The 56,260-nt window shown below is 67.3% G+C and carries 58 protein-coding genes (2 of these 58 cut by a window edge); 30 read left to right on the forward strand and 28 right to left on the reverse strand.

Annotated elements, in window-relative coordinates:
- The 8 genes from F3087_RS26225 to F3087_RS26260 all read left to right on the forward strand — a co-directional run.
- Window positions 1–92 carry the 3' end of a hypothetical protein gene (locus tag F3087_RS26225; RefSeq protein ID WP_223885343.1) on the forward strand. The gene continues 1,093 nt to the left of window position 1, outside the view, so only the last 92 of its 1,185 coding nucleotides appear in the window; the start codon falls outside the window, past its left edge; the stop codon is at window positions 90–92.
- Window positions 89–2,545 (forward strand): serine/threonine-protein kinase, encoded by a 2,457-nt coding sequence (locus F3087_RS26230; protein ID WP_223885344.1) that lies wholly within the window; start codon window positions 89–91, stop codon window positions 2,543–2,545. Before F3087_RS26225 ends, F3087_RS26230 begins: the two co-directional genes overlap by 4 nt.
- Window positions 2,542–3,588, forward strand: coding sequence for a PP2C family serine/threonine-protein phosphatase (locus F3087_RS26235; RefSeq protein ID WP_150404677.1), 1,047 nt, complete (start codon window positions 2,542–2,544; stop codon window positions 3,586–3,588). Before F3087_RS26230 ends, F3087_RS26235 begins: the two co-directional genes overlap by 4 nt.
- Window positions 3,585–4,871, forward strand: coding sequence for a vWA domain-containing protein (locus tag F3087_RS26240; protein WP_223885345.1), 1,287 nt, complete (start codon window positions 3,585–3,587; stop codon window positions 4,869–4,871). The genes F3087_RS26235 and F3087_RS26240 overlap by 4 nt, the downstream gene beginning before the upstream one ends.
- Complete coding sequence (locus F3087_RS26245; RefSeq protein WP_150404679.1) at window positions 4,871–5,506, forward strand: FHA domain-containing protein; 636 nt, start codon at window positions 4,871–4,873, stop codon at window positions 5,504–5,506. The genes F3087_RS26240 and F3087_RS26245 overlap by 1 nt, the downstream gene beginning before the upstream one ends.
- Window positions 5,507–5,604: 98 nt before the next feature.
- Window positions 5,605–6,468 (forward strand): SDR family oxidoreductase, encoded by an 864-nt coding sequence (locus F3087_RS26250; protein WP_150404680.1) that lies wholly within the window; start codon window positions 5,605–5,607, stop codon window positions 6,466–6,468.
- Window positions 6,469–6,486: 18 nt separating this feature from the next.
- The gene (locus tag F3087_RS26255; RefSeq protein ID WP_150404681.1) at window positions 6,487–8,379 is read left to right on the forward strand and encodes a CocE/NonD family hydrolase; all 1,893 of its coding nucleotides are present in this window, start codon (window positions 6,487–6,489) and stop codon (window positions 8,377–8,379) included.
- A gap of 128 nt (window positions 8,380–8,507) precedes the next feature.
- A complete protein-coding gene (locus tag F3087_RS26260; protein WP_150404682.1) occupies window positions 8,508–9,272 on the forward strand; it encodes an SDR family oxidoreductase in 765 nt (254 codons plus the stop codon).
- A gap of 1 nt (window position 9,273) precedes the next feature.
- On the opposite strand, the gene F3087_RS26265 is transcribed toward F3087_RS26260, so the two are convergent.
- Window positions 9,274–9,741 carry an NUDIX hydrolase gene (locus F3087_RS26265; protein WP_150404683.1) on the reverse strand — a complete coding sequence of 156 codons (468 nt, stop codon included), beginning with the start codon at window positions 9,739–9,741 and terminating at the stop codon, window positions 9,274–9,276.
- A 708-nt stretch (window positions 9,742–10,449) separates the two neighbouring features.
- Here F3087_RS26265 and F3087_RS26270 point away from each other — a divergent pair.
- The 3 genes from F3087_RS26270 (at window position 10,450) to F3087_RS26280 (ending at window position 13,826) form a co-directional block, all read left to right on the forward strand.
- Complete coding sequence (locus F3087_RS26270; protein WP_150404684.1) at window positions 10,450–11,565, forward strand: hypothetical protein; 1,116 nt, start codon at window positions 10,450–10,452, stop codon at window positions 11,563–11,565.
- Window positions 11,566–11,587: 22 nt separating this feature from the next.
- Complete coding sequence (locus F3087_RS26275; RefSeq protein ID WP_150404685.1) at window positions 11,588–12,517, forward strand: inositol monophosphatase family protein; 930 nt, start codon at window positions 11,588–11,590, stop codon at window positions 12,515–12,517.
- A 130-nt stretch (window positions 12,518–12,647) separates the two neighbouring features.
- Window positions 12,648–13,826, forward strand: coding sequence for an acyl-CoA dehydrogenase family protein (locus tag F3087_RS26280; RefSeq protein WP_150404686.1), 1,179 nt, complete (start codon window positions 12,648–12,650; stop codon window positions 13,824–13,826).
- A gap of 3 nt (window positions 13,827–13,829) precedes the next feature.
- Here F3087_RS26280 and F3087_RS26285 read toward each other — a convergent pair whose 3' ends face one another.
- Window positions 13,830–14,282 (reverse strand): VOC family protein, encoded by a 453-nt coding sequence (locus tag F3087_RS26285; RefSeq protein ID WP_150404687.1) that lies wholly within the window; start codon window positions 14,280–14,282, stop codon window positions 13,830–13,832.
- 46 nt (window positions 14,283–14,328) lie between these two features.
- The gene (locus F3087_RS26290) at window positions 14,329–14,718 is read right to left on the reverse strand and encodes a VOC family protein (protein ID WP_150404688.1); all 390 of its coding nucleotides are present in this window, start codon (window positions 14,716–14,718) and stop codon (window positions 14,329–14,331) included.
- 97 nt (window positions 14,719–14,815) lie between these two features.
- Here F3087_RS26290 and F3087_RS26295 point away from each other — a divergent pair, with 97 nt between their 5' ends.
- Window positions 14,816–15,343, forward strand: a complete 528-nt coding sequence (locus F3087_RS26295) for an AAA family ATPase (protein WP_223885346.1) — start codon at window positions 14,816–14,818, stop codon at window positions 15,341–15,343.
- Between the two features lie 54 nt (window positions 15,344–15,397).
- On the opposite strand, the gene F3087_RS26300 is transcribed toward F3087_RS26295, so the two are convergent.
- Window positions 15,398–16,906, reverse strand: coding sequence for an FAD-dependent oxidoreductase (locus F3087_RS26300; protein ID WP_191094140.1), 1,509 nt, complete (start codon window positions 16,904–16,906; stop codon window positions 15,398–15,400).
- A gap of 116 nt (window positions 16,907–17,022) precedes the next feature.
- On the opposite strand from F3087_RS26300, the gene F3087_RS26305 reads away from it, so the two are divergent.
- Window positions 17,023–18,096, forward strand: a complete 1,074-nt coding sequence (locus F3087_RS26305; RefSeq protein ID WP_150404690.1) for a DmpA family aminopeptidase — start codon at window positions 17,023–17,025, stop codon at window positions 18,094–18,096.
- Here the strand turns inward: F3087_RS26305 and F3087_RS26310 are convergent.
- The 6 genes from F3087_RS26310 to F3087_RS26335 form a co-directional block, all read right to left on the reverse strand.
- On the reverse strand, window positions 18,086–18,295 hold the full coding sequence (locus F3087_RS26310) for a hypothetical protein (protein ID WP_150404691.1): 210 nt from the start codon (window positions 18,293–18,295) through the stop codon (window positions 18,086–18,088). The genes F3087_RS26305 and F3087_RS26310 overlap by 11 nt on opposite strands.
- A gap of 8 nt (window positions 18,296–18,303) precedes the next feature.
- Window positions 18,304–18,621: a hypothetical protein gene (locus tag F3087_RS26315; protein ID WP_150404692.1), complete on the reverse strand. Its 318-nt coding sequence runs from the start codon at window positions 18,619–18,621 to the stop codon at window positions 18,304–18,306.
- A gap of 4 nt (window positions 18,622–18,625) precedes the next feature.
- Complete coding sequence (locus F3087_RS26320) at window positions 18,626–19,087, reverse strand: hypothetical protein (protein ID WP_150404693.1); 462 nt, start codon at window positions 19,085–19,087, stop codon at window positions 18,626–18,628.
- Window position 19,088: 1 nt separating this feature from the next.
- The gene (locus F3087_RS26325) at window positions 19,089–19,430 is read right to left on the reverse strand and encodes a hypothetical protein (protein ID WP_150404694.1); all 342 of its coding nucleotides are present in this window, start codon (window positions 19,428–19,430) and stop codon (window positions 19,089–19,091) included.
- Window positions 19,431–19,495: 65 nt separating this feature from the next.
- On the reverse strand, window positions 19,496–20,470 hold the full coding sequence (locus F3087_RS26330) for a glycosyltransferase family 9 protein (protein ID WP_150404695.1): 975 nt from the start codon (window positions 20,468–20,470) through the stop codon (window positions 19,496–19,498).
- Window positions 20,471–20,604: 134 nt separating this feature from the next.
- Window positions 20,605–21,324, reverse strand: a complete 720-nt coding sequence (locus F3087_RS26335; RefSeq protein WP_150404696.1) for a metallophosphoesterase family protein — start codon at window positions 21,322–21,324, stop codon at window positions 20,605–20,607.
- Window positions 21,325–21,473: 149 nt separating this feature from the next.
- On the opposite strand from F3087_RS26335, the gene F3087_RS26340 reads away from it, so the two are divergent.
- Complete coding sequence (locus F3087_RS26340; protein WP_150404697.1) at window positions 21,474–21,977, forward strand: DUF6328 family protein; 504 nt, start codon at window positions 21,474–21,476, stop codon at window positions 21,975–21,977.
- A gap of 4 nt (window positions 21,978–21,981) precedes the next feature.
- Here the strand turns inward: F3087_RS26340 and F3087_RS26345 are convergent, their stop codons facing one another.
- Window positions 21,982–23,202 carry a glycosyltransferase gene (locus F3087_RS26345; protein WP_191094141.1) on the reverse strand — a complete coding sequence of 407 codons (1,221 nt, stop codon included), beginning with the start codon at window positions 23,200–23,202 and terminating at the stop codon, window positions 21,982–21,984.
- Between the two features lie 160 nt (window positions 23,203–23,362).
- Window positions 23,363–23,506, reverse strand: a complete 144-nt coding sequence (locus tag F3087_RS46075) for a hypothetical protein (protein WP_191094142.1) — start codon at window positions 23,504–23,506, stop codon at window positions 23,363–23,365.
- Between the two features lie 270 nt (window positions 23,507–23,776).
- Here F3087_RS46075 and F3087_RS26350 point away from each other — a divergent pair, with 270 nt between their 5' ends.
- From F3087_RS26350 to F3087_RS26410, 12 genes are all read left to right on the forward strand, one after another.
- On the forward strand, window positions 23,777–24,190 hold the full coding sequence (locus F3087_RS26350) for an STAS domain-containing protein (protein ID WP_150404698.1): 414 nt from the start codon (window positions 23,777–23,779) through the stop codon (window positions 24,188–24,190).
- Window positions 24,191–24,290: 100 nt separating this feature from the next.
- Window positions 24,291–24,965, forward strand: coding sequence for a PAS and ANTAR domain-containing protein (locus tag F3087_RS26355; protein ID WP_150404870.1), 675 nt, complete (start codon window positions 24,291–24,293; stop codon window positions 24,963–24,965).
- Window positions 24,966–25,142: 177 nt separating this feature from the next.
- On the forward strand, window positions 25,143–25,574 hold the full coding sequence (locus F3087_RS26360; protein ID WP_191094143.1) for an ATP-binding protein: 432 nt from the start codon (window positions 25,143–25,145) through the stop codon (window positions 25,572–25,574).
- A complete protein-coding gene (locus tag F3087_RS26365) occupies window positions 25,564–26,349 on the forward strand; it encodes an RNA polymerase sigma factor SigF (protein ID WP_150404699.1) in 786 nt (261 codons plus the stop codon). The genes F3087_RS26360 and F3087_RS26365 overlap by 11 nt, the downstream gene beginning before the upstream one ends.
- Before the next feature lie 496 nt (window positions 26,350–26,845).
- Complete coding sequence (locus tag F3087_RS26375; RefSeq protein WP_223885347.1) at window positions 26,846–27,244, forward strand: hypothetical protein; 399 nt, start codon at window positions 26,846–26,848, stop codon at window positions 27,242–27,244.
- 259 nt (window positions 27,245–27,503) lie between these two features.
- Entirely contained in the window at window positions 27,504–28,214 is a 711-nt protein-coding gene (locus tag F3087_RS26380; RefSeq protein ID WP_150404701.1) for a response regulator transcription factor, read from the forward strand.
- Window positions 28,201–29,280, forward strand: coding sequence for a sensor histidine kinase (locus tag F3087_RS26385; protein ID WP_150404702.1), 1,080 nt, complete (start codon window positions 28,201–28,203; stop codon window positions 29,278–29,280). Before F3087_RS26380 ends, F3087_RS26385 begins: the two co-directional genes overlap by 14 nt.
- A gap of 77 nt (window positions 29,281–29,357) precedes the next feature.
- Entirely contained in the window at window positions 29,358–29,960 is a 603-nt protein-coding gene (gene ectA / locus F3087_RS26390; protein ID WP_150404703.1) for a diaminobutyrate acetyltransferase, read from the forward strand.
- Window positions 29,957–31,234, forward strand: coding sequence for a diaminobutyrate--2-oxoglutarate transaminase (ectB, locus tag F3087_RS26395; protein WP_150404704.1), 1,278 nt, complete (start codon window positions 29,957–29,959; stop codon window positions 31,232–31,234). Before ectA ends, ectB begins: the two co-directional genes overlap by 4 nt.
- A complete protein-coding gene (locus F3087_RS26400; protein WP_150404705.1) occupies window positions 31,231–31,629 on the forward strand; it encodes an ectoine synthase in 399 nt (132 codons plus the stop codon). The genes ectB and F3087_RS26400 overlap by 4 nt, the downstream gene beginning before the upstream one ends.
- 6 nt (window positions 31,630–31,635) lie before the next feature.
- The gene (thpD, locus tag F3087_RS26405) at window positions 31,636–32,541 is read left to right on the forward strand and encodes an ectoine hydroxylase (RefSeq protein ID WP_150404706.1); all 906 of its coding nucleotides are present in this window, start codon (window positions 31,636–31,638) and stop codon (window positions 32,539–32,541) included.
- A 519-nt stretch (window positions 32,542–33,060) separates the two neighbouring features.
- Entirely contained in the window at window positions 33,061–35,112 is a 2,052-nt protein-coding gene (locus F3087_RS26410) for an AMP-binding protein (RefSeq protein WP_223885348.1), read from the forward strand.
- Window positions 35,113–35,138: 26 nt separating this feature from the next.
- On the opposite strand, the gene F3087_RS26415 is transcribed toward F3087_RS26410, so the two are convergent.
- From F3087_RS26415 to F3087_RS26425, 3 genes are all read right to left on the reverse strand, one after another.
- Entirely contained in the window at window positions 35,139–36,305 is a 1,167-nt protein-coding gene (locus F3087_RS26415) for a lactate 2-monooxygenase (protein WP_150404707.1), read from the reverse strand.
- On the reverse strand, window positions 36,302–37,174 hold the full coding sequence (gene erm, locus F3087_RS26420; protein ID WP_150404708.1) for a 23S ribosomal RNA methyltransferase Erm: 873 nt from the start codon (window positions 37,172–37,174) through the stop codon (window positions 36,302–36,304). Before erm ends, F3087_RS26415 begins: the two co-directional genes overlap by 4 nt.
- A gap of 299 nt (window positions 37,175–37,473) precedes the next feature.
- Entirely contained in the window at window positions 37,474–38,205 is a 732-nt protein-coding gene (locus F3087_RS26425) for a tyrosine-protein phosphatase (protein WP_150404709.1), read from the reverse strand.
- An 85-nt stretch (window positions 38,206–38,290) separates the two neighbouring features.
- Here F3087_RS26425 and F3087_RS26430 point away from each other — a divergent pair, with 85 nt between their 5' ends.
- Window positions 38,291–38,863, forward strand: a complete 573-nt coding sequence (locus F3087_RS26430; protein ID WP_150404710.1) for an NADAR family protein — start codon at window positions 38,291–38,293, stop codon at window positions 38,861–38,863.
- On the opposite strand, the gene F3087_RS26435 is transcribed toward F3087_RS26430, so the two are convergent.
- From F3087_RS26435 to F3087_RS26445, 3 genes are all read right to left on the reverse strand, one after another.
- Complete coding sequence (locus tag F3087_RS26435; protein ID WP_150404711.1) at window positions 38,842–40,704, reverse strand: tetratricopeptide repeat protein; 1,863 nt, start codon at window positions 40,702–40,704, stop codon at window positions 38,842–38,844. The genes F3087_RS26430 and F3087_RS26435 overlap by 22 nt on opposite strands.
- Window positions 40,705–40,796: 92 nt before the next feature.
- The gene (locus F3087_RS26440; protein WP_150404712.1) at window positions 40,797–43,052 is read right to left on the reverse strand and encodes a serine/threonine-protein kinase; all 2,256 of its coding nucleotides are present in this window, start codon (window positions 43,050–43,052) and stop codon (window positions 40,797–40,799) included.
- On the reverse strand, window positions 43,052–43,303 hold the full coding sequence (locus F3087_RS26445) for a hypothetical protein (protein ID WP_223885349.1): 252 nt from the start codon (window positions 43,301–43,303) through the stop codon (window positions 43,052–43,054). The genes F3087_RS26440 and F3087_RS26445 overlap by 1 nt, the downstream gene beginning before the upstream one ends.
- Window positions 43,304–43,902: 599 nt before the next feature.
- Between F3087_RS26445 and F3087_RS26450 the strand changes: the two genes are divergently transcribed.
- Together F3087_RS26450 and F3087_RS26455 are read left to right on the forward strand one after the other, a co-directional pair.
- Entirely contained in the window at window positions 43,903–44,982 is a 1,080-nt protein-coding gene (locus tag F3087_RS26450) for an NAD(P)H-dependent amine dehydrogenase family protein (protein ID WP_150404714.1), read from the forward strand.
- A complete protein-coding gene (locus F3087_RS26455) occupies window positions 44,979–45,467 on the forward strand; it encodes a carboxymuconolactone decarboxylase family protein (RefSeq protein ID WP_150404715.1) in 489 nt (162 codons plus the stop codon). The genes F3087_RS26450 and F3087_RS26455 overlap by 4 nt, the downstream gene beginning before the upstream one ends.
- 7 nt (window positions 45,468–45,474) lie before the next feature.
- Here F3087_RS26455 and F3087_RS26460 read toward each other — a convergent pair whose 3' ends face one another.
- The 10 genes from F3087_RS26460 to F3087_RS26505 form a co-directional block, all read right to left on the reverse strand.
- Window positions 45,475–45,843, reverse strand: coding sequence for a hypothetical protein (locus F3087_RS26460; RefSeq protein ID WP_150404716.1), 369 nt, complete (start codon window positions 45,841–45,843; stop codon window positions 45,475–45,477).
- 58 nt (window positions 45,844–45,901) lie between these two features.
- Window positions 45,902–46,597 (reverse strand): hypothetical protein, encoded by a 696-nt coding sequence (locus F3087_RS26465; protein ID WP_150404717.1) that lies wholly within the window; start codon window positions 46,595–46,597, stop codon window positions 45,902–45,904.
- A gap of 61 nt (window positions 46,598–46,658) precedes the next feature.
- The gene (locus F3087_RS26470; protein WP_150404874.1) at window positions 46,659–47,735 is read right to left on the reverse strand and encodes an MSMEG_0565 family glycosyltransferase; all 1,077 of its coding nucleotides are present in this window, start codon (window positions 47,733–47,735) and stop codon (window positions 46,659–46,661) included.
- Window positions 47,735–48,580 (reverse strand): carbon-nitrogen hydrolase family protein, encoded by an 846-nt coding sequence (locus F3087_RS26475; RefSeq protein ID WP_150404718.1) that lies wholly within the window; start codon window positions 48,578–48,580, stop codon window positions 47,735–47,737. Before F3087_RS26475 ends, F3087_RS26470 begins: the two co-directional genes overlap by 1 nt.
- Before the next feature lie 8 nt (window positions 48,581–48,588).
- Window positions 48,589–49,839 carry an MSMEG_0569 family flavin-dependent oxidoreductase gene (locus F3087_RS26480; RefSeq protein WP_150404719.1) on the reverse strand — a complete coding sequence of 417 codons (1,251 nt, stop codon included), beginning with the start codon at window positions 49,837–49,839 and terminating at the stop codon, window positions 48,589–48,591.
- Complete coding sequence (locus F3087_RS26485) at window positions 49,832–50,746, reverse strand: carbon-nitrogen hydrolase family protein (protein WP_150404720.1); 915 nt, start codon at window positions 50,744–50,746, stop codon at window positions 49,832–49,834. Before F3087_RS26485 ends, F3087_RS26480 begins: the two co-directional genes overlap by 8 nt.
- A complete protein-coding gene (locus F3087_RS26490; protein WP_150404721.1) occupies window positions 50,743–52,152 on the reverse strand; it encodes an MSMEG_0567/sll0787 family protein in 1,410 nt (469 codons plus the stop codon). Before F3087_RS26490 ends, F3087_RS26485 begins: the two co-directional genes overlap by 4 nt.
- A 3-nt stretch (window positions 52,153–52,155) precedes the next feature.
- Window positions 52,156–53,214 (reverse strand): MSMEG_0568 family radical SAM protein, encoded by a 1,059-nt coding sequence (locus F3087_RS26495; RefSeq protein WP_150404722.1) that lies wholly within the window; start codon window positions 53,212–53,214, stop codon window positions 52,156–52,158.
- Between the two features lie 10 nt (window positions 53,215–53,224).
- Window positions 53,225–53,767: an MSMEG_0572/Sll0783 family nitrogen starvation response protein gene (locus tag F3087_RS26500; protein ID WP_150404723.1), complete on the reverse strand. Its 543-nt coding sequence runs from the start codon at window positions 53,765–53,767 to the stop codon at window positions 53,225–53,227.
- Window positions 53,768–54,190: 423 nt separating this feature from the next.
- Window positions 54,191–55,747 carry an amino acid permease gene (locus tag F3087_RS26505; RefSeq protein ID WP_223885350.1) on the reverse strand — a complete coding sequence of 519 codons (1,557 nt, stop codon included), beginning with the start codon at window positions 55,745–55,747 and terminating at the stop codon, window positions 54,191–54,193.
- Between the two features lie 158 nt (window positions 55,748–55,905).
- Here F3087_RS26505 and F3087_RS26510 point away from each other — a divergent pair, with 158 nt between their 5' ends.
- On the forward strand, window positions 55,906–56,260 hold the 5' portion of the coding sequence (locus F3087_RS26510) for an FAD-dependent oxidoreductase (RefSeq protein WP_150404725.1). Its footprint extends 1,016 nt past the window's final position; the window shows 355 of its 1,371 coding nt (coding positions 1–355); the start codon lies at window positions 55,906–55,908; its stop codon lies beyond the right edge, outside the window.

Consider the following 56,260-nt stretch of genomic DNA (forward strand, 5'->3'; position numbering starts at 1 on the left):
TCGCGCGCACACCGTGTGATCTGGCGGCGGTGACCCGCGCCGTCGCCGACTACCAGCACATCATCGCGGAGAAATCGGGGAGGCGACCGTGAGGACATGCACTGAACCCGGCTGCACGGGCACGATCGAGGACGGCTACTGCGCGGTATGCGGGACCGCCCCGGCCGAGGCGACGACGGTCCAGGCGACCGCGCCGCAGGCCGCTGCGGCGAAGGCCGGGGTTGCTGCGGCGAAGGCCGAGGCTGCCGCGGCGACCACCGAGGCCGTCTCGGCGGCCACAACGGAGGCGACGACCGCGGCGTCCGCGCATCGGCAGTGCACCGAACCCGGTTGCGGCGGAACGATTATCGACGGCTACTGCGAGGTGTGCGGCACCGCGCCCGCGCCGGACACCGTCGCGACCATGTCCGGCAGCACGCGCAGCACCCGGAGCAGCTCGCGGTCGGTGCGCACCGGCCGCTCCTCGTCCAGGTCGAGCAGGCGCGGACGCCTGGGCGCGGGCATGGTCGAGGTGCCCAGGGTGCCGCGCATCGATCCGACCACCGCGATCATGACCGATCCGCAGGTGCCGGAGAACAAGCGGTTCTGCGGCAAGTGTGAGAAGCCGGTCGGCCGCGGGCGGGACGGAAAGCCCGGCCGCAGCGAGGGTTTCTGCGCCAACTGCGGCACCAAGTTCTCGTTCGCGCCCAAGCTGGTCAAGGGCGATCTGGTCGCCGGGCAGTACGAGGTCGCGGGCTGCCTCGCGCACGGCGGGCTCGGCTGGATCTACCTGGCCATCGACCGCAATGTCAGCGACCGCTGGGTGGTGCTGAAGGGCCTGCTCAACGCGGGTGACGCGGACGCGATGCTGGCCGCGGTGGCGGAGAAGCGCTTCCTGGCCGAGGTGGAACACCCGAGCATCGTCAAGATCCACAACTTCGTCGAGCACGCCGGGGCGGACGGGGTCGCGGTCGGCTACATCGTGATGGAGTACGTCGGCGGCACCTCGCTCAAGCAGATCCTGCGCGCCCACCGCGACGCCGGCGGCGGCGGGTTCCTGCCGCCGGCCCAGGCGATCGCCTACGTGCTGGAGATGCTGCCCGCGCTCGGCTATCTGCACTCGCTCGGCCTGGCCTACTGTGATTTCAAGCCCGACAACGTGATGCAGACCGACGAGCAGCTCAAGCTGATCGACCTCGGCGCGGTGATCGCGATGGACGATCAGGACAGCCCGATCTACGGCACGATCGGCTATCAGGCGCCGGAGATCGCGGAGACCGGGCCGACCATCGCCACCGAGGTCTACACGGTCGGGCGCACCCTGGCCGTGTTGCTGATGGACGTGCCGCAGCGGGGCGGTCATTTCGCCGAGCTGCCCGGTCCGGAGACCGAACCGCTGCTGGTCACCTACGACTCGCTCTACCGATTCCTGGTGCGCGCCACCGACGACGACCCGGATGTGCGGTTCGCCTCGATGGAGGAGATGACCGATCAGCTGACCGGGGTGCTGCGCGAGGTCCTATCCACCGAGGACGGGGTGCCGCGGCCCGGGATGTCGACCTACTTCGGTCCGTCGCGTGCGGTCTTCGGCGTGGACGGGCCGGTGGATGCGGCGAATATCGTTGCCGCCCTGCCGGTTCCCCTGGTCGATCCGACCGACAGCGCGGCGGCGCTGCTCGCCACGACGAGTGGCACGACCCCGGCGGAGTTGGAGCAGGCGTTCGAGGCGGGGCTGCGGTCGGTGGTCACCGGGCGTGGCGCGTCGACCGAGATTCCGTTGCGGCTCATCCGGGCCGCACTGGAGGTCGGCGACACGGCGGAGGCCGATCGTCGGTTGACCGAGGTCGCCGAGACGCTGCCCGGAGATTGGCGACTCGCCTGGTATCGCGGCGAAAGCCGTTTGCTCGCCGGTGATTTCGCGGCGGCGACGGCGGAATTCGATGCGGTGTATGCCGCGCTGCCCGGCGAGGGCGCGCCGAAACTCGCGCTGGCCGCCGTGGCCGAGCTGTCCGGCGCCGCCGACCCCGATGCCGCGGGGTTCAATGCCGTGCAGGAAAAGCGCAGGGCGGCAAGCTATTACGAGACGGTATGGCGCACCGATCGCACCTACCTCAGCGCGGTGTTCGGGCTGGCCAGACTGCGCGCGGCGGCCGGGGATCGGGACGGCGCGATCGGTGTGCTCGATCAGGTCGATGCCGGCTCGGCGCTGTTCACCGAGGCGAGGATCGCGGCGATCGAGACCAAGCTGAACGGACGGTCGCCGGCCGAACTGAACGAGCTGATCGTGCGCGACGCGGGCGAACGGGCAGCCCGGCTGCGCCTGGACTCCAAACGCCGTGGCGCACAGGTGCGTTTGCGCGTACTGACCGCCGCGCTGGACTGGCTACGGGCGGGGCACGCCGCCAACTCGCTCGATCCGTTGCTCGGCGCGAAGCTGGATCAAGACGGGGTGCGCACCGGATTGGAGCGTTGTTATCGAGACCTGGCCCGGGAAACCGACGACATGTGGGAGCGATTCGCATTGGTAGAGCAGGCCAACACCGTCCGGCCCAGGACCCGGTTATGAGCACCGGAGTCGAGCTGAGCTGTCCGGGGTGCCGCGCCGAGGTGCATCCGCAGGATCGCTTCTGCGAGAACTGCGGACAGGAGCTGGGCGGCAGGCGAATCGCGCTGCCGAACCACGAACCCGGCCCGCCCACCGCCTGTGAGGCCTGCGGTGGACTGGAATACGACGCCGACGGATACTGCGCGGGCTGCGGGCAATTGCGCGGGGCGCCGGACCGATTCGATGCCGACCTCGGCGCGGTCGCGGTCGTCACCGATCGCGGAATCTCGCACTCGCGCAACGAGGACGCGGTCGCCGCGGCGGTGCTGGACGGGGCCGGCGGGGTGCCGGAGGCGGTGGTGATCGTGGTCGCGGACGGGGTTTCGTCCTCGGAGGATCCGCAGGTGGCCTCGGGAACCGCGGCCAAGACCGGTGTGGATGCCTGTCGCACCGCGCTGCTGGACGGACGGCCCGCCGAGGAAGCGGCGATGGCCGGTCTCGCGGCGGCGGCGCAGGCGGTGCGCGATATCGCGGTGGCCGACGGGCACGCGCCGTCGTGCACCTACGTGTCGGCGGTCGTGCGGGCCGATGCGCACGGCACCGAGATCACCGTCGCGAATGTCGGTGACAGCAGGGCCTATTGGCTGCACGCCGACGCCCCCGACGAGCCGGGCAACCCGCCGTCGCAGCGGCTGACCGTGGACGACTCGTGGGCACAGGCCCTGGTCGACGCGGGCGCGATGGACGAGCACGCCGCGATGAACGACCCGCGGGCGCACACGCTGATCCGCTGGCTCGGCGCGGACGGACCGGTGAAGCCGTGGTCCGACAGCTGCGTTCGCACGCTGCGCACCACCGGACCCGGTGTGCTGCTGCTGTGCAGCGACGGTCTCTGGAACTACCTGTCCGACGCGACCGCGCTCGCCGAGGTGGCCACCGCGACCGCCCCCGCCGTCGCCGCGCGCGAACTGGTCGAGTTCGCGCTGCGCTGCGGCGGCAGCGACAACATCACCGTCGCGCTCGTCCCCGTTCCATGGATCGCCCAGCCAGGAGAAGTTCAGTGAGTTCCGTTGCAGACAATGGCATTTCGGTTGCCATCGATCAGAACGAGTATCTGGCCGACGGCGTCGGCACGGTCGACGCGGTGGTGACCGTCGAGACCGCGGCCGATCTGGTGGTGGCCGCGCCGCCGCAGGAGCGGCTGGAGATCCTCATCCTGGACTGCTCCGGTTCGATGGCCACCGGCCGCAAGTTTCCCGGCGCCCGGCAGGCCGCCTTGGCCGCGCTCGACGTGATGTCCGACGGCACCAAGTTCGCGATCATCGAGGGCACCGCGATGGCGCGGCTGGCGTTTCCGTCGAATGTGCCTTCCATGGCGGTGAATCGGGAGTCACGCGCGGCCGCGCGGCGCGCGCTCGACAAGCTGACGCCCGGCGGCGGCACCGCGATGGGCAGCTGGCTCGGGCTGACCAGGCAGCTGGCCAAGAAGCATCCCGGCGCCATGGTGCACGCCATTCTGCTCACCGACGGCAAGAACGAGCACGAGGAACCCGCCGCGCTCGCCGCGGAGATCAAGCAGTCCGAAGGCAAGTTCACCTGCGACTGCCGCGGCGTCGGAACCGATTGGCGGGTCGACGAATTGCGCACCATCGCGTCCGCGCTGCACGGCACCGTCGACATCGTCGCCGACCCGGCGAAGCTGGCCGAGGACTTCGCCGCGATGATGCAGGGCTCGATGGCGAAGGCGATTCCGGAACTGACGCTGCGGGTGTGGACTCCGGCCGGGGCCAAGGTCCGGTTCGTCAAGCAGGTCGCGCCGGCCATCGAGGATCTCACCGCGCGGCGGGTGGAAACCGCGGCCCAGGTGGGGGAGTACCCGCTCGGCGCGTGGGGTGCGGAGGACCGCGATTACCACGTGCAGGTCGAGGTGGAACCGGCCGCGCCGGGGCGGGAGAAGCTTGCCGCGCGGGTCAGCGTGGTCAGCGGCGACCAGGTGCTCGGGCAGGGCCTCGTCAAGGCGGTCTGGACCACCGATACCGAGCTGTCGGCCCGAATCAGCAGGCGGGTAGCGCATTACACCGGTCAGGCGGAACTGGCGCAGGCGGTGCAGGAGGGGTTGGCCGCGCGCAAGAGCGGTGACACCGATACCGCGACGGCCAAGCTGCGCCGCGCGGTCGAGCTGGCGGCGGAGTCGGGGAACGAGAGCACGGCGAAGCTGTTGCGCGGCGTGGTCGAGGTCGACGAGCGCAGCGGGACGGTGCGGCTGCGGTCGAGCGTGGCGGCGGCCGACGAGATGGCCCTGGACGCGCGTTCGACCAAAACGGCCAGGGTGCGGAAGGAGGGGTAGTGGGCGTTAGCTGTCCGGAAGGGCACGAGTCGAACGCGACCGACTATTGCGATGTCTGTGGGGCGCCGATCGGGGAGGCGGCGCCGGCGGTCGTCGCGGAACCGGTCGCGGCGTGCCCGTCCTGTGGTGCGCCCAGCGGCGGGCGGTTTTGCGAAGTGTGCGGGCATGATTCGGCGTTGCCGAGTCCGGCCGCCCGGCCTGATCCGTTGCCGGCCTCCGCGTCGGTCACGTGGGTGGCCACGATTACCGCGGATCGTGAGTTCTACGACCGGGTGATCGCTCGTAAAGGACCCGATGCCGATCAGGTCGGCTTCCCCACGTTCTATCCTGAGCGTCGAATTGTGCTGCAAGGCAACGATATTCTGATCGGGAAGCGTAGTGTGTCGCAAGGGCTGACGCCCGATATCGATCTCGGTATCGCACCCGCGGATGTGGGCGTCTCCCGGATGCACGCGACGATCCGCATCGATGCCGACTCGCTCACCGTCACCGATCTCGGTTCCACCAACGGCACCAGCGTGAACGGCAGTGACGAGCTGATTCCGGCGAAGGTGCCGGTCCCGCTGCGCAGCGGTGATCGGATCCATCTCGGCGGCTGGACCACCATCGTGTTCACCATCGATGAACCGGCCTGAGCGGCAGTAGGTTTGCGTCTGGGACAGTATGCTCTGTTTTGTAGGCAACAGTGTTCAGACACAGCGCCGCTGGAGCGCTAGCGAGGTGGTCGGGAGCCATGACGAAGTTCGGCGGCAAGAGCTGCTTGGTCACCGGTGCGGCCAGCGGTCTCGGGCGCAGCACCGCGCTCGCGGTCGCGGCCAAGGGTGCCTCGCTGATCCTCACCGATATCGACGCGGAGGGATTGCAGCAGACCGCGAAGCTGGCCCGGACCGCCGGGGCGAACGTGCACCTCGCGGCGACCGCTGACGTCAGTGACCACGAGCAGGTGGTCGCGTTGGCCGAGCGGGCGCATGACGAAGTGGACAGCGTCGACATCATCATGAACGTGGCCGGCATCTCGACCTGGGGGACCGTCGACCGGCTGACGCACGAGCAGTGGCGGCGCACCGTCGACATCGACCTGATGGGGCCGATCCACGTCATCGAGGAGTTCCTGCCGCCGATGATCGCGGCCGGGCGCGGTGGGCACCTGGTGAACGTGTCCTCGGCCGCCGGGCTGTTCGGGCTGCCGTGGCACGCGCCGTACAGCGCGGGCAAATTCGGGTTGCGCGGGGTGTCGGAGGTGCTGCGGTTCGATCTGCGGCAGCACAGGATCGGGGTCAGCCTGGTCTGTCCCGGCGCGATGGCGACGCCGATGGTCGACCGGGTGGACATTGCCGGTATCGATCGCACGAGCGAGACGGTGCAGCGGGCGATGGCGCTGTTCCTGCGTGGCGCGGTCACGCCGGAGGCCGCGGCGCGGTCGATTGTGCGCGGCGTCGAGCGCAACACCTATCTCGTCTACACCTCCAACGACATTCGCATCGGGCACTGGGCGCAGCGGTATTTCCCGCCGTCCTACCACCTCGCCATGCGCGGACTGAACTGGGCGATGACTCGCTATATCGATCAACCGGCCACGAAGACCACCGTGCGCTGACGCCGAGAGGACCCCACCATGGCCCAGCCGCTGACCACCACCGCGGCCACGGTGCCGCCGAATCATCGATTCGATATCGGGCCCGCCCGGTATCCGAAGTTGTTCGGCGCCACCACCGTTCCCATCGCGATGTCGGACGGGGCGGTGCTCACCGCCGATATCCTGCGGCCCGGCGACGGGGCCGGACCGGCGCGGGAACCGTTGCCCGCCATCATCAATTTCACCCCGTACAACAAGATGATCAACCGGCACAGCATGCGCTGGAACACTGCGTTGCGGGGGCTCGGGGAGCGGGTCGGGTCGTCGGATCGGCGGCGGTTCACCGCGCGGGATGTGCTGCACACGCCCGCGGGTGGGATTCTGGAGCCCTTCGTGATCAACCGGACCGCGGTGCGCCGGGGTTACGTCGGGTTGATGATCGATGTGCGGGGGACCGGAACGTCCACCGGGAGCTGGGATTTCTTCCAGCCGCGGGAGCAGCAGGACTATCTGGAGGCGATCGCGTGGGTGCGCGAACAGCCTTGGTGTAACGGGGAATTCGTGGTGACCGGGGTGTCCTACGGTGCCATCTCCGCGCTGATCACCGCGGGGCTGCGACCGGAGGGGTTGCGGGCCGTGTTCGCCATCGAGGCGGGTGAGGACCCGATGCGTGAGCTCGGGCTGACCGGCGGGGTGCCGACGCCGGGGATGATGCTGTGGATTCTGGCCGTCACCGGGACGAAATGGCTACCGTCGGTGCCCGGGTTGCTGCGCGCCGGGATCACCAAGCAGTTCCTGCGGGATCGGATCGCGGATCCGGCGGGGTGGGTGCGGCACGCGATCGATATCGGGCTCACCGAGAATCATCCGGACAGCTTTCTCAACCCGATGTGGGCGAGCAAACTGGCTCGCTTCGAGGACATTTCGGCGCCGACCTGGATTCATGGCGGGTGGCACGATGTCTACAACCGGTCCAACTTCCGGATGTTCGATCGAATTCCGTTGTCCGGTGGGGAGAAACAGGTCTTCGTCGATGATTCCTACCACCTGACCGTGGGTTCGGGGCTCGGTGCGCCGGACAGTCCGCAGGCGCTCGACGAGCTGCAATGCGCGTGGTTCGATCGGTGGGTCAAGGGGGTCGACAACGGTATCGATCGCTATGGGCCGGTCACTGTCCGCCGGCAAGGCGACGGGCAGTGGTTGCGGCACAGCGAGTTCCCGGATCCGGCGGCGACGCTGCGACGGCTCTACCTGAATTCCGAGATTACCGGGGCGGCGCCGCATGCCGGGACCGATGCGGGGTTGTCCGCGGAACCGACCGAGATCGAGTCGCGACTGCCATTGCCTATCGGGCGAATCCGGATGGCGTCCAATAACACCGGGGTCACGAGCATGGGGGTGACGCTGCTCTTCGGGCGTCGGTTCGGGACCGATGACCGGCATGCCGAGGCCGGGGCGGTTACGTTCACCAGCGAGCCGCTGGATGAGGACACCGTGCTGTCCGGTCCGATGAATCTGCATCTGAACGTGGAAGCCGAAGGGGCGGACGCGTTCTGGTCGGTGACCGTGTGTGATGTGGAGCCGGACGGTGCTTCGGTGCCGATCACGCGCGGGGCGTTGCTGTCCAGTATGCGGGCGATCGATACGGCCGGCAGCGAGTACGTCGACGGTGAGCTGCTGTTCCCGCTGCACACCCTCACCGCCGAATCCGTGCTGCCGGTGATACCCGGCGAGCCGTTCGTCGTAGACATCGAGATCAATCCCACCGAAGCCGTGCTGCGGGCCGGTCACCGATTGCGGATCGCGGTGAGCCGCACCAGCTTTCCGCGGCACCTGATCCCGCCGTGGAAACAGCGCACGATCACCGGGCAGACCATCGTGCTGGACCCTGAGCAACCGAGCTACCTCACCCTGCGAACCGCGCGCGCCTGATGAACAGATGATCCCCGTTCCCGCAACGACATTCGGTTGTGGCGTTCGGCACCGGCCGCCGGGATTGTCCTTTTCGGGCGTCTCTCACTACGATCTACTACAGAAGGTCGTAGACGTGAGGGGAAGTCATGGGCAAGTTGCGGGGCAAAGTCGCCCTGGTCACCGGATCCAGCCGAGGAATAGGCCGGGGGATCGCCTGTCGCCTGGCGCGGGAGGGTGCGCTGGTCGCGGTGCATTACTCGAGTAACGAGCAGGCAGGTAAGGAAACCGTTCGGCAGATCGAGGCGGGCGGCGGCAATGCCTTCCTGGTGCAGGCCGAACTCGGTGCGCCGGAAGCGGTTTCGTCGTTGTTCGCGCAACTGGAACCGGAGCTGCTCACCCGCACCGGCGCCGCGACCCTGGACATCCTGGTCAACAATGCCGCCCACGCGGGTTTCACCGGAGCGCAGCCCGAGGATGTCACGCCGGAAATGTTCGACCGCCACATCGCGGTGAACGCGAAGGCCCCCTTTTACCTGACCCTGCGCGCCCTGACCTCCATGCCGACCGGTGGCCGCGTCATCAACATCTCCTCCGGCATGACCAGAACCTCACTGCCCGCGCAGATCTGCTACGCGATGAGCAAGGGTGCCCTGGAGCAGATCACCCTTCAGCTGGCCCTGCATATCGCGCCCCGCGGAATCACCATCAACACGGTCGCACCCGGCGTGACCAACAACGGCGACCCGGTCTTCGACGACCCCGGCACCGTCGCCGAAATGTCCGCGTGGTCCGCCTTCAACCGAGTCGGCGAGGTCTCCGACATCGCCGACGTCGTGGCTTTCATCGCCTCGGAAGACTCCCGCTGGATCACCGGCTCCTACATCGACGCCAGCGGTGGCACCCTGCTCTGACCTACCAGTTGTGCGCGCCGAGCGACGCGTGCTCGGGCCACCCGAACAGCCCGAAATGCTGCTTGCGCCGGAACATGTCGATGCCGGCGCGAGTGCTCAGGATCGTTTCGTCCGGAATGTCGTCATAGTCGAACCAGCGCAGATCCGAACACCGGTCGGGCTCGAGATTCCGCGGCTCGCCCGACCAGGTGTCGGTGTGAAAGATGAACACGATCAGCGCCTGCCCCGGCGGCGACTGAATATGCATCGAGGCGACCATCTGCACGTGTTCCCGATCCACCTGCACGCCGATCTCTTCATCCGCCTCCCGGATCACCGCGGTGAGCACATCCTCCCCGTCGTCGAGCCGCCCACCGGGCGCGTTCCACTCCCCATCCCCGAAACTCGTATTCCGCCGCCGCGCCAGCAGCACCTGCTCGCCCCGGCTCATCAGCAACTGCACACCGACCACACTGCGGAAGATCGTCAACTGGTCTCCTGATCAGATTCGGACAATGGCCGCGATGAAGGCCAGGCTTTCGATGATGGCTCGATCGTAACCACCAAAGGTCTATCCGTCGTCCCTGCACCTGGGGGATCTTCACCGACAATGGGTGATGCCGCCCACGGCTGCTCAGAGATTGTCCAACGGGTTCGACAGATCTGTCGGGCACAGTAGAGCGGCCCAATAGTCATCGCGTAGCGCATCCCAGAGGTCGCTGTGCTTAGGGAGTAGTTCCCGGGCGTCGGCCAGATCTGGGCACGCGTCGAACACGATCGTTCCGGGTTGTGCGGACGGAAGTAGTGTCTTCGACGGGAGGCTGTAGGCGGTGAACGATTCGGTACGGAGTTGCACACGCACGATGCGTGCAGAATGCTCCGCCAATTGCCACACCGCGACTTTGTGGCCGTCTCGGGTTCGGGTTGTTCGCACCGCGTCTCGGCGCATCATGGATGGTCACCTCTCCCCTGGATTCGATTCAGTGCCAACAACAATCGCAGTCGACTCGGGCACCGCACACCTCCGTGACGGTGCGACGATCGCCCGATGCATGGGTTGCGCTGAACTGCTGTTTCCCCGGAGAATCTGGTATTGCCCATCGTGATGGGCAAGCTCTCTGCTAGCCGTACTGTCTAGGGCGTGAAGGGCCGCATGCAAGTGGGAGCCTCACCGAGGTCGGCACACGGAAACCCGCAGATGAACCATTCGTTGAGCCCGCAAGCGCGCGGCCGAGAGATGGCCTCCGTGGGCAGAAAGCTGTGGACCGAGCTGGGTTCGGTCACTCTTGCCGCGACCGAACTGATGGCCAGGTATCCGGATGTGCCGAGTTTGCAGGCACATCGATATGCCGCCGGTTTGTCACAGGACAATGCCGCCGAGCGCTATAACGAGGTCACGGGCAATCAGACATGTTTGGGCGGCACATCGATCAACGCTTGGGAAGCGTGGGCGCGCGGGCGTGGTCACGGATCGCCGCCGTCGCTGTCCAGCCTGCTGATTTTGTGTACTGCATATGGCCGTGGCCCACATGGGGTGGCCGAGGAACGTGTGTCGCCTACCGAGTTGATTGCCGAAGCTTACGAACGTCTGCCGATCGAGGATCAGCTGTCGCTCAAACAGCTCACTGCCGACGGCGTCTCGCGGCTCGATGATCTGCCCGTGCAGTCGCAGGCTCGGGTACGAACGCCAGAGCATGCCGCGTCGACGAGCCAGATCGGTGATGAGTTCATCCTGGCCGTACCGACCGTCGAGTACGGCAACTCCGATATCGGTGTGTTCTCGTTGCCGAACCCGCGTCCGGGTCAGCTGCTCGATTTGACCTGGGAGACCTTCGGTTTCGGGGTGGAACGGTTGTCATCGCAGATCAAGAACGTGGGCAGACGCCTGGATGTGGATGTGTGCTTGGGGGTGAACGAGGCCGGGCTGGTGATGGCGACATTTCTTGCCTCGGCACGCTTCTCCCGCTGCAAGACCGGCTACTTGCGGTGCAACAAGATTCGGGATGGGATCGATCTGGACGACGCATCGTTCTTCCCTGACGTCAAAGACGCACCTACCGTTGTGATTTGCGACTTCGAGGTCAAGCACGCAGATGTGATCGGCTTTCTCGCCCGTCGAGTTCGTGCGAAATACCATGGCGCCGAGCTGTATTTCGCGGTGTTCGGGGCGATGACCAAGGGGCGGGACCTGAGTGTGACGAGCTTCGATGATCTGACGGGAGCGAAGATCATGCGCGCGGCCGACTTCGAAGCCATCTTCATTGCTGCCACCATGAGTCCACCTGGCATCGAGCCCCCTCTGGAGCTGCGGTGACCTTACCCAAAGGCGATCACCTATGAGCAGTTCGAGCCAGTATCCGGACCTTGCCCGAAGGGTTGCTGACCTGGTGCTTCGGTTGATGGACGAGGTTCGGCCGTGGTTGATCGATGCTGCCCTCACAGGTCGCCGTGCGGAGCAGGTCAATCCGAGGCATGACGACAATTTCCTGTCGGATTTCGATCTCTCGATGCATCAGCGGTATAAGGAATTGCTTGTCGAGCAGATCGACTCGTTCGTCTATGCGTCCGAGGAGGCAGATCCGGAAGTCATTGGCGGCGAGGATGATCCGGATCTGTGTGTGCTCGTCGACCCGCTCGACACCAGTGAGATGGCGGTACGTGGGCTCTATGGCTACACCCATGTGCTTGTCTACTCGCGTGAGCTTGCGCGGCCTGTCGTTGCGGTGGTCGGGGACATCTTCCATCATGTGCAGATCTACCTGGCGGCCCTCGGTGACGATGGCAGTGATCGTGCGCTCCTGATCACGGCTGCCGGCGGCGAGTATTCTCTTGAAAAACCTTCCTCCGCAACGCTTTCGGAAGCGTTGGTCACGAACTTTCTGATGCGACCGCAGCAACGGTTCGAACCGCTGGCGATGCAGCGGGAGTTGATGCAGGCGCTCGGGGCGCCTTCTCCTGAGGGGAAGGCAAGGGGGCGTATCGGTGTCGACTTCGGATCTATCGGGCTGTGTCATGTGGCTGCCGGATTCTCCGACGCCATGGTCGAATTCGCGAAGGGGTTCGCCATCTGGGACTTGTCTCCGGGGCACTACATCTTGCACGCCGCAGGTGGGACGGTGACCGACTTGCGGGGGATACCGATTCCGTTGGACTACAGCCTGGGTTCGATGGCTGACATCAACCAGGCCATGAGCAGGCGCCGGAAGTTCATCGCCGCCGGGAACCCTGCACTCGTGCACGAGATACAGGCGACGTTGCGTCTGTGAGTACTGATTCGTGCTGTCGCCAGTGCGAGCGGACTGTCCGCCGTGATAGTCCCACTGTTCGGGCCGTTTTGCCGCGGCAAGACTGGAACGTGTTCTAGTTTGGGGTATGGCCGCAGGAACGGGGAATGGCATGGCGCGGGTTTTGGATCGGATCGAGCAGTATGCGGACGAGATCCGGGCCGAGGGGGTGGTGGGCGACAAGCTGATGCGGTTGTCCGATACCTCGGCGGGGCGGTTGCGGGAGTCCGGTGCGATCCGGATGTTGCAACCGAAGAAGTACGGGGGGCTCGAGGTGCATCCGCGGGAATTCGCGGAGACGACCATGGCGGTGGGGGCGATGGATGGGGCCGCGGGGTGGGTGACCGGGATCGTGGGGGTGCATCCGTGGGAGTTGGCGTTTTTCGATGCGAAGGCGCAGGACGAGGTGTGGGGAGAGGATCCGGACACCTGGATGGCTTCGCCGTATGCGCCGATGGGGGTGGCGCGGCCGGTGGAGGGCGGGTATCTGCTCAGCGGGCGGTGGTCGTTTTCGTCGGGGACCGATCATTGCCGGTGGGTGATGATCGGGGCGGCGCTCGGGGACGAGCAGGGCAAACGGGTGATGCCGCCGCGGACGATGCATGTGCTGTTGCCGCGCAGCGATTACGAGATCGATCAGGACAGTTGGGATGTCGTCGGGTTGCGGGGGACCGGCAGCAAGGATCTGATCGTCAAGGACGCGTTCGTGCCTGCGTATCGGACGCTGGATGCGGCGAAGGTGTTCGACGGTTCAGCGCCGAAAGCGGCGGGGCGCACGGAGACGCTCTACAACTTTCCGTTCTCGTGCATTTTCCCGCTCGGCATCACCTCGTCGCTGATCGGAATTGCCGAGGGCGCGTTGGCCTGTCATATCGCGGCGCAGAAATCGCGGGTGGCGATCACCGGCGTCCCGATCAAGGACGACCCGTATGTGCTGTACGCGATCGGTGACGCCGCCGCGGAGATCGCGGCGTCGCGGGCGGCGATCCTGGAGACCGTGGATCGGTTCTGGGACATGGTCGACCGGGGCGCGGAGGTCGGTTTCGAACTGCGCGCGATCGGCCGGCGCACGCAGACCGCCGCCGCCTGGCGGGTCGTGCGGGCGGTGGACGAGATCTTCGCGCGCTCGGGCGGCGGTGCGTTGCAGATGAAGACACCGCTGCAACGGTTCTGGCGGGACGCGCACGCGGGCCTGTCGCACGCGATCCACGTGCCGGGCTCGATCTTCCACTCCTCGGCCCTGACCCAGCTCGGCGGCGAACCGCAGGGAATCCACCGCGCGATGATCTGACTCCTACCCGCCGTACAACTTCTTGGCGCGCTCCTGGATCTCCTCGAGGGTCAGGTTTTCGACGCGGGTGCAGACGATCCAGACGTGGCCGAACGGATCGGTGAGGGTTCCGCTGCGGTCGCCGTAGAACAGGTCCTTGACCGGACTGAATTGGCGGGCACCGAGTTCCAGCGCTCTGCCGAAGCTCTTGTCGACATCGGCGAGATAAAGCTTGAGGCCGACGGACGTTCCGGTCTGGAGCACAAGCGGATTGCCTTCGGTGGGTTCGGTGAGAACCAGCGACGAGTCGCCGATCTTCAACTCCGCGTGATCGATCCGCCCGCCCGGCGACTCCCCGACATAGATCTCGACCGCCTCGAACGCGTCCTTGTAGAACTGGATGGCGGCTCGCGCATCCGCGACGGCCAGATACGCGGTCAGACTGTGCTGCCCAGCGGGAATCGGATCAACTGCCACAGGGGGTCTCCTTCTCGGCTCGTTCAACCTGGCCATGCCTGGCCGGCTAGCGGATGACTTCGGCGAGGCCGAGCATGTTGCCCTCGCTGTCGCGGAACCAGGCGGCCCGCTCGCCACGTCCCTTGCTGGGATAGTTGCCCTCGACGTCCATGATGCCGTTCACGGCGCCGTCGTACTCCTCGAAGACGACGCCGCGCGCGCGAAGGCCGGCCACCGCGGACTCGATATCGTCTACGTAGAAACCCATCTGGGTGAACGAACCATCGGCCGCGCCCGCCGAGGAGAACAGGCAGAAGACACCCGTCTCGCTCTCGTAACGGAGGCCGCCTTCGCGCTCCTCGACGGGTTCGAGCCCGAGCTTCTCGGCATACCAGCGGCGCGCCCTGGCCAGATCCTGGGTGGGGATGCGGGCTTCGAACCGGGCGTTGGTCAGCATGCCCGCCATAGTAGGTACCGCGCGCCGGGTCCGTTGGAACGCAGCCGCTTCGGTGCTCAGCTGACATTCGCTTGCACCGGGTGCAATCATGATCGCCATGACACCTTCGGTCTACCTCATCTCCGGCATTCAGGCGGCCGGGAAGTCGACGGTGGCGCAGGCGCTGGCCGAGCGGTTGCCGCGGTCGGCGCATGTGCGCGGGGATACGTTCCGGCGGTTCGTGGTCGGGGGCCGCGAGGAGATGAGCCGGGAGCCGTCGCAGGAGGCGCTGCGGCAGCTGGCGTTGCGGCATCGGCTGGCCGCGAACGCCGCCGATGCCTATGCGGCGGAGGGGTTTACGACGGTTCTCCAGGACACCGTGCTCGGCGAGTTGTTGCAGTACACCATCGATCAGATCGCGACCCGGCCGCTGTATGTGGTGGTGCTCGCGCCGCGGCCGGAAGTCGTCGCGGCGCGGGAGGCGGCGCGGAACAAGTCCGCCTACGGCACGTTCACCGTCGCCGAGCTGGACGCGGATCTGTGGCAGAGCACCCCGCGCATCGGATTGTGGCTCGACACTTCGTATCTCACCGTGCGGCAGACCGTCGACGAGATACTGACCCGCGCGGAGCCACTGACCCAGTGACCCCGCGCGGATCTCCCGGCCGTTCAGTGGTGATGCGCCACCGGCAGGAACTTGCTATGGCACGAGCGGCTGTGGCGGGCTGAGCGGGGCGAGCGGCTCGGTGGCCGGTCCTTCGAGGAGGGTGCCGTCGGCGGCGAAACGGGAACCGTGCAGCGGGCAGTCCCAGGAGCGTTCGGCATCGTTCCAGCGGACGATGCCGTAGAGGTGCGGGCAGACGGCGGACACTTCGGTGGTGGTGCCGTCGACCGTGCTGGTCGCGGTGGGGCGCAGGCCATGTCGCTGCACGGTGCCGCATCCTTCCGCGGGGATCTGGGCGGCGGAGTGGGTGGCCATGCGCAGCCAGCCGGTCGTGAGCCGTTGGGCGACAGCGCTGTTCGAGAGGGCGGCGGACGGCAGCGCCTTCAGCTCGTCCGGCCGCCAACTGGCCAGTGCGCCCGCCCAATTCGGCGACTTGCCGGTGATGCGCCCGGCCAGCGCCAAGGCGGCGGCGACACCGTTGGTGAGGCCCCATTTCGCGTATCCGGTGCCGAGCAGGATGTTGTTCTGCCCGGGCAGCAGCGGGCCGGCGTAGGGGAGTTCGCCGACCGGCGAGTAGTCCTGCGCCGACCACTCCTGCATGAGTTCGGCTGTGGGGAACCAGGTTTGCGCCCAGCTCAGCAGCTCGTCGGCCTTCTTGCGCTCCGATCGGGTGCGCCCGACGACGTGCCCGTTGCCGCCGACGAGCAGCACGTCGCCGTCCGGCGTCGGCGCGTAGCGCAGCGAACGGGTGGGCTGCCCCGCGCTGAGGTACATGTCGCGCGGCATCGGCTCGTCCAGCCGGAAGGCGGCCAGGTAGGAGCGCTGGGCGGTGAGCCGGGCGAAGAACCCGCCGCGATCGAGTATCGGTGTGCCCGTGGCCACGATGACGGTGCCGGCGCCGAGATCGCCGTGGTCGGTTTCGACGGTGAGGTCGCCGTTCAGCCCGCCGCGCACCCCGCGCACCATGGTCGACTCGTAGATCGGCGCCGCGTGCGATTCGACCTCGACGGCGAGCGCGGCCAAGACGGCCATCGGGTCGAGTTGCGCCTGATCGGCCAATCGCACGGCGCCGAAGGCGGGAAACGGCACGTCCAGCTCGTCGACGAGTTCGGTGGGTAATCCCGCCGCCTGTGTCGCGTCGAATTCCGCACGCACCTTTCCGATTTCGGCTCTCGATTGCGCGTAGGTGAGCGCGGCCGCGTGCTGCACCGCGACCCCGTGCTCCGCGCAGAACCGCAATAACCATTGCTGCGCTTCGCGATTCGCCGCGACATAATCGCGCAGCACACCGGCACTGTGCCGCCGCCGGATCTGCTGGGCCCGAGTTCCTTGCAGCAGACTGACTTTTCCGGTCGTGGCGCCGGTGGTGCCCGCGCCGACCCGCCGGCCTTCGACCACCGCGACTTCGACGCCACTCTCGGCCAAGAGCAACGCGGTCACCAAACCGGTGAGACCGCCGCCGATCACGACGGTGTCGAAGCGCGATCCTGGCGTTAATCGCAGACGTGCCGGGACCTCTGCGTCGTTCAACCATAGTGACGTCATAACCCCGGCATAGCCGGTGTACCGATCGGCAAACCCGCCGGTTGTTGTACGGAAATCGGGCCGCCGGACCGGAAAGTTACCGAGCGAAAGGTCGTTTCCTTGCCTAAGATCATCCCATGAATGTGCGCGCAAGGGAGTATGGGCTGCAATTCCCTGGAGCCACCGCGGAATTGAATGCGATTACCGACGTTCCCGGGGTCGAGGTCGGCTACACCACCCTCATCCGCGGCGACGACGTACGCACCGGCGTCACGGCGATCCTGCCGCGCGGACGCGAGCGGGTGTTCACTCCCTGTGCGGCGGGCTGGTATTCGCTCAACGGCAACGGCGAGATGACCGGAACCACCTGGCTCACCGAAACCGGCTCGCTGGCGCTGCCCGTGCTCGTCACCAATACGCACGCGGTCGGTACCTGCCATCGCGGGATCATCGACTGGCTGGTCGGCGCGTTCCCCGAGCTGCCGGACGACTGGGCGCTGCCGGTCGTCGCGGAGACCTGGGACGGATATCTCAACGACATCAACGGATCTCACGTCACGTCCGCGGACGCGGTCGCCGCGATCGACGCCGCGACGGGTGGCCGGATCGCCGAGGGCAGCGTCGGCGGCGGCACCGGAATGAACTGCTACGGCTTCAAGGGCGGCAGCGGAACCGCTTCGCGCCGAGTCGATTACGGCAGCGACAGCTATACCGTCGGCGCTTTCGTGCAGGCGAATTTCGGCTCCCGCAAGGAACTGACGATCCGCGGCGTCCCGCTCGGCACCCTGCTCGCCGAGGATGATCCGCTGGGCGAGTGGGCCGCACCGGCGGGCTCCGGCTCGGTCATCGTGGTCATCGCGACCGACGCGCCGCTGCTGCCCGGGCAATTGACCGCCATGACCCGCCGGGTGCCGCTCGGCCTGGCCCGCACCGGAACCAGCGGCTCGCACTTCTCCGGCGACATCTTCCTCGCCTTCTCCACCGCCAACGAGGGCGCGCTCACCAGCTACTTCCCGAACGGTGAAACCCCTTACGAGCAGCTGACTTTCATCCCGTGGGGTCAGCTCAACCCGTTCTACGACGCGGTCGTCCAGGTGGTGGAGGAAGCGGTGGTCAACGTGTTGTTCGCCGGTGAGACGATGATCGGCCGCAACGGCCATCGCTCACCGGCGCTGCCGGTGGACCGGGTGGCGGAGGTGCTCACCAGGTAGCGGCGGTCTCCCGCCGGAAGTCACCCTGGATCAGTTCCGCCTCGGTGGCCTCGTGCACGGCAAGCCAGCGCCCGAACTCCTCGAACGACTCCCTGCGCTCCGGTCCCGCGGTGGATTGCAGGTCGTCGAGCAGTTCGCGCATCCGATTGTGTTGCAGAACAAGGAGTTCCACGATGTTTCGCTGATGACGAGTAGTCATGTCTTCGCCTACTTCGGGACCAGGATTCCGGTCAGATCGGCCTTGTTGATCGGGGTGTCCGGGTTCGCCTGCGCCGCGCACATCAGCTTGATCGACGCGATCGCCGCGTCCACGGTCCGATCCTGGGTGGGCGGCGCGTCGCCGTTGCGTTCCTGCTCGAGGAACTTGGTCACGGTGATCCGCTGCTTGTCCGGGTCCTGGGCGGAGAACTCGTTGCACGGCGTGTTGCCGCCCTTGTTGACCAGCTTTTCCGGCTCGTCGCCGCAGCCGCCGACGAAGAACGCCGCGGCGATCACGAACACGAAGAACTTGGCGGTCTTGAACATTGAATCAGCCTCCGAATCCGACTAGAGCACTGGCGAGATCTGACGTGTCGAGCGCCTCGAGCGCCTGCCGGCGCACATCGGGGCAGTTCTGCGTGGTGATCTGGTCGACGACGCCGCGGTCTCTGAGCACGGTGTCGTTGAGTCCGCCGTTGCGGGCCGCCCAGTTGTGCACGGTCCCGTTGAACGCCACCCGGCCCAGGGCCGCGCCCTCGGTGCGCCACTTGTCCAGATCCGGGCGCATCATGTCGCACAGCTGTTTCGCCGCGGCGCTGGAGATCTGGCCGTCAGGGTTGGGTACCTGCGCCGTCGTCGACGGCATGGAGAACAGGACCGTGGTGTTGGACCCGGTGGCCGGGGCCGCCGGGTCCTTGTCATCGGCAGAACAGGCGGCGACCAGCGGGGCGGCGGCGAGCGCGCCGGCGATCAGCAGCGCGCGCAGCACCGGCCGATGGCGATCTCGGGTCATCTCAATGACCTGCCTGATCGGTGAGGCTCAAGCCCTCACGGTTCTTCAGCCGACGATGCTCGAGCACGACCAGGAGCACGCCGACGACGATCAACGCCACGGTCGCGATCGCGCCGATGATCGCCCAGCCACCGAAGCCGTATCCGGCCGCGGTGAGTGTCAGGCCGAGACCGACCAGGCCGAGCGCGACCAGAATGATGCCCGGCCAGTTGCGCGCGTCCTCGATGGATTCACCGACATGGGCCCGCGAGGTCCGGGTGTAGTCCGGAAAATTGTCGTCGGGGTCGCCGTGGTGCTCGGCACCGCTGTGTCCCGTGGTCGATTCATTCGGTCCGGGAAGCATAGGGATCCTTTCTGGTCCAACCACCGAAACGGGGGCATTCGATCGCATACCCGGGCCGCGGCGGCTCAATCGGTGGCGCGCAGCACCTGTTCGGTGGCCGAGACGATGGCGATGTCCGGAATGGCGTCGAGGCCGTGCCGTCCGCAGGGCGCGCTCTGATCGCCGAGCACGATGGTGGGCACGCCGTAGGGCGCCCAGCGCCGGGCCGGGACGACCGGCGCGAACAGCGAGACGACGGGCGTCGCGACCGCCGCGGCCAGCGGGGCGGCGCCGGTGTTCGGCGCGACCACCGCGTCGGCGTCGCGCAGCACGGCGGCGAAGCAGGCCAGGTCGGTGGCCCCGCCGAGGTCGCGGGCGTGCCCGTCGGCGACCGCGTCGGTGAGCGCCCGCTCGGCCACGCTGCCGGTGACCACCACCCGGTGACCGGCGTCGGCCAGCGCGGCGGCGACCTGCCTGCTGCGCGGCGCGGACATGCGCCGGCTCGGCTCGGCGGCGCCGGGATGCAGCACGACATAGCCTGGGCCGCCGGTCAATTCGGCGACCTCGGGGAGATCCCGGCGGACCCGCAGGCGCGGCGCGACGGGCGGATAACCGGCCGCCACGGCCAGTGACAACGCCCGAATCTGTTCCGGCATATCGTCGTTCACGCGATGCCGGACATCGAGCAGCGCGCCGGCCTCGTCGGTGGTGATCGCGCTGATCCGCGGCACGCCCGCCATCCGGAGCAACATGGCCAACGGCAGCGGGGATTGGTGCGCCGAGGTGCTGATGATCGCCTCGTCCGGCTCGAGCATCCGCACGCACTCGACCAGGGCACGGACCGCCGCGCTGGTCAGCGGGGGCGGATCGGCTTCGACCCAGGCCGCCTCGAATTGCAGCACCCGGTCCACGCCGGGGAGCAGCGCCGCGGCGGAACTGCCGCGCGGTCCGGCGAGGAAGGTGACCGTCTCGGCGCGGCGGGCTACCGAGCGCACGGCGGGGCCGGCGAGCAGGACATCACCCGCGCTGTCCAAGCGGGCTACCAGCACATGGCCGGTCATCGGGCAGGCAACGTTCGGTGCGCGGCGAGGGTGCGCGGCCAGGCCGCCCCGGTAGGTTCAGTCGTCGGAGCATCCATAGCGGGCGGGTGCCCGTGTCGCGAAATCCGAAACGTGCACTCTCCATCATTGGCGGATCAGGCGGCGGCGGGCTGCAATTCGTAGACTCGGTACGCGGCCTGGATGACGGGCTGGGCGACATTGCGGACCGGGACGCCGCCCGGGGTCGTCCCGTGCTCGCTGCCCGAGTGCGCGTGCCCGTGCACCGCCAGGTCGGCGCCGAACTCGTCGATCGCCTCGCCGAGCAGGTAGGAGCCGAGGAACGGGTAGAGCTCGGCCGGCTCGCCGAGCAGGGTGTCGGTGACGGGGGAGTAGTGGGTGAGCGCGATGGTGACGTCGGTGGACAGTTCGGCCAGCGCGGAACCCAGCGATGCCGCCAGATCCATTGTGTGTCCGGCGAATTCGCGCATCAGGCGTTCGCCGAAGACGCCCGCGCACCGACCCTCGAAGCCGCCGCCGAAACCCTTGGTGCCGGCCACTCCGAGGGTTCGGCCGTTGATCTCGAGCGTGACCGAGGTGCCCTCCAGGACGGTGATGCCGTGATCGGTCAGGAGTTTCGCGATATCGACGTCGATGTCGTGGTGATGATCGTGGTTGCCGAGCACCGCGACCACCGGCACGCCGAGATCGCTGAATTCGGCCGCCACCACGTGTGCCTCGTCCAGGGTGCCGTGGTTGGTCAGGTCGCCCGCCAGTAGCAGCGCGTCCGCCCGCTCGGGCAGTTCGCGCAGCTCCGGCCGCAACTGACCGGTGGACTCGGTACCGAAATGGACATCGCCGATCGCCGCGATCCGCATGAGGCTTCAACTCTCTCCGTTTTCGATGGGACTGGACGCCTGCGTCCGGGCACGCACTGCGGTGATACCCGGCGGTGACCTGGTTAATCGTCGCCCGACCGGGTATTCGGCCCGGTGCCCGAGTGAACGCGGACAGACAGGAACAGACAATGCCCGGCGGTGACGAAACCTGGAATCAGGATGTGCGCGGCGAGACCGGAACCGAACGGCTGGACCGCAATTGGAGCACACTCATCCAGGAGCTGCGGGTGGTGCAGACCGGGGTGCAGTTCCTGATCTCGGCGCTGCTGATCGTGCCGTTCCAGGCGTCGTTCGCGACGCTGTCGCATCCGTTGCGGGTGCTGTATCTGATCACCCTCTGTGCCGCGATCGGCGCGACGGTGTTCCTGGTCGCACCGGTGTCCTGGCATCGGATCCTGTTCCGGCGGCATCGGCTCGGCAATGTGGTCGCCGCGGCGCACCGGTGCGCGATGGCGGGCATTGCTCTGCTCGGCATCGCGTTGACCGGGGCGATGGTGCTGGTGGTGAGCATGGTCGCCGGGACCGTCGGCGGGGTGATCGCGGGAGTGACGATCGCGGTGTTGTTCCTGGTGGCATGGCTGCTCGCGCCGTGGTTCTGGCGTGGCTCGAGCGAACCGGCGAGGGATCGCTGACGGGTCAGCGGGCCGAAACCACCTCTCCCGCATGGGCGGGCGCGGCGCGGTGGTAGGCCGTCAGCGTTTCGAGGGCGACGTGGTCCCAGGCGTAGCGGCTCGCGGCGCGCTGATAGCCTGCCGCGCCCCAGGTTTCGCGCAGGGTCCGGTCTTCGAGGAGCTGGCGGACCGCCCTGGCCACGGTGAGCGGATCGGGCGGCGCGACGAGCCGGCCGGTGACGCCGTCGACAATGGTGTCGAGCTGGCCGCCGACCGCGGTGGCCACCACCGGTTTCCGGCAGGCCATCGCTTCCAGGGGGACCATGCCGAACGGCTCGTACTGAGGCGTGCACAGCACCACATCCGCCGATCGATACCAGCGCGGCAGTTCGGCGCGGCGGACGTGGCCGAGCATCCGAAGCCGGTCCTGCACACCGTAATCCAGCGCCAGCCGGCGCAGCCGCCTGCCTTCGCTGTCGTCCTCGATGTCGTCGCCGACCGGTCCGCCGGCGATGACCAGCTCGGTGTCCGGCAGTTCCGGCAACGCCTGGATCGCGACGTCGAATCCCTTGCGCGGCACCAATCTTCCGACCGACAGCACGCGGTGCATCCGTTGCCGCTGGCCGCGCTCGGCGGCCGGGCCCTCGGGCGTGAAGGCGGACAGGTCCACCCCGCTGGGCACGGTGGAGATGCGGAAGCGGGGAACGCCCATGCGGGTCAGCTCCATCACCTCGTCCGAACTGGTGGCGACGATATGGGCCGCGCGCCCGGCGATCAGCCGCTCGAACCGGATGCGCGAGCGCGGGCTGGTATCGGCGAGACCTTGATGCCGGCGGCGCACGGTGCCTAGTGCGTGGAAGGTGACCACCACCGGAATCCCGTGCGCGCGAGCGGCCAATTCCGCTGCGAGCCCGGACATCCAGAAGTGCGCGTGCACGATGTCCGGGGTGTCCAGGCCCCATCGGCGTTGCAGGAACGTGCCGAAATCGCCTAGGAACGGCAAACTTTGGTCACGCGGCAGTGGCTCGACCGGACCTGCGGTCACATGCACCACGCGATAGCCCGCATCGGCGAGCACCTCTGCCGGGACGTTCGGATTCTCCCGGCGGGTGTACACGGTGACGTCGTGTCCACGGCGCGCATACGCCGCGGCCAGCTCCGCAACGTGGACGTGCTGGCCGGTCGCGGTGGTCCCGCCGAGCGCATCGAGCGGGCTGGCGTGCTCGGAAACCATGGCAATCTTCACGATGTGCTCCGTTCTCACCACAGGTGACGGGCACACGGCGGCGCTGCACGGTGCCCGCGACCAGGCATCGCGTGACATGTGTTGAATTCGGGTATGCCCCAGATATGCCCGTGCGGGCGGGAACGAAACCCGGGACTCCGCTTGGCAATACGGAACGCGGTCAGATCGTCGACACGACGATCCCGATCGCGACCGCAGTGCACACGACCACCAGCAGCATCGTCGCGATCATCGCGGCGGGACTGTTCCCGGAGAACAGGTGGTTGGTCGGCCGCTCGGTGCTCGTGCTCGGGTCGGGGTCCATACAAGTGGCATACCCAGTCGTAAGATCGACAACCGAGGCCAGGTGTCCGATGACTTTGTGACATCGGTGACCGGCCGTGCAACACTGTAGGGAGGTTGAGACTACAGCCGAACCCGGTTCGACGTTTGGGCGTTCCATACCCGCCGAAACCGGTCGATGGGAATCGTAGCGGCATTATATCCGCAGTGTTGTAACCGTTGTCCGCTCCCCATTCTGCATCGGCCGAACCTGTCGCGTCGGATTGTTTCCCCTTATGCGGGAGGTTCAGTTATGTCCGCTAGTTCTGCTCTGTACGAGCACGCCGAAGGTGTGCACCTGAACGGCTCGGGGCCGAAGCCCCGCGATAGCCACGCCTGGGCGCAACGCGTCGATCGCCGCAGTGAATGCGTGGTGGTCCGCGTCGAAGGTGAATTGGATGCGGCCGCGTCTCCGCAATTCTTCGCCACGGTCGAACGGGCGGTTCGGTCGAACTGTCGCGCTGTCGTTATCGATCTGCGGGCGGCGAGATTCCTGAGCCTCCGGGCCGCCGGCGCGTTGGGCGCGGTCCGGCAGCGGGCCGCGTGCGGCGGCACCGATGTGCGTATCGTGGCCGGTCGGCAGCCGATCGAACGGTCGCTCGAGGTGTCCGGTGTACGACCGCTGTTCAGCCACTATCCGACGATGCGCGCAGCGCTGGATACCTGAGGAACAACGGATTTCGTCAGCGACGCCGGTTCCGGCGTGGCGCACGCCGATCTGGTCGCGTGGCGTGCACCGACGACGGATACTTGGCGCTGTGACTGAAATGGGGCCGGTCCAGCCCGAGGATTCGCTCGCGCTGGACCGGGTGATCGGATTAGGGACACCACAGAGTGTCGGCAGTTTTCGTTTCTGGTTCGCCGATCAGCGTTGGGAATGGTCGGACGAGGTCGCCACGATGCACGGCTATTCGCCGGGAAGCGTGGTGCCGACCACCGATCTGCTACTGACGCACAAGCACCCCGACGATCGCGCCCAGGTGGCCAACGCATTGGCCAAATCCATCAATGACGGTGAGCCTTTTTCCAGTCGGCATCGGATAATCGACACGGCCGGCGAGATCCACCACGTCATCGTGGTCGCCGATCACCTCTTCGACGACGACCGCCAGGTCGCGGGCACCGCCGGCTACTACATCGACGTCACCGACACGCTCGAGCACCACCGGCAGGAAGCCCTCGACGACGCGCTGCCCGAACTGTGGGCCTCCCGTGCGGTGATCGAGCAGGCCAAGGGCGCGGTCATGCTGGTCTACGGGGTCAGCTCGGAGCAGGCCTTCCGGGTGCTCAGCTGGCGCTCGCAGGAGACCAACATCAAGCTGCGCACCCTGGCCTCACGCCTGGTCGCCGACCTCGGCTCACTGACCGGTTCGACCGTCGGCCTGCGCACTCGGTTCGACCATTTGCTGCTGACCGCGCATGAGCGGATCGACGTGAGCTGATCTCGCGCAGACGTTTCGGGGGCATCGCGGCGGGTACGACGGTAGCGATGAGGAGCGCTGCGACCACCGAGTTCTGGCCGGTCGCGGTGCTGGGCAGCGGGCGGCCCGGAAGAACTCGGATCGGCGATCGGATCGACCGATCCAGGGTATGGCGGCGAGAGCAAGGTGGTGATGGGCATGGGGGAATGGACTTCCCGATCCTCAACGGAAACAACAACAATCGGTGTCCGAATCCCCGCGCGGCTGGAACAGCTGACCATGCTGCGCGCGCTCGCGGAGACCGTCGCGCTCATCGCCGATTTCGCGCTGGACGAGGTCACCGATATCCGGCTCGCGCTCGACGAGGTCGCCACCTCGCTGATTCTGGACGCGGTGCCCGGCACCGGTGTGGAGTGCGAATTCACCTACGACACGAACCAGATGTTCGTGCATGTCGCCTCGGTGGCCACCTCGGAATCGGTGGTGGGCCAGGCGGGTTTCGGCTGGCATATCGTGCGCACGCTGACCCATTCCATCGCCGCCGCGCAAGCCCCGTTCGACGGTGTCCTATCCGGGTATCCGACTGTCGTCGACTTCAGTTGGATACGAGGGGCTTCGGATGGCCGGTGAATCGAGATCACGCGGCGACAGTTACGACAATATCGAGCCGCTGTTCGAGAAGATCGCCGCGCTGGGGGAGGACGACCCGCGCCGGGACCCGATGCGCGAGGAGCTGATCCAGCGGTGTCTGCCGCTCGCCGAGCACATCGCGCGTAAATTCGCCGGGCGCGGAGAGAATTTCGACGATCTGCTCCAGGTCGCGCGGCTCGGTCTGGTGCAGGCCACGGACCGATTCGACGTCACCCGTGGCTCGTCGTTCCTGGCGTTCGCGGTGCCGACCATCATGGGCGAGGTGCGCAGGCACTTCCGGGACAACACCTGGTCGGTGCGAGTTCCGCGGCGTACCAAGGAGATTCAGCTCAGCATCGGTGCGACGGTGGAGGCGCTCTCGCAGCGGCTCGGCCGGATGCCGCGGGCCAGGGAGATCGCCGAGGAGCTCGACGTCGACCTGGTGGAGGTCACCCAGGCGCTGATCGCAGGCAACGCCTATCAGTCCTCGTCTCTCGACGCGGTGGCCGGCGACGATATCGAGAACGCGCCGCTGCCGCTGCTGGAAAGCCTTGGGGCAGAGGAGCCCTCCTATCATCTGGTGGAGGACTTCCTCGCCGTTCGTCCCTTGATCGAAGAGCTGCCCGAGCGGGAGCGTCAGGTGCTGATCATGCGCTTCTTCGAGAACAAGACGCAGACGCAGATCGCGGACGTGCTGGGCGTCTCCCAGATGCACGTTTCGCGGATTCTTTCGCGCACCCTGAATGAGTTGCGCGAACAGGCATTACGCGACTGAGAGCCGGAAACTGCCCGCGATCAAAGCGGATTCGGTGGAACCGGCTCGGTCGGCGGGAACGGCCCGCCCGGCTCCCGGACCGGTGGGATCGGCCGCGGCCCGCCGGGGTTCGGCGGAGCCGGGGCTGGATCTGGCCCGGGAACCGGCGGCACCGGGTTCGGCGGCGCGGGGGCCGGATCGGGACCCGGTACCGGTGGGATGGGGCTGGGGTCCGGATTCGGGGTCGGTGGAACCGGGCTCGGGTCGGGTGACACTGGACTGGTCATCTGCATTCCTCCTCGGGGCCGGGTTACCCACCCGCGACCGGCTGAATCGGCCGCGGTAACCACGCAGTCATCCGTGACTCCACTCACAGACACAATGCCGGTCAGCGCTTTTCGGGCCGCGTATGCCCGTTTCGGCGGGCGGAGCGCCGCAGAAGCGGTTTGCGCGAAGTTGGCGCCGGGTACCAAAAAGGGAACCGGACATACGATGCCGACGGCTCAGGAGCTCGTTTATGAACGAACACCGACTAGGCACCCGGAATCCGTACGCCGGATCGGGGAGCTCGAGGTCGCCGAAATACGCGCAGGAGATGCCGTCCCCAGAGCGGATGGCCCGCACCCGCGCCGCGAACGTGGAGCGCACTCGCGTCACCCAGAATCACGACATCATCCGGCAGTGGGCGGAGCGTCGTGGCGCTCGTCCCGCGACCATGCCGGGCAGCGAGGACGACGGGCATCTTCGGGTGCTGCGCTTCGATTTTCCCGGTTACGGCGGCGCTGTGCTGCGACCGGTGGACTGGGACGAGTGGTTCGCCACCTTCGACGAGCGGCACCTGCATTTCCGCTACCAGGATCGGCGCCCGGACGGGACGCCGAGCAATTTCAACCGGCTGGAGCGCCCGGCGTCCTGAGCATCGCGGCAACCAGGTGAACACCCCATGGCCTCGATGTGTCAGGGGTCACGTAACGGTTGCATAACGGTGTGGATGGGTACAGGGTGGTTGTGACGAGCCAGGCTCTTGATCGAGCGTCCAGTTTACGTTTACCGAACGGTTTGTTCGGGTACTTGGAAGATCGTCATGGTGGCTCGAACAGCGGAATGTCGCGTCGGTATGGGGATGCGAATTTCCGTATGCGACGTGCGTCTGCGTGTCTGCGAAGGATGGGTATTTGAGCGCGAACCTGATGATCGTTGAGGATGACGACCGGGTCCGTGGTGCGCTTCGGCTCGCCATGGAGGACGAAGGCTACGACGTCGAAGAGGCCGAGGAGGCCGAAGACGCGCTCACCCATCTGCGCAGCAATGGTGTTCCCGATGTGATGATCGTCGATCTGATGCTCGGCGGGATGGACGGGTTCGACTGCATCCGGGAGATCCGCCGCGAGCACGATGTGCCGATCATCGTGGTCAGTGCCCGCGACGATACCCACGATGTGGTCGCCGCGCTGGAGGCCGGCGCGGACGATTTCGTGACGAAACCGTTCGAGATCAAGGAGATCACCGCGCGCATGCGTGCCGTGCGCCGCCGGGCCCGGCCCACGGTCGAGCGGGACGCGCCGCAGGAGATGGTACTCGACGCCGACCCGGTCGCCCCGCTGGTGCTCGCGCCGGACGCCGGCGTGGTCCGCCGCGGCGACGACGAGATCCGGCTCACGCTCACCGAATTCCGGTTGCTGTGTGAGCTGGCCGAGGCGCCGGGGCGGGTGCTCAGCCGCACCGTGCTGCTCGAACGTGTTTGGGACCAAGGGTTTTTCGGCGACGAGCGGATCGTCGACGTGCATCTGCGCAGGCTGCGCACCAAGATCGAACGGGACCCGTCCGATCCGCATATCGTGGTGACCGTGCGCGGGCTCGGCTACCGACTCGATGTCCAGCGCTGAGCGCTGGTTCGATCCGAAACGCTGGAGCCTGCGCGGCCGGGTGACGGCCATGTCCGCGGCGATCGCCGCGCTCATGTCGCTGGTGCTCGTCGTGTCGGTGTTCACCATCAGCCGCAGTTATCTCGAACACGCGCAGGCCGGCGGCACCGATCTGCAATCCAACCTGAACCTGCTGCGCAATGTGCTGATCGGTTGCGCCGTGGTGGTGACGCTGATCGGCGCCGCGGTGGGCTGGTGGGCGAGCCGGCGGGTGCTGACGCCGTTGCATCAGCTGGCCGGGGCCGCGGCCCGGATCGCTTCCGGCGACCTGGATTTGCGGCTGTCCGCGACCCGCGATCAGGACCTCGCCACCACGGTGGAGTCGTTCAACAGCATGGTCGATTCGCTGCAACGCCGGATCGAACGCGAGCATCGCCTGTTCGGCGATGTCAGTCATGAATTGCGTACGCCGCTCACCACTTTGACGGCCAGCGTGGACGTGCTAAACCGGCATCGCGCGGATCTGCCGGAACGTTCGCAGCGCGCGCTGGGGCTGGTCACCGCCGAGGTGGATCATCTGCGCCGGCTGCTCGACGATCTGCTGGCCTTGGCGCGGGTCGAGGCGGGCATGCATCGCGGCGACATGGAGCCGCTGTCGGTGCGAGATCTGTTGCGGCACACCCTCGCTGAGCGACGGTATGCACCGGAACTGTTGACCGTCGACGAGGACGTCGTGGTGCGCGGCCGCAAACTGGAGCTGGAACGCGCGGTGGGCAACCTGCTGCGCAATGCCGATCTGCACGGCGGCGGTGTCGTCGCGGTGCGGGCCGACCGCGCAGGCGGCGCGGCCGTGATCGTGGTGGACGACGCGGGTCCGGGCGTGCCGGCCCCGGACCGGGTCCGCATCTTCGAACGTTTCGCGACCGCCCGCAGCGGCCGGCGCTCGGCGACCGGCACCGGCATCGGGCTCGCGCTGGTGACCGAGACCGTGGTCAAGCACGGCGGCCGGGTCGCCTGTGCCGACCGTCCGGGCGGCGGCGCCCGGTTCGTCGTCACCTTGCCGGGGATCGACGCAATCGAGTCGTAACACGACCGTAATGAAGTCGACCAGGTCACCTCAACGTTGATTCGTAAGCCTGGATAAGTACTACCGACGGGAGTTGTATGCCACTGCCAACGTTGAACACCGCGGAGATCGAACGATCTCGCGTCGTACAGGCCGCAGCCGCACTTGGCTCCACCCAGACCACCACGCAACCCGGGCCCGCCGTGACCTTGCGCGCGCCCCGCGTCGCCGACGGCGCCCAGCTGTGGCGGATCGCGAAAGACTCGGCCGTGCTCGACACCAATTCGAGCTACGCCTACGTGCTGTGGTGCCGCGACTTCGCCGCCACCTCGGTGGTCGCCGAATCGCAGGGCCGGGTGGTCGGTTACGTGATCGGCTTCATCCGGCCGCAGGCACCGGACACCGTGTTCGTCTGGCAGGTGGCCGTCGATCGAGCGCAGAAGGGCAAGGGAATCGGTGCACGGCTGCTGCACACCTTGCTCGACAATGTTGCCGCCCAAGGCGTTTCCCAGCTGGAGACGACGATCTCGCCGGACAACGCCGCATCCATTGCCTTGTTCAGCTCGGTGGCTCGGCGTCGCGACGCCCGAATCACCAAGCGCCCCTTGTTCGACGCGGGTGTCTTCCCGGACAGCCACGCGCCCGAGGATCTCTATCTCATCGCACCGAACGCTCGCACAACGCAGGAGGACCACCGATGATCAACGCCGACACGAGCATTTTCGAAAGTCTGGAATCGAACGTCCGCGGCTACTGCCGCAATTGGCCGACCGTGTTCAGCAAGGCCAAGGGCGCCTGGTTACGCGACGAAGACGGCAACGACTTCCTCGACTTCTTCGCCGGCGCGGGTGCGCTGAACTACGGCCACAACAACGACGTGCTCAAGCAGCCGCTGCTGGATTACCTTGCGGGCGACGGCATCACGCACGGACTGGACATGTCGACCACGGCCAAGCGTGAGCTGCTGACCACCCTGCGCGACACCCTGTTCACGCCCCGCGGCCTGGACTACAAGGTGCAGTTCCCCGGCCCGACGGGCGCCAACGCGGTCGAGGCCGCGCTCAAGCTGGCCCGCAAGATCACCGGCCGGGAGACCATCGTCAGCTTCACCAATGCCTTCCACGGCATGACCCTCGGCGCGCTGTCGGTCACCGGCAACGCGGCCAAGCGGGCCGGCGCGGGTGTGCCGCTGGTGCACGCGGCGCACATGCCCTACGACGGCTACTTCGACGGCACCACGGCCGACTTCCAGTGGATGGAAAAGGTTTTGGACGACACGTCGTCGGGCTTCGACCGCCCGGCCGCGGTGATCGTCGAGACGGTGCAGGGCGAGGGTGGCGTGAATGTCGCTCGGGCCGAATGGCTTCGGCATCTGGCCGGGCTGTGCGAGGCGCGGGAGATCCTGCTGATCGTCGACGACGTCCAGATGGGTTGCGGCCGTACGGGTCCGTTCTTCTCCTTCGAGCTGGCCGGCATCACCCCGGACATCGTCACGCTGTCCAAGTCGATCGGCGGCTACGGCCTGCCGATGGCGCTGGTGCTGTTCAAGTCCGAGCTCGACCAGTGGTCGCCGGGTGAGCACAACGGCACCTTCCGCGGCAACAACCCGGCCTTCGTCACGGCGTCGGTCGCGTTGCGGCACTACTGGTCCGACGGCACGTTGCAGGCCTCGACGCTGGCCAAGGGTGAGCGGGTCGCGCGGACGCTCGGCGAGCTCGCCGATAACATCCCCGGCCTGTCGACCCGCGGTCGCGGCCTGGTGCAGGGCGCGGTGTTCGACGACGCTTCGCAGGCGAGCAAGGTCTGCCAGGTCGCCTTCGAGCGCGGCCTGCTGGTGGAGACCTCCGGTTCCACCGACGAGGTGGTGAAGTTGTTGCCGCCGTTGACAATTACCGATCAGGAACTCGACCACGGGCTCGGCATCCTCACCGGTGCCGTGGACACCGTGTGCAGTGGAATGGGAGCGATCGCATGATCGTACGCAGCACCGAAGAGATCACCGGCACCGAACGCGATGTGGCAGGCGAGGGCTGGCGCAGCAAGCGCATCATCCTCGGCGGCGACGGCGTGGGCTTCTCGTTCCACGAGACGACCATCGACGCGGGCACCACACACGAGTTCCATTATCGGTACCATGTGGAAGCGGTCTGGCTGATCGAGGGAACGGGCAGCCTCACCGATCTCGACAACAACGTCACCTACGTGCTCGAGCCGGGTTCGATGTATCTGCTGGACGAACACGAACGGCACCGCCTGGAGGCCCGCACCAAGATGCGGATGATGTGCGTGTTCAATCCGCCGGTCACCGGGCAGGAGGTCCACGACAGTAGCGGCGCGTACCCGTTGGTGGCCGCGACGATCGGGGGATAGAACAGGATGGTTTTGCTGCACACGGAAACTCGACCCGAAACCGGCTCGGCCGATCGCTACCCGACTCGGCTGAGCACGCCCGGCACACATCTGGATCGCAAGGATCCTACGGTGTGGGGCCGGGTCGAGACCCCGGCGCTGGTGAACTTCGACACCGACGGTTTCGCCAGCGTCGACGATCTGCTCACGCCCACCGAGGTGGCCGATTTCTCCGCCGAGATCGGCCGGCTGGCCGGCGATCCGTCGTTGCGCGACGACGAGCGAGTGATCGTGGAGAAGTCGTCGAAGCGCGTGCGTTCGGTCTTCGAGGTGCACCGCCTCAGCGCGGCCATCGCGGACCTGACCCGGGAGTCCCGGGTCGCCGGGCTGGCCAGGCAGATCCTCGGATCCGAGGTCTATATCCACCAGAGCCGGGTGAACTACATGCCCGGTTTCCGCGGCACCGGTTTCTACTGGCACTCGGATTTCGAGACCTGGCACGCCGAGGACGGCATGCCCGCGCCGCGCGCGGTCAGCCTCTCCATCGCGCTCACCGACAACTACCCGATCAACGGCAGCCTGATGGTGATGCCGGGCTCGCACCGGACGTTCGTGCCCTGCCTGGGCAGCACGCCCGCCGAGCATTACCGGGAGTCGTTGCAGGAGCAGGAGATCGGCGTGCCGACCCAGGACGACATCACCACGCTGGCGAACACCTACGGCATCAGCCAGTTCACCGGCCGGGCCGGATCGGCGCTGCTGTTCGACTCGAATCTGATGCACGGTTCGTCGAACAACATCACCCCGTTCCCGCGCTCGAACATTTTCCTGGTGTTCAACAGCGCGGAGAACACGCTGGTGGAGCCGTTCGCGGCGCCCGCCCCGCGCCCTGGTTACATCGGCAGCCGCGACTTCACGCCACTGTCTGCCTGATTCGCGCATCGAAGGCGCCCTCGGTCCGTTCGCGAGACCGAAGGGCGCCTTCGCGCTCGGCGCGCGGTGCGCGCGCATCGGCGGTACGATCCTCTCGGCCATCGGCCTGTTGCCGCCCCACACGGCCCGATTCGCCCCCAGTTCCGGCCGGCCCGCCAAAAGTTCTTCGGGCGTGTGCAATGTTCTGGACAACCCGACGCGGTTGGCGTTCGCCACAAGATCACTCATCGGCCCGATGCCGTCCGATCCCGCTCGGAGGGCGATCTAGTCACCGACGGACAGTGTGCGCGTGGTCTTCTCGGTTCGCTACCCGATTGTGGCTGGCCCGGAGGCTTTTTCGGACTATTTGTGCAGAGTGCTGTCAGGTGCCCGCATTGTGCACAAACATGGGCGTCTGACCAATTTAACGGCAAATCCCGAGCAATGCTGGTAGCCCTTGACCTAATTGTTACCGGTGGGTACAACTACGTAACCATGCCGACGCATACCGCTCGGTCGGCCCAGGAAGAATGCACGCAGTTGGTAACGGACGTCATCACTATCGATGCGGAGTTCGCGGCCGCACGAAAAGCACTGTGGGACTTTTTCCTGGACCCGCAGACCTACACCCGGATGTTCCGCGGGATCGGCGGTTGTGAACGCGCGGAAACCTCGGACACCCATCCCGTGCTGCTGATCCGGGCGCGCCACGACGGCAACGAGCTCACCGTGCCCGCACTACGGCTAGTCGTCGGCAAGGAGCTGGAAACCTTCGAGCTACAGTGCCCTGGGCTGGGCAGTTTCGCCGCGGTACGGCTACGCGGCGAGGAGGAGCAGACCCGGGTCACCATCACCTTCTTCGGTGCCGCGCGGATCCATCCGTGGATCGCCGAGCAGGACAACGCGGACGTCATCGACTGGACAATGGCCGGATTGGACCGCATCGTCGACGCCATCCTCGGCGCCCCGACGTCGGTGCTGGTCAACGGCGAGGAGTCCGGGGCGAAACAGCAGGTCGGTACGCTGATGCAAATGGTGACGACCGGTGTCGTGCGCACCTACCGGCCGGACCGCGCGCTCAAACAGATGGGCGGGCTGGCCAAGTGGGGATTCACCCTGGCCGGCGGTTACGCGGCCGCCGCGGGGCACTCGCCGAATCGGCTCGCCGTGGTGGACGACGTGTCCGCTTACACGTTCGGTCAAATGCACGATCGCACACACAAACTCGCGTCGGCGCTGACCTTGCTCGGCATCGGCGCGCGGGACAAAATCGGGCTACTCTCACGCAATCGCGTGGCAATGGTCGAATGCATGGTTGCCACCGGCAAACTCGGCGTGGACACGGTGCTGCTCAACACCGGGCTGTCGGCGCGGCAGATCGAGGACGTCGCCGATCGGCACGGGCTGTCCGCGGTCTTCCTCGACGACGAATACGACGCGTCGACCAAATACATCCCGGCCGAGGTGCCGCGGTTCGCGACCGGCCGGGAATCCCGGTTCGACCGCAACACAGTGGACGACCTGATCGCGCTCGACGCGCCGACCTTCTCCCGGCCGTCGCATCCGGGCCGGCTGATCGTGCTGACGTCCGGCACCAGCGGCACGCCCAAGAGCGCACAACGCCCGCAGCCCAAGGGATTCGGCACCGTCGCCGCACTGCTGTCGCGGATTCCGTTGCGGATGGACGAGACCATGCTCATCCCCGCGCCGCTGTTCCATACCTGGGGACTGGCGGCGTTGCAGATCAGCACGCCGATCCGGGCGAGTGTGGTGCTGCCGGAACGGTTCGACGCCGAGGACTGCCTGCGGTTGATCGAGGAGCATCGCGTCACCTCGCTGATCGTGGTGCCGGTGATGGTGAACCGGATCCTGGATCTGCCCGCGCACATCCGGGATCGCTACGACACGTCGAGCCTGCGGGTGGTCGCGAGTTGCGGTGCGCCGCTTGCCGGTCCGACGGTGTTGAAGTTCATGGACAGCTTCGGTGACGTGCTCTACAACGTCTACGGTTCGACCGAGGTGTCCTGGGCGACCATCGCCGATCCGGCCGATCTGCGCGCGGCGCCGACCACCGCGGGGCGGCCGCCGCTCGGCACGAAACTCGCTGTGCTGGACAAGGATCTGCGTCCGGTACCGCGCGGGGTCACCGGACGGATCTTCGTGCTGAACCACATGCTGTTCGACGGTTACACCGATGCCAAGCCGCCCACCGAATGGGGCGGCATGCTCGACACCGGCGATCTGGGTTACCTCGACGCGGACGGGCTGCTGTTCGTGGCCGGCCGGGACGACGAGATGATCATCTCCGGTGGTGAGAACGTCTTCCCGCGTCCGGTGGAGGAGGCGTTGTCGCATCTGCCGCAGGTCAGCGAGGTCGCGGTGGTCGGCGTGCCGGACAAGGAGTACGGGCAGCGCCTCGCCGCGTTCGTGGTGACCCGCGAAGGGTTCGGGCTCGATCGCGACATGGTCTGCAACTACATCCGGCATCGGCTCAGCCGGTTCTCGGTGCCGCGCGACGTGACGTTCCTGGAGGCGCTGCCGCGCAACGCGACCGGAAAGATCCTGAAGCGCACGCTGATTCAGCCGAGCTGAGCCGTCGGCCCAGCTCGGCTGCCGGGTCAGCTCGACCGGCGGATCGTCTCCGGGGTGAGATCGGCGATCGTCGGGTAGCCGTCCACCGCCATCAGCAGGTCCGCCTCGGCGAGCAGCGCGCGCAGTACGTGCGCGATGCCGTCGGCGCCGCCGAGGGCCAGCCCGTAGCAGTACGGGCGGCCGATGCCGACGGCGGTCGCGCCGAGCGCCAGGGCCTTGACAATGTCTGCGCCGGAACGGATTCCGGAGTCGAACAGCACCGGCAGGCCGTCCGCGGCGGCCACCACGCCGGGCAGGTGCTCGATCGCGGGGATGCCGCCATTGGCTTGCCTGCCACCGTGATTGGAGCAGTAGATGCCGTCCACGCCGGCGTCCTTGGCCCGGCGGGCGTCGTCCGGATGACAGATTCCCTTGAGTACCACGGGCAGATCGGTCAGCGAGCGCAGCCAGTCCAGGTCGTCCCAGGTGATCGGGTTGCCGAACTGCGCAATCCAGGTCAGGATCGCGGTTTTCGGGTCCTCCTCGGGGGTCTTCGCGAGCATCGCGCGAAAGACCGGGTCGCTGAAGTAGTTGGCCAGGCAGTGGCCGCGCAGCTGCGGGAAGTTCGAGGTGCTCAGGTCGCGCGGGCGCCAGCCGGGTACCCACGTATCCAGCGTCACCACAATGGCTTTGAACCCGGCGGCCTCGGCCCGGCTGACCAGGCTCTGGGCCAGGTCGCGGTCGGTCGGGGTGTAGAGCTGGAACATGCCCGGGGTGTCGCCGAACTGGGCGGCGACGTCCTCGAGCGGGTCGACCGTCAGCGTGGAGGCGACCATCGGGACGCCCGTGCGCGCCGCGGCCTTGGCGGTGGCGAGGTCGCCGTGCCCGTCCTGCGCGCACAGCCCGATCACGCCGACCGGGGCCATGAAGATCGGCGACGGCAGCTTCAGGCCGAACAGATCGATCGACAGATCGCGTTCTTTCGTGGCGCGCAGCATGCGCGGGATCAGCCCGAGCTTCTCGAACGCCGTCGCGTTGGTGCGCTGGGTCAGCTCGTCGCCGGCCCCGCCCGCGACATACGACCAGATCCCCGGCGGCAGCGCGGCCTGCGCCTTCGCCTCCAGCTCCGAGAAGGTCATCGGCAGGTTGGGCTGAACCCCGCCAAGACCCTGAAAGTAGATCTCGTACTGGTAGTCACCGAAGTTCCCGGTCACGGCGCTCCCTTCCTCGTTTGATACATGAATGTATCCGATACATTTCTGTAGCGGAGTGAGTTGGCCGGGGTTCTCAGTGACCTGTAGAGGACAATCCACCGTTCCGGGTCGATGAGCCCGACCGGTTCGTCCGGCGCGATGCCCGCGGCGGTGCAGGCTGCTCGGACGGTGCGGGCGGGGAAGTGGTGGCGTAAGGAGTTGGCGAGGGAGCCGCCCATGCCGGAGAAGCCGAGTTCGACGAGTTGGCGGTAGTCGGTCAGGGCCGAGGCGGGTAGGAGGGGGTTCGGGCGGCGGTGGAGGCGGAGGATGGCGGTGTCGACGCGGGGGATGGGGTGGAAGTTGCCGCGGTCGATGCGGGGGCCCAATTCCATTGCGGTGGTTGGCCAATGGGTGATGGTGAGTTTGGTCCAGCGGCCGTAGTCGCCGGAATGCTTGCGGGCGAACTCTAATTGGGTGAGCAGGGTGGCTGAGGTGAGGTGGCGGGCGGCCAGGCACCAGCGGACCAAGTCGGTCGTAACCGCGAAGGGGACGTTGGCTACCACTGCGAACGGCTCGTCCGGTTCGCGGACGGACCGGAAGTCTTTGTTGTACAGACTTATTCGATCATTGGCGGCATACCGCCTGCGCAGGCGTTCGGCGTAGTGGGCGTCTTTCTCGTAGGCGCGTACGCGTCCGGCCGCGGCGAGTAGTTGTCTCGTCAGCATGCCGTCGCCTGGGCCGATCTCCAGTACGAGGTCATCGGCGGTGATGCCGGCGGAGCGCACGATCAGCCGGGCGGCGGCGGCGTCGGTGAGGAAGTTCTGGGACAGGCGCTTTCGGGTGCTTACGCGGGTATCGCGGGCACGCGGCAGCGAACGATGGCGGGACATGGGGGTCCTCCGAACGGAGTGGTCGAATCAGGGAAAGTGATTCGCCCGGACCCATGCCAGGGCACGGAAAACCCGGCGGTCATCGACCGCCGGTGCAGGTCCCGATCAGATCAGTCGGGACATCGGAGTGCAACGGTGCGCCGGCAGAGCCCAGGCCTCCGTGCGCAGCCGCAGGTAGTACGCGCCGGCCGCGCACACTCCGTTCATCTCCAAACTGCCCATGCCCGCAAGATAGCGTGCCGGTCCCGTCGGCCGCGACCGATTTATTTGCGTCCGTGAACCAGCGAATTGCGTTGGTACTAGACCGGTTCGAGCAGGCTCCGGCGCAGGGCCGCGATCAGGTCGTCGTCGACGCCGAGCAGGTTCGTCGCGTATCCGTGCATCGAGCCGTGATCGACGGCCAAGCCGTCGAGGAACAGCCGCATCACCTCGGCGGGTGCGCGTCCGTAGCCGGGCCAGGTCAGTTCCTTGTCCGGGTAGGCGGCCCGCCAGTCCGCGACGAGCCGTTCGGTGGCCAGCTCGGTGAGGGTGAAGTCCTCGACGATCTGCTGGTCGGAGACGCCGAGCAAGGTCAGGACGAGGGCGGCGATCAGGCCGGTGCGGTCCTTGCCGGACGCGCAGTGGAAGACGGTCGGTCCGTCCGCGGCGGCGATCACCTGGAGGGCTTCGCGGATTTCCTCGACGCCGTCGTAGGCGACCTCGAGGAACCGTTCGGCGAGGTAGGGGCCGGTCTCGATGTCCGGACCGAGCGCCGCCTGATCGTAGGGCCGATGTTCGATGCTGAGATTGTGATAGTCGAGCGAATCGTAATGCGGCACTCGGCCTTTCGAGTCGATCTCCCAGGGATAGCGCAGATCGATGACGGTCGTGACGCCCAGGTCCAGGAAGTGCCGCAGATCTTCGTCACGCAGCTTGCTCAGCGAATCGGAGCGGAACAGACGTCCCCAGCGCACAACCTGTCCGTCCGCGGCCGGGTACCCACCCAGGTCGCGGAAGTTGTGCAGCCGTTCGAATCCGATATGTCTGTTCACGACTCGACCCTATGTCGGCCGCCCCCAACGCGGCTCACCGATACTTGGTAGGCGGGCCCGCCCGGCCATAGGGCACACTTTGATCATGAACCTGCGTTCGGTAGGCGACCTGGTCACGGTGACAACCGCGGGCGAGAAAGTGGACTATCTGCTGTTCTGGGGACACCAACCGGAGCGAAGCGGACGGATCGGGGCCAGCTGCCTGAGCCAGTGGTGGCCCGCGCCGTTCGTCATCGACGGGGTCGAGTTCGCCTCGGCCGAGCACTACATGATGTGGGGCAAGGCGCGGCTTTTCGGCGATACGGACAATGCCGAGCGGGTGCTGGCGGCGCGCACACCGAAGGCGGCCAAGGCCCTCGGGCGGGAGGTCCGCGGCTTCGACGGCAAGCTGTGGAGTGCGCACCGGTACGACGTGGTGGTGCGGGGGAATGTCGCGAAGTTCGGCCAGCACGCGGAGTTGACCGAATACCTGCTCGGCACCGGCGACCGGGTGCTGGTGGAAGCCAGTCCGGTGGACCGGATCTGGGGGATCGGGCTGGCGGCCGACGATCCGCTGGCCGAGGATCCGGCGCAGTGGCCGGGACTGAACCTGCTGGGATTCGCGTTGATGCAGGCGCGCGCCGAACTGCGCGGCGGTCAGCCGGAGCTGACCGACTGATCGGATTTCGTGACGCGTTCCTCGTCGGCGCACGCGCGCCAGACCCGGGCCTCGGCGTAATTGCCTTGGCGGTCCAGCAGTTCGGCGAGGCCGGCCATGGCGCGGGGTTCGCGGCGATCGGCCGCGGTGCGCCACCAGCGTTCGGCGTCGTCCAGGTCGCCGCGGCGGAAGCGGACGACGCCGAGGTCGTAGGCGGCGCCCGCATGGCCGGCGTCGGCGGCCTGAGCCCACAGGCCGCAGGCTTGGTCTTCCTCGCCGCGGCCGTACATGGCTACGCCCAGGTCGTAGAGGGCGGTGCGGTAGCTGGTGTCCGAGGGCGGTTCTTCCTCGGTCGCCGGCTTGGTCTGCATGGGGCGGGTGGGGGCGGACTGGACGCCGGGACCGTATTGGGCGTCGGAGCCGAGGTGCGGGGTCGGTGGATGTGTGCCGACGTGCGGGCTTTCCTGCGGCTGGCGAGCTCCCGCGTGCGGGCTCGGGGGTGGTTGATGAACGCCCGAATGGGGGTGCTGTGGCGCAGTTGCCTGCTGGGTCGAGGGAAGCTGTTGACCGCCCGGAAGAGAGTTCCGCTGTTGGGCAGCGGAGTGCTGGTTCACGGGCGGCTGCTGGATGCCGTTGCGTGAGCTCGACTGATGGGCAGCTGATGCGTTCGGCTGTTGAGCGCCCGGATGGGAGTTCGGCTGTTGGACACCGGTGTGCGGGTTCAGGGGAGCCTGCTGGACGCCGTCGCGTGAGTTCGGCTGATGGGCAGCGGAGTGTTGGTTCAGGGGTGGCTGCTGGATGCCGTTGGGTGAGTTCGGCTGTTGGGCAGCGGCCGGTGCGTTCGGCTGTTGGGCGGCAGGTGAGTTGGGCGGTGGCTGCTGGGCAGCTGTCTGTGGGTTCAGGGGTGGCTGCTGGGCGGCGGCCTGTGGGTTCAGCGGTCGTTGCTGGGCACCGGCATGCGCGTTCGGTGGTGGCGCTTGAGCACCCGCGTGTGCGTTCGGTAGTGGTGCCTGAGGATTGGCCGGTGGCTGTTGGGCAGTGGCCTGCGGGTTCGGTGGTGCATAGTGGACGCCCGAGTGGGGGCTGGACGGTGGCGGTTGACCACCGCTCTGCGAAGCGGGCAGCGATTGAACACCGGTCGGCGGCGGCTGCGGAGCCCCGAACGGCGCGACATCCGGACTCGCCTGCGCACTCCCGCCCGGATTGTTCTGCGCCGACTGCATGGTCGGGTGGTGCGCGTTGTTCTGCGTCGCCGAGGGATACGCGCCCGTCGAATTTGTCGGCAGATTCGGCATCGACCGCAGCGGATGAGTGTGCTGAGCATCCAGCGCGGGATGCGGCTGCGCTGGCACTGCGGCCGGGGAGGTGGTCACGTCGACCACGAGATTGGCGAAATTGGCGGGTCCCTCGCCGATGCTGCACCACAGGATCGTTCGCCCGTCCGGTGCGCTCTCGATGACGATGCCGTAATTACCGACCCAGGACTTCTGTTCGCCGAATCCGTCCACCCAGACGGGGGTCAGCGTCACCAGTGTGACCGGGGCGGTGCCGATGATGTCGAAACTGATCCCGCCGACCAGGGCGTCGGACCACACGTCGACCCCGGCCAGGCGACGACCGTTCAGGCCGACATAGCCGTCGACCACCGACAATCCCATTCCGAGCCCGCGCAGCCCGGCCGGGGGAGCGGCGGAGAGCAGCGTCACCGTGACCGTCGTCGGCTCCGGCCCGACCTGCTCGGTATACATCGGATAGACCTTGCTGCCCCGCAAGACGATGGGTTCCGCGCTCTGATATCGGGCGGCGAGCGGCCGGTCGTCGGGCGAATTCCGAGCGGCCCATGACGAATACGGCTCGTTCATCCGATGCCCGCCTTTCCGCCGAATGCGTCTTGCCGTTGCGGCCCGGTATACCGTACCCGCCGCGGCCGGGAATGGCCCAGCGATCCTGCGGGCTATCGACCGGACCGGGCGACAATGCGTTCGAGCGCGGCCAGGTCCTGCTCCAGCATGCGGAACAGCCAGTACACGCCGACAAACGCCAGCGCGCTGCCCACGCACAGCACCCGCAGCGCCACGATAACCGCCGGAATATCCGCGGGCGGAATGAACGTCGCACCTGCGACACCGAGCAGCGGGACCGCGGCGGCAATGGCCAGAAAGTAGGTGCTGCGCCGGTCGAGCTGTTGCAGGCGGTGCGCGTCCTGGGCGCCGAGCCCGCCGTGGCGGAGGAACATCGGATACAGCGAGCGCACGGCGTAGAAGTTCACCAGGAAATACGGATACGCCATGGCGATCGCACCGCACACGATCTGCGTGATGAAGAAGTGCACGTACGACTGCGCCGGGATGTGATTGCCGGAGACCTGAACCGAAACCGGGACGACCACCCCCGCGATGACCCAGAGCGCGAAGCAGGTCAGCACATTTCGCTTGCCGAGCAGCAATGTGTCGCCGCGCGCGCGGGCCAGGGTGGCGGCGTCGTAGGACTTTCCCTTGCGCAGGCCGCGCGAAATCGACCACAGATTCGCCAGCAGGATGTTGGTGACGATGAAGCCGATCAGGAAGCACAGCCCGTAGGTGGTCACCGCGATCTGATCGAACCGGTGCTGCGCGGGGGCATCCAGCTTGCTGATGATCAGCGTCCGGTTGTGCAGGTAGCTGTACCAGATGGCCAGCGCGTTCGGCACCGCGATGGCCAGCGCCATGATCGGGTGCATGAGCTGCCGCGCGCGCAGCCGCCGGCTCGACGGCGGCGGGTCGACCAGGTCGCGGGCCCTGGCGTCGAGGCAGACCTCCAGCTGCTGGGCCATGTCTGCCCCACGCGGCCAACGGTTGTCGGGTTCGGGGTCGAGCGCGCGGACCAGCGCGCGTTCCAGCGCCGCCGGGCAGTCGGGCGGAAGATCCTGGTACGGCAGCGCTTTCGGGCTGCCCGAGCGGCGTTCCAGCATGCCGTCGAGCGCGGTGCGGTCGCCGCCGGTCACCGAGTCGTCGTCGAACGGCTTTCGGCCAGTGAGCAATTCCCACAGCACCACGGCCAGCGCGTAGAGGTCGCTGCGGGTGTCGAGGTCCGCGGCCGTGCTCGCGTGATCCGGATGCACGGCGGCCAGCTGCTCGGGTGACATGTAGGCCAGCGAGCCGCCGAAGTAGGCGACCGGGCTGTCGCCCGAAACATTGCCGCTGAAGCTGATATTGAAGTCGGCGAGCTTGGGAATGCCGTCCGCGGTGAGCAATACGTTCGCCGGTTTGAGGTCGCGGTGCAGGACGCCGGCGTTGCCCGCGTAGTCGAGGGCCTCGGCCAGTCGCCGGCCGAGCCAGGCGATGGTTTCCGGCCAGGACAGCCGGGCCAGTTCGGCGCGCAGCGGTGATTCGCTCGGGCGGATCTCGCCTTTGTCCGCCAGTACCGTGTCGATGACGTCGAGTAATAGGTTCCCGTCGCGCCGGTCCGGTGGTGTCCCGCGGACTCGTTCGAGCACGGTGAACAACGTCCCGCCCGGCACGTATTGCATGTAGAGCAGCCGCAGTTTCCGGCTTTCCAATACTCGCTGGTCGAAGACTCTGACGATGTAATCGTGGTCCAATTGCGCCAGCGTTTGCGGCTCGGTGCCCTTGTCCCGGGAGATCTTCACCGCGACCAGTCGCTGCATCGACCGTTGCCGCGCGAGGAACACTCGCGCGAACGCGCCCCGGCCGAGCCCGGTCATCAGATCGAAGTCGTCGATCTTCTGCCCGACCTCGATATCGTCCAGATTCACCGGCTCGGCCGCCGACATCATCGTGCTGTGGTAATCGTCGGTGCCCAGCATTTCCGAAAGCTGTTCGGCTTGCTCGGGATACGCCGCGGTGTACTCCGCCACCTCGACCGAACTCCCCGCGCGCCGGCGAACGTGGAATTCCTCGTAGATGAGATCCGGCGGCAACGGCCAGGTCCGCAGTTCCGGCAGATCGGCCACATACTCCGCGAGCCGTTTCGGCGCCGCGCCCCGGCCCCACCGATTCGCCAGATCGACCTTGATCAATTCGATCAACGACACCCGTCGAATACCGGGCGAATCCGGCAGATAAGCCAGCAGGTCCGGCGGCTCATCCGCGGACTGCCACGCCTCCGCGAACCGCTCCACCACCTCGGCGACGCCATTCCCGCGCGAACTCACGAGCGAACGGTCCGGTAGAGCCGTCGCCCCCGAAACCGGCGGGGCGGGATGCGCCATTACCCGTCGGCCTGGGCTTTCGGAAATGCCCAACGGGCGTAGGTGTTTTCGGGACGGACGGTGATCACGTCGCAGGATTTGACCAGGGGGTCGGCGGAGCCGTCGAGGTGATCGAGGGTGGGGGTGATCACGGCTTCGGCGTCATTGATCTTGACGGCGGTTTCGAGTTGGTCGAGGCGGTATTCGGTGTCCGCGTCGAAGTAGATCGTTGTGACCAGGTCGTAGCCGAGTCGCTTTGCGAGGCTTCGCATCTGGGTTTCATCCCAGGCTTGCTGCGGACCCGAGATATCACGTCGCACATAACCGAGTGCGGTCGGATTCGCGCTCATCACCACCCCTTCTCGCCCATCGGAATCTGACCCGGTACCGCATGACACCACCTTGTAGCCCGCCCCCGAGCGTTCTAAACCTAACCCGCTCAGGGCACGGAAGGTGCCGAATTCGGGGACTGGGGGACATTTGTTCAGGCATAGCGATAAGCGCGCTGGTTACTCGCGCGATCAATTGTCGTGATGTGTTGTGCGGCAGTCGGGTTCGCGTTCGTGAAGATTCGTCCGATGACCGGTCGGGGTCGGCCGGTGTCGAAGCGTGCGACCTGCTCGTCGCCGACGGTGAGCGCCACTTGGTACGCAGGTCGCCCCTGCAGGGCCGCCGCCGACGGTTAGAGGAGTTATCTGTAACCGACGGTTACAGATAACTTCGGGGGGATTCTGGGGTGGATTTCAGTCGCGGAGTGATCGCGCGGACCTGAGATGCCGGTAAGCCTACCTGCTGCCTCCCATGTGCGCTACCGGACCCCAGCTTTTTCATAACCGCATGAACCCGACCAAGCGCTTGCTACGCTCCCCGCATGATCTCCACGGCGGTGTGGGGCACCGGCAATGTCGGCCGGGCGGCCATTCGGGCCGTCGCGGCACATCCGGCGCTGACCCTCACGAATGTGCTCGTGCACAACCCGGACAAGGTCGGGCGCGACGCCGGGGAGTTGAGCGGCCTCGACTACCGGGTCGGCATCGCGGCGACCGACGACATCGACGCGGTCCTGGCGGCGAAGCCACGCGCGGTCGTGTACGCGGCCTCCGGCGATATCCGCCCCGACGACGCGCTCGCCGACATAACCAGGGCGATCCGGGCCGGCGCGATCGTCGTCACGCCGGCGCTCTACGCGCTCTACGACCCGCGCAACGCCCCGCCCGAGATCCGCGACCCCGTGCTGGCCGCGATCGCCGAGGGCGGCGGTTCGCTGTTCGTCTCCGGCGTCGACCCGGGCTGGGGCAACGACGTGCTGCCCCTGCTGATCAGCGGCCTCGGCGGCACCGTCGACGTGATCCGCTGCCAGGAGATCTTCGACTACTCCACCTACGATCAGCCGGATTCGGTCCGCTGGCTGGTCGGCATGGGCCAGCCGATGGACTACCAACCGCCCATGCTCGCGCCGACGGTGCCGACCATGGTGTGGGGCGGGCAGATTCGCCTGATGGCCCGGGCGCTCGGCGTCGAACTCGACGAGATCCGCGAGACGCTCGAGCGGCAGCCGCTCGAAACCACGATCACCACCGAGTCGATGGGCGAGTTCGTGGCCGGCGGCCAGGGCGCGGTCCGGTTCGAGGTGCAGGGCATCGTCGAGGGCGAGCCGCGCATCGTCGTCGAACACGTCACCCGCATCCATCCGTCCTGCGCGCCGGACTGGCCCGCGCCCGCCGACGGCGACGGCGCGCACCGGGTGATCATCGAGGGTCGCCCGCGCATCGAGGTCACCATCGAGGCCTCCGACGAGAACGGCAACCGGGCCGCGGGCGGAAATGCCACGGCCGTAGGTCGTTTGGTGAGCGCGATCGATTGGCTCGCCGACGCCGAACCCGGACTCTATGACGCGCTCGATATTCCGCTGCGTCCGGCAGTCGGCAAACTCGGAAGGAAACACCCATGATCATCGATATTCCCGAGGGCAAGGACCCGATCGGTTACGTCTGGGGCGAAATGGTGCCCGGCATCGGCGTGGCCGCCGCGCAGTTCTCGATGTCGGTGTATTCGCACAGCACCCTCGGACTGCGCGAATTCGAGGCCGCCCGTTTGCGTATCGCGCAAATCAACGGCTGCATCTTCTGTCAGGATTGGCGCACCGAACGCGACGGTAAAAAGGTGGAGGCGGAGTTCGCCGACGCCGTCACCGACTGGCGACTCACCGAGGCGTTCGACGAACGCACCCGGCTCGCCGCCGAATACGCCGAACGCTATGCCCTCGACCATCACGGCATCGACGACGAGTTCCTGACCCGCATGCTCACCGAGTACACCCAGGTCGAACTCGTGGAACTGAGCATGAGCATCGGTTCCTGGCTGGCCTTCGGCCGCCTCAATCGAGTTCTCGGCCTCGATACCGTCTGTGTGCTGCCCGGACATTCGGCCGCATAACTAACGATTATTCGGTGCGTTCCGGCCACAACGTGTCGTTCGTGGCGTCGTAGAGCTGATACGCCGAACCGGAAATCAATCCCTCGATCAGCCCGCGCACCGCGGTGGCCGCGCTGTCTACCGCCGACCCGCGATGCCGGCGGCGATCGGCGCGGTCGGCCGCGGTCACCCGGACCGAATTCCCCGCGGCCTCGACATTGAGCAGCGCGTGCCGATAAGCCGCGGGAACCCGGCTGTTCCACAGTTGCAGCCCGGACACCACGAATCGGCGTAACTGCTCGTCGACCGGTTGTCCGTACTGGGTCCGGAGGTAGGCCGGTACCTCGGCCGGCGAGTCGACGGCCCCCATCGGCAGCACCACGAACTCGTAATTCATCTGTCCAACGGTAGCGCGATTCCGCGAAATAGAGGCTGGGACAACCACTTTCCGGTGGCTAACGGTTCGGCACCCAGGCGGGCTGGCCGTCCACCAGTCCGGTGCTGAAGAATTCCGGCGCGTCCACGACGGCCTGGAGATGATCGTGCGCCTCCTCCAGCGAAAGGCTGGCCGGGTAGCGGATGTATTCCAGCGGCGCGACGATGCGGGCCTCGAATCGATGCCGGAATTCGGCGTCGTCGACGTAGGTCAGCGCGATGCGTCCGCGCCAGGCGATGTCGTGGCTGCCGTCCGGGCGGCGGGTGAAAACCACCTCCTGGTCGGCCACCGAATCGTGGCCGAGCAGGTAGATGTTGAAGGCGAGATATTCGAGCTGATCGATCTCGATGAGCGGCAGCGGATCGGCCGTTAGTCGTTGTGGTGTCAACTCTTTCAGATGAAATGGATTTCCGGGCGTGGCGGCCAGAAAACCGGTGCCGTCGTCCTCGCCCCAGTAGGTGGACGACAGCGTGCAACTCCCGTAGTTCCGCCAGACCTCCGGCGACGACCAATCATCGGCCGCCACCGCACTTTCCACGTCCCCCTCGGCAACATACCGGGCCGACCGCAGGTGCAAGTCGAACCATAAATTGCCGTTCTCGTCGATCCGCCCGGTCCACGCGAACTCTTCGATCGCGTGTCCGGCCGGCCACGGGTTTCCCGGAAACACAATCCGGCCGCGGGCCGGATTGTCCTCCAGGTCGATCCTTTCCATGATGACGAACCTAGCGACCGACACCGACAAAACACGAACCAGTTGCCGGTTTCCGGACGAGTCACCCGGTGACGGCGGGCAGCGCGGCGTAGAAATCGAGGTGCGCGCGGGCCGCGTCGGCCCACCGATACCGCACCGCCACCGCGCGTCCGCGGACTCGCCGGGCCGGATCCGCGGGCAGCGCCGCGCGCAACGCTGCGGCCATCTCGCCGGGCGTCGACACGTAGTCGACGGCATCGCCGAAGACCTCCCGCAGCACCGGAAGATCGCGCGCCACAACGGGTACGCCCGCGGCGAGCGCCTCCATCGCCGACAACCCGAAGCCTTCCTTACGGGAGAAGAACGGCACCGCCGCCGCGGCGGCCACCAGCGCGGGCAGGTCGGCGTCGGGCACCACGCCGAGGATCACCGGGGCGATGCCGAGTTCGGCGGCGCGCGCGGTGAACCGGGCTCGATAGTCGCGGTAGTCGAACAAGGTCTCGCCGCCCGCGAAGACCAGGGCCAGGTCCGGTTCCGCGTCGAGCAGTAGTGCGAAGGCCTCCAGCAGATCAATCGAGCCTTTGCGCGGTTCGATGCCGCCGACCGCGAGTACATAGCGCCCCAAGCGGTTTCGCCACGTCTGCCCGGTCCCGGCGGCCGCGAATCGTTCGAAGTCGACCCCGTTGGGGATCACCGTCGGCTCGAATCCCCACCCCGCGCGGACCTCCTCGGCGACGGCCGCGGACACGCAGATCCGGGCATACGGCTCGACGATCGCGCGCTCGTGGCAGGCCGCGAGTTCGGGTGTGGTGAATTCGTCGAGATGATGGATCGTGCGGATGCAGCGACCGGCCGCGTTGGCGGTGAGGCAATCCTGTGCGTGCACGATGTCGTATCGGGTCGCGTCGAACGCGGCACGCAATGTGTCGATCGAGCGCAGAATTCGCTGCCCGACCGACTCGTCGTCGATCGCGGCGAACGGCACGAACTCGACCCGCACCGCGTCGTCCACCGGCCGGAAGAACCCGGAGTCACCGTCGCGCGCCAGACTCCACACCGTCACCTCGGCGCCCGCCGCGGCCAGTGCCTCCGCCAGGTTCAGCGTATGCGCCACGCCGCCACGCGGTTTCGTGGAGTAGGTGAGCAGCGCGATCCGCATCATCCGACGCCCTTCTCCTCGACCAGGTTGTGATAGGTCTCCACCCGGCGCTCCGCCAGATGCCGCAGCACCCGCCTGGCCCGATCGACCTCGCGATCGATGTCGATATCGGCAACGGCCAGGCCACCTTTCGACCAGGTCCGGGCCAGCACATCCCCACCGGGACCGACCACCTTGGCCTGTCCGAGGAACCGCAGCGACCCGGTGACCCCGGTCTGATTCGACGAGGCCAGCACCACCTGGTTCTCCGCGGCCCGCGCCATGTCGTACAGATCGAACAGCCTGGCCTGCCGGTCGTTCGGCATCCGGGAGGCCCGATCGGTGACGCTGGCCGGCCAGGCCGAGAGCACTGCGAGCGTGCGCGCGCCGTCCAGGGCGAGGGTGCGGGCCGACTCAGGGAAGGTCTTGTCGTAGTCGATGAGCATCCCGATCCGGCCGACCGGGGTATCGAACGCGGTGAAGCTGTCGCCTGCCGCGTAGGCCAGGTGCTCGCCGGCCGGTTGGTGCACCTTGCGGTGATGGCCGAGCACGCCGTCGCCGGTCAGGCAGGTGGCCGCGTTGTAGCGCAGCTCGCCCGCGCGTTCTGCGTAGCCGACACACACCGTCATCGCGCCCGCCAGCGAGCACAGCAGCCGGATCTCCGGGCCGTCCGGGTCCAGGGCGACGGGCGCGGTCACCGGGTTGCGCAGATCGCCGATGTAGCCGCCGAGCGTCGCGTCCGGCAGCACCAGCAGATCGACCCGCTCGGCCGCGAGCCGCTCGATGATCCCGCCGAGCTTGTCCAGCGCCCGCGCGATGTCCGAGCCGAAATGACCGGCCAGCGCGGCAACCCGGGTGGTTCCCACGGCGCGGCCTAGGCCCGCACCGAACTCGGCGTCAACGCGCCGATGTGGTCGGCGAGATACTCGGCGTCGCGGGCGACCGCGGCGAAACGACCGGAGCCCCAGGTGTGTTGCCAGGGCAGTCCGATGAAGTACAGGCCGGCCGCGGTGGTGACGCCGCGGTTGTGGCAGGGATGTCCCTCGCCGTCGAAGACGCCGACGCGCAGCCAGCGGTAGTCGGTGTGGAAGCCGACCGCCCAGACGATCGACGTGATATCCGCTGCCGCGGTGTCGATCTCGGTGGTCTCGTACTCGGGATGCCAGACCGGTCGGTAGCGGGATTCCCGTGGTGCGTCGATCCCTTCGCGCTCGATATAGGCGTCGATCGAATCCTTGATGCTCTCCGCGACCGCGTCCGCCGCGTCGAGCGATCCCGCCAAGGTGGGCGCGAACCGCATGGTCGATCCCGACGCGTCGACCAGCCTGCCGTACAACGACATTCCGTCCGCGGCGAACCGGCGCAGATCGATGTCGCGGCCGCCGTCGCGACCGGTCACGTAGTGATTGGTGTTCTCGCGCTTGCCGATACCGCCCGGCTGGTCCTCGATCGGGATGTCGTAGTGGCCCATATCGTGCAGCCACGCAACGCAATCCCGGCCTCGATAGAAGCGGGCGACGCGTGGTGCGCTGCCGACGACCAGATGCACCTTCCGGCCCGCCAGGTGCAGGTCTTCGGCGATCTGCGCACCGGACTGCCCGGTCCCGACCACCATCACCGCACCGTCGGGAAGATCGGTGGCGCTGCGGTATTCGGAGGAATGCAGCTGCCGGATCGAGGACGGGAGTTTCTCGGCGAGCCGGGGAATCGCCGGAATGTGGTATCCGCCAACGGCTACCACGACCTGCTCGGCGTGCAGCGGGCCCATGGTCGTCTCCAGATCGAAGCCGCCGACGGGGGAGCGGGTGACCGCGGTGACCGTGACGTGCTCGCGCACCGGTGCGTCGAACGTCGCGGCGTACTCGCGCACGAAGTCGTACACCTCGTCCCGCTTCATGAAGCCATCCGGTTCCGGCCCCGAGTATCGGTAGCCGGGCAGCACGCACTGCCAGTTCGGGGTCACCAAAGTGAAACTGTCCCAGCGGCTGTCGCGCCATTCGTGCGCGATGGTGTCGCGCTCGAGCACCACGTGGTCGACGCCGCGCCGCACGAGGTGGCTGCTCACCGACAACCCGGCCTGGCCCGCGCCGATCACGACCACGTCGTGCTGGGTCCGCTCAGGCATCGACCGGCTCCCATGCCGACGGCATGCCGACCACGCCGAATTCGGCGACCACCGTGCGATAGAGGTCGGGCCTGCGGTCGCGCAGGTTGTACATGCCGCTGTTGCGGGCCAGCCCGAGCTTCTCGTCGAGATCGATGGTCGCGGTGGCGAGTCCGGGTTCGGCGCCGGTGGTGGCGAGGATCTCGCCGCCGGGCCCGACGATCTTCGCGCTGCACACGAAGCGCAGCGATCCGAAGGTGCCCGCCTGATTCGAGGCGACCCAGACGAGCTGGTTCTCCAACGCGCGGGCCCGGTCGTAGATGTCGAAGCGCTGCTTCCAGCGGTCGTCCTCGAGGTCGGCCACGGTGGCGGTGCGCGCCGACGGCCAGGCCGACAGCGAGGTGACGATCTCGGCGCCGTCGAGCGCGAGCAGCCGCGCCGCCTCGGGGAACGCCTTGTCGTAGCAGATCTGCATGCCCATCCGGCCGATCGGTGTGTCGAACGCGCGATACTCCGATCCGGCCGAGTAGCAGAGGTTTTCGCCGAGCGGCTGGTGCACCTTGCGATAGGTGCCGAGCACGCCGTCGCCGGTGAGGGTGACCGCCGTGTTGTAGCGCGTGGCGCCGTCGGCTTCGCAGAAGCCGAGCGTGACGACGAGATCACCGGCCATATCGATGACCCGGCGCAGTTCGGGGCCGTCCAGCTCCAGCGCGGGCGGCAGGCTGCGCAGCCTGCGCTGTTTGGCCTCCTCCGATTCGTCGCCGCCGCCGAGGCTGGGCAGGTAGCCGCCGAGGCACGCCTCGGGCAGCACCAGCAGCCGGCTGCCGCGCTCGCGCGCCTGCGCGAGCAGCGCGGCGATGGTGCGGTAACCCGCCTCCATATCGCGGCCGAATTCCGCGGCCGCCACGGAGATCGTGACGTCGTTCATGATTCTCCTAATCCGGTGACGGTGCTGTGCACCGCTCGTGTCGTGACGCCGTCGGGCCAGCGCAGGCCGACGCCCGGCGTCGAGGTCAGTCGTCCGCAAACGGCCGACGCGGCGGGCCCGGCCGATCCGGCGGGCGCGCCGGGGCGGTCGGCGGTGAGCATGGCGAACCCGGGAAAGCAGGTGAGCCACTCGCCGACGGAAACGCCTGCGGGGCGCGGCATCCGGGCGAGGTCGAGCTCTGCCCCGAGTCCGCTGGCCTCGGCGAGCATTCCGCTGGTGCCGGCCAGGCCGGCCATGCTGACGTCCTTCGCCGCGTGCGGCCGGATCCGGGCGACGAACCCGGCCAGCAGGCGCAACTCGGCACCGGTCCGCCTGGACGTCGAATCCCACTGCCGGCCTTGATATCCGGGTCGCCAGCCGCCGCCGAGATCGGCGGTGACCCGCAACTCGTCGCCGAGCCGGGCCCCGCCGCCGCGCACCGGGTGCGCGGTGCGACCCAGCGCGGTCACCGAAAGTGCCGCGGGCACACCGAGTTGCGTGTGCCCGCCGAGTACGGGCACGCCCCAGGCCTCGCTCGCTCGCGCGAGGCCGCGGATCACCCTGGTCAAGATCGACTGGTGGGGTGCGCCGACGGCGTCGAGCAGTCCGACCGGCGCGGCGCCCATGGCGGACAGATCGTTGAGATTGACCAGCACCGAGCACCAGCCGGCCCACTCCGGATCGCGCTCCACCATCGACGGAATGATGGCGTCACACGCGGCGATCAGATCGCTGCCCGGCACGGGCGCGCCGTCGTCGCCGCGAAATCCGTTGCCGCCCAAACTCGACGGCAGTCCCCGCAAGGGTGCCAGCGCGGAGGCGAGCAGTGCTTTGGTGGTTTGCGCGAGCCGTTCGATCCGATCGATCGGCCGGCGCATGAGCACGTGCGGGCGGTGCGCGACGTCGAGGTCGGCCAGGCGAATCCAGCCGAGCCGCGCGAACATCGGCTCGTGCCTGGCCTGCACCGTGGCCTCGAACCGCAGCACATGGTGTGACTCCGCCTCGGCGGCCGCCGCTCGGACCAGGGCCGGTCCGACGCCACGGGTCCGGCGTCGTCCATCCACCACCAGCCTGCTGCCGGTCCACCAGCCGAGGTCGGGTTCGGTCGCCGGGGCGAGGCGGACGCCGCCGAGCACGGTGCCCGTCGCATCGAGCGCCACCAGCACCCGGGTGCGCGGATCGTCGTCGATGTCGTCCAGGTCCGTGCGGGCGAACAGGCCTTGTTCCGCGACGAACGACGCGTGCCGCAATGCGCGATACGCGGCGAGGTGCGCCGAATCAGCGGGCTGGATGAGGAAGTCCGGCTCGGTGACCCGCTGCGGTGCCGGGCCGGTCAGGACGGTGAAATCGACCTCGGGGAGCGTCATCGGTCAACCTCCCGCGCTCCGCAGGACGCTGCACGCGCCACATGCCGCGCAGCCCGCCCGCTGATCCGTGCCGAGCATCCCCGCCCGCCGCAACTCCTTCGCCACCCGGACGGTCACGTCGGCGAGCACATCGGCGCGCGGCGCGGTCGCACCGTCCACGTCGACCGCGAGGGTGCCGAGCAGCGGGCGGAACGGCACCACGAACGGATACACGCCCATGTCGATCAGTTCCGCTGCGCCGGAAACCAATTCGTCGGGATCTTCACCGAGACCCACCAGCAGATAGGTCGACACCTGATTACGCCCGAACACCCGGACCGCCTCCGCCCACGCCGCACGGTAATCATCCAGCGGCACAGTCGCTTTGCCCGGCATCCACCGCCGCCGCACCTCGTCGTCGAGCGACTCGACGTGGATCCCGATGGCATCCGCGCCCGCCGCGCGCAACTCGGCGAGCGTCGACAGATCGCCGGGCGGCTCGCACTGCACCTGGATCGGCAGTTGCGGCACAACGGCTTTCACCGCCCGCACGCACCGGGCCAGATGCCGCGCGCCGCGATCCTTCCCCGCGCTGGTACCGGTGGTGAGCACCAGCTGCCGCACACCGTCGAGCCGGACCGCCGCCTCCGCGACCTCGGCCAGCTGATCCGGTCGCTTCACCGCGATCGTGGAGCCCGCCGCCAGCGACGCCTCGATCGAGCAGAACCGGCACCGCTGCTCCTCGCCGTACCGGATGCAGGTCTGAACCACGGTGGTGGCCAGCACATTCGAACCGTGCAGCCGGGCGATCTGCTCGTAGGACACGCCATCGGCGGTACTGAGGTCATAGAACTTGGGGCGCTGAACCGGCTCGATCTCCAGGCCGGTGTCCGTCCCGTCGAACAACAGGCGGTTGCCCTCGACGAGGTACGGGCTGTCGGACCGGATCGGGATGGCGGCGCCGACGCCGCCGATCAGCACATGGCCGTCGTCGCTCGGCCCGGCACCGGAACGGCGCTGCACCGGGGCGTCGACTCGGATACCGAGGAGCGCGATATCCACTCGAGTAGACAGACCATTCATGGGGGTCACCTCAGAGCTGATAGGTGGAATTGATGATCGCGCCCTTGCGCGCGTAGTGGATCAGCGCGTCCTGCACGTCGAGCGGATGCGCCGGGATGACCCCCGCGATCAGGTCCTCTTCGCGCGCGCCGTGCAGGGCCAGGCCGAAGCGGCAGCAGAACACCGTCCCGCCCTCCTTGATGAAGGTGGCCAGGGCATCGTTGATGTTCTGTTCGCCCGGGAAGCCGTTGTCGCCGGTGGTCGGAAAGCCGCGGTTGGCAATGGCATTCACGGCGCCGGGACCGTAGAAGTAGATAGCCGATTCGAAGCCCTTGCGCAGCGCCCGGGTGGCTTGCAGGATCGCGACGAAGCTCACCGACGACTCGTGCGCGATGCCGTGTACCAGGGTGAAATAGGTTTCGCCGGCCTCGGCCTGATAGTCGGGGAAGATCTTGGTCGCGCCGTAGATATTCGTGCCCTTGGGCAGCGCCGGGTGCGGGATCTCTTCCAGGGACTTCTTGATGTTCGCTGCGATCGCCTGGTCGACATCGGTGGTTGTCGAAGGTGCGGACATGGGCTACTCCTCTGCGGAAAAGTGGCGGGTGTCGACAGGGGCGGCCGTGCCCGGGGAACCTCCGCCTCGGGTGGAACACCCGATTTCGTATTCGTCAAGTTGACGTCTCGGATATTGCCGATTGGTTACGTCTGGAACAATCGAGGATTTCGTAATACTCACCACGTCACGCTCTGCGGAAAACGCTAAAGTGCTGCGGCACAGGGTAATTCGAGTAAGTCGCGAAATGGTTACCGAAGAGCGAGCGGTCGACTTAATTGCCAGGAATCCGAACCGCCGGAATCAGCCAGGTAAGAGTTAACGACTAGGGAGCATCCAGGAGCGACACGTAACATCACCGAAACCGCGCTGACGGCCGGTCGAATAACAAAATCGGCCCGCCCGACAGAAGTCGAGCGGGCCGATCCGGTAGAGCTGGTCGAATCAGGCGTTGACCGTCGTCTCGCCGCCGGCGTCCGGCGCCTCCTCGACCGTCCGCTTGGGCCCGGTGAACCAGTTGCGCGCCGAAACCAGCCACCAGATGCCGATCGCACCGACCACGCCGACCAACGCGATCGGCGCGTAATTGACGGTGTTCCAGGTGAATTCGCTGTTCCACGGATAGCCGCGGTCATCGGTGGGCAGGATGAACAGGAAGCTGATCAGCACGATCCAGATCAGCGCCACCACCCCGACCGGGCGATACCACTTGCCCACTTGCCATGGGCCGGTGCGGAATCGGGTGCCGTGCACCTGCCGCAGCAGGATCGGGATGCCGTAGGCGATGTAGAGCCCGATGGTCGCGACCGAGGTGGCCGCCGCGTAGGCGGTCGGCGCGTTCTCGGCTGGCACCAGCATCGACGGAATCAGCAGTACGAACGCGAACACCGAGATGAACAGCACCGCGTTCACCGGCACCCGCTTGGCCGAAAGTTTCGACCAGAGCGCCGATCCCGGCACCGCGCCGTCGCGGGCGAACGCGAACAGCATGCGCGAGGCCGAGGTGACTGAGGCATATCCGCAGAACAGCTGCGCGATCGCCGCGATGATCAGCAGCAGACCCGACCAGAACGAATTGAGCGAGTTCTCCAGGATGTAGATCACCGGATAACCGCTGTTCTTCGTGGGATCCAGCGCGTCGTCGAGATTCGGGATGGCGAAGGTCACCGCCATGATGAGCAGATAACCGGCGATCGCCGACACCACGATGGTGTTGATGATGCCCTTGGCCGCCATGCGCGAGGCGTCGTGGGTTTCCTCGGACATGTGCGCGGACGCGTCATATCCGGTGAACGTGTATTGCGCGTGCAGCAGGCCGAGCAGGAAGCTGAACGCCACGCCGCCGAACCCGACCCCGGCATTGTCGACGGTTTTGGTGAACACGAACTCGACGCTCTGATGATGATTCGCGCCGAACGCGAGCACCAGCACGAATATCGCCACGCCGCCGACATGCCACCAGGCGGAGATGTTGTTGATCACCGCGGACAGGTGCGGCCCGATCGCGTTGAGCACCGCGTGCAGCACCAGGATCACGATGAACACCAGGAAAATCGCGGTCCGGTCGGTGCCGATATCGATGCCGATCACGTTCAGCACCACGGTGGTGAAGATCGCCGCCCCGTAATCGATGGCCGCGGTCACCGCGATCTGGCCGATCAGGTTGAACCAGCCGGTGAACCAGCCCCAGACCGGCCCGCCGAGCTGCGCCGCCCACCAGTACAGGCCGCCGGAGGTCGGATAGGCCGACGCCAATTCCGCCATCGCCATGCCGATGAACAGCACCATGATGGAGACCAGCGGCCAGCCCCAGGCCATGGTGATCGGGCCGCCATTGGCCAAACCGATTCCGTAACTGGCCAATCCGCCGGTCAGGATGGAGACGATGGTGAAACTGATGGCGAAGTTCGAGAATCCGGACCAGGATCGGGCCAATTCTTGTTTGTAGCCGAGTTCGGCGAGCCGACGTTCATCGTCGGACGGAGACGGTAGATCACTCATGTGTAGCTCCCGGGTGTAAACGCTGCCCTCACACAGCGTTTGCCAGAAGATCAGTGTGGAGTAAACCTGGGTCAACCGCACGGCAACCAGGAATACCGCAGCAAATCGCGGCGACCCCCTCCGGCCGGCGGCGGACGGTCGGCCGTAGCGTGAAGCCTATGGAGCGACTGGTGGTCATCGGTGGTGACGCGGCCGGAATGTCGGCGGCCTCGCAGGCACGCAGGCTGAAGGACGCGAGCGAGCTGGAGATCGTGGTCTTCGAGCGGGGGCGGTTCACCTCGTTCTCCGCGTGCGGCATCCCGTACTGGGTCGGCGGCGACGTGCTCGACCGGGACGCGCTGATCGCCCGTACGCCCGCGGAGCATCGATCCCGCGACATCGATCTGCGCATGCGCACCGAGGTCGTCGAGCTCGATGTCGCGGGCGGCCGGGTGCGCGCCCGCGATCTGGACTCCGGCGCCGAATCATGGACGGACTACGACAAACTCGTCATCGCCACCGGCGCGCGCCCGA

Source organism: Nocardia colli (genome assembly GCF_008704205.1).
GTDB lineage: Bacteria > Actinomycetota > Actinomycetes > Mycobacteriales > Mycobacteriaceae > Nocardia > Nocardia colli.

Excerpts from the sequence above, each read along its gene's own strand:
- F3087_RS26235 (WP_150404677.1), top strand. The coding sequence starts at position 2,542 with ATGAGCACCGGAGTCGAGCTGAGCTGTCCGGGGTGCCGCGCCGAGGTG.
- F3087_RS26250 (WP_150404680.1), top strand. The coding sequence starts at position 5,605 with ATGACGAAGTTCGGCGGCAAGAGCTGCTTGGTCACCGGTGCGGCCAGC.
- F3087_RS26255 (WP_150404681.1), top strand. The coding sequence starts at position 6,487 with ATGGCCCAGCCGCTGACCACCACCGCGGCCACGGTGCCGCCGAATCAT.
- F3087_RS26260 (WP_150404682.1), top strand. The coding sequence starts at position 8,508 with ATGGGCAAGTTGCGGGGCAAAGTCGCCCTGGTCACCGGATCCAGCCGA.
- F3087_RS26270 (WP_150404684.1), top strand. The coding sequence starts at position 10,450 with ATGAACCATTCGTTGAGCCCGCAAGCGCGCGGCCGAGAGATGGCCTCC.
- F3087_RS26275 (WP_150404685.1), top strand. The coding sequence starts at position 11,588 with ATGAGCAGTTCGAGCCAGTATCCGGACCTTGCCCGAAGGGTTGCTGAC.
- F3087_RS26280 (WP_150404686.1), top strand. The coding sequence starts at position 12,648 with ATGGCGCGGGTTTTGGATCGGATCGAGCAGTATGCGGACGAGATCCGG.
- F3087_RS26290 (WP_150404688.1), bottom strand. The coding sequence starts at position 14,718 with ATGCTGACCAACGCCCGGTTCGAAGCCCGCATCCCCACCCAGGATCTG.
- F3087_RS26295 (WP_223885346.1), top strand. The coding sequence starts at position 14,816 with ATGACACCTTCGGTCTACCTCATCTCCGGCATTCAGGCGGCCGGGAAG.
- F3087_RS26300 (WP_191094140.1), bottom strand. The coding sequence starts at position 16,906 with ATGACGTCACTATGGTTGAACGACGCAGAGGTCCCGGCACGTCTGCGA.
- F3087_RS26305 (WP_150404690.1), top strand. The coding sequence starts at position 17,023 with ATGAATGTGCGCGCAAGGGAGTATGGGCTGCAATTCCCTGGAGCCACC.
- F3087_RS26310 (WP_150404691.1), bottom strand. The coding sequence starts at position 18,295 with ATGACTACTCGTCATCAGCGAAACATCGTGGAACTCCTTGTTCTGCAA.
- F3087_RS26315 (WP_150404692.1), bottom strand. The coding sequence starts at position 18,621 with ATGTTCAAGACCGCCAAGTTCTTCGTGTTCGTGATCGCCGCGGCGTTC.
- F3087_RS26320 (WP_150404693.1), bottom strand. The coding sequence starts at position 19,087 with ATGACCCGAGATCGCCATCGGCCGGTGCTGCGCGCGCTGCTGATCGCC.
- F3087_RS26325 (WP_150404694.1), bottom strand. The coding sequence starts at position 19,430 with ATGCTTCCCGGACCGAATGAATCGACCACGGGACACAGCGGTGCCGAG.
- F3087_RS26330 (WP_150404695.1), bottom strand. The coding sequence starts at position 20,470 with ATGACCGGCCATGTGCTGGTAGCCCGCTTGGACAGCGCGGGTGATGTC.
- F3087_RS26335 (WP_150404696.1), bottom strand. The coding sequence starts at position 21,324 with ATGCGGATCGCGGCGATCGGCGATGTCCATTTCGGTACCGAGTCCACC.
- F3087_RS26340 (WP_150404697.1), top strand. The coding sequence starts at position 21,474 with ATGCCCGGCGGTGACGAAACCTGGAATCAGGATGTGCGCGGCGAGACC.
- F3087_RS46075 (WP_191094142.1), bottom strand. The coding sequence starts at position 23,506 with ATGGACCCCGACCCGAGCACGAGCACCGAGCGGCCGACCAACCACCTG.
- F3087_RS26350 (WP_150404698.1), top strand. The coding sequence starts at position 23,777 with ATGTCCGCTAGTTCTGCTCTGTACGAGCACGCCGAAGGTGTGCACCTG.
- F3087_RS26355 (WP_150404870.1), top strand. The coding sequence starts at position 24,291 with ATGGGGCCGGTCCAGCCCGAGGATTCGCTCGCGCTGGACCGGGTGATC.
- F3087_RS26360 (WP_191094143.1), top strand. The coding sequence starts at position 25,143 with ATGGGGGAATGGACTTCCCGATCCTCAACGGAAACAACAACAATCGGT.
- F3087_RS26365 (WP_150404699.1), top strand. The coding sequence starts at position 25,564 with ATGGCCGGTGAATCGAGATCACGCGGCGACAGTTACGACAATATCGAG.
- F3087_RS26375 (WP_223885347.1), top strand. The coding sequence starts at position 26,846 with ATGAACGAACACCGACTAGGCACCCGGAATCCGTACGCCGGATCGGGG.
- F3087_RS26385 (WP_150404702.1), top strand. The coding sequence starts at position 28,201 with ATGTCCAGCGCTGAGCGCTGGTTCGATCCGAAACGCTGGAGCCTGCGC.
- ectA (WP_150404703.1), top strand. The coding sequence starts at position 29,358 with ATGCCACTGCCAACGTTGAACACCGCGGAGATCGAACGATCTCGCGTC.
- ectB (WP_150404704.1), top strand. The coding sequence starts at position 29,957 with ATGATCAACGCCGACACGAGCATTTTCGAAAGTCTGGAATCGAACGTC.
- F3087_RS26400 (WP_150404705.1), top strand. The coding sequence starts at position 31,231 with ATGATCGTACGCAGCACCGAAGAGATCACCGGCACCGAACGCGATGTG.
- thpD (WP_150404706.1), top strand. The coding sequence starts at position 31,636 with ATGGTTTTGCTGCACACGGAAACTCGACCCGAAACCGGCTCGGCCGAT.
- erm (WP_150404708.1), bottom strand. The coding sequence starts at position 37,174 with ATGTCCCGCCATCGTTCGCTGCCGCGTGCCCGCGATACCCGCGTAAGC.
- F3087_RS26430 (WP_150404710.1), top strand. The coding sequence starts at position 38,291 with ATGAACCTGCGTTCGGTAGGCGACCTGGTCACGGTGACAACCGCGGGC.
- F3087_RS26435 (WP_150404711.1), bottom strand. The coding sequence starts at position 40,704 with ATGAACGAGCCGTATTCGTCATGGGCCGCTCGGAATTCGCCCGACGAC.
- F3087_RS26440 (WP_150404712.1), bottom strand. The coding sequence starts at position 43,052 with ATGGCGCATCCCGCCCCGCCGGTTTCGGGGGCGACGGCTCTACCGGAC.
- F3087_RS26445 (WP_223885349.1), bottom strand. The coding sequence starts at position 43,303 with ATGCGAAGCCTCGCAAAGCGACTCGGCTACGACCTGGTCACAACGATC.
- F3087_RS26450 (WP_150404714.1), top strand. The coding sequence starts at position 43,903 with ATGATCTCCACGGCGGTGTGGGGCACCGGCAATGTCGGCCGGGCGGCC.
- F3087_RS26455 (WP_150404715.1), top strand. The coding sequence starts at position 44,979 with ATGATCATCGATATTCCCGAGGGCAAGGACCCGATCGGTTACGTCTGG.
- F3087_RS26460 (WP_150404716.1), bottom strand. The coding sequence starts at position 45,843 with ATGAATTACGAGTTCGTGGTGCTGCCGATGGGGGCCGTCGACTCGCCG.
- F3087_RS26465 (WP_150404717.1), bottom strand. The coding sequence starts at position 46,597 with ATGGAAAGGATCGACCTGGAGGACAATCCGGCCCGCGGCCGGATTGTG.
- F3087_RS26470 (WP_150404874.1), bottom strand. The coding sequence starts at position 47,735 with ATGCGGATCGCGCTGCTCACCTACTCCACGAAACCGCGTGGCGGCGTG.
- F3087_RS26480 (WP_150404719.1), bottom strand. The coding sequence starts at position 49,839 with ATGCCTGAGCGGACCCAGCACGACGTGGTCGTGATCGGCGCGGGCCAG.
- F3087_RS26485 (WP_150404720.1), bottom strand. The coding sequence starts at position 50,746 with ATGAACGACGTCACGATCTCCGTGGCGGCCGCGGAATTCGGCCGCGAT.
- F3087_RS26490 (WP_150404721.1), bottom strand. The coding sequence starts at position 52,152 with ATGACGCTCCCCGAGGTCGATTTCACCGTCCTGACCGGCCCGGCACCG.
- F3087_RS26495 (WP_150404722.1), bottom strand. The coding sequence starts at position 53,214 with ATGAATGGTCTGTCTACTCGAGTGGATATCGCGCTCCTCGGTATCCGA.
- F3087_RS26500 (WP_150404723.1), bottom strand. The coding sequence starts at position 53,767 with ATGTCCGCACCTTCGACAACCACCGATGTCGACCAGGCGATCGCAGCG.
- F3087_RS26505 (WP_223885350.1), bottom strand. The coding sequence starts at position 55,747 with ATGAGTGATCTACCGTCTCCGTCCGACGATGAACGTCGGCTCGCCGAA.